Annotated in this window: 41 protein-coding genes, 4 tRNA genes and 1 riboswitch (2 of these 46 running past the window's edge); of the genes, 21 read left to right on the top strand and 24 right to left on the bottom strand. The window is 70.9% G+C overall.

Features of this window, described 5'->3' with window-relative positions; translation table 11 throughout:
- The 3 genes from ACZ5KV_RS12930 to ACZ5KV_RS12920 form a co-directional block, all read right to left on the bottom strand.
- Window positions 1–395 carry the beginning of a TolC family protein gene (locus ACZ5KV_RS12930; protein WP_464239720.1) on the bottom strand. It extends 856 nt beyond the left edge of the window, so only the first 395 of its 1,251 coding nucleotides appear in the window; the start codon lies at window positions 393–395; its stop codon lies beyond the left edge, outside the window.
- A gap of 245 nt (window positions 396–640) precedes the next feature.
- Complete coding sequence (locus ACZ5KV_RS12925; RefSeq protein WP_464239719.1) at window positions 641–1,600, bottom strand: glucokinase; 960 nt, start codon at window positions 1,598–1,600, stop codon at window positions 641–643.
- A 69-nt stretch (window positions 1,601–1,669) separates the two neighbouring features.
- Window positions 1,670–2,836 carry a transporter substrate-binding domain-containing protein gene (locus ACZ5KV_RS12920; protein WP_464239718.1) on the bottom strand — a complete coding sequence of 389 codons (1,167 nt, stop codon included), beginning with the start codon at window positions 2,834–2,836 and terminating at the stop codon, window positions 1,670–1,672.
- A 214-nt stretch (window positions 2,837–3,050) separates the two neighbouring features.
- Here ACZ5KV_RS12920 and ACZ5KV_RS12915 point away from each other — a divergent pair, with 214 nt between their 5' ends.
- Window positions 3,051–4,112, top strand: a complete 1,062-nt coding sequence (locus ACZ5KV_RS12915) for a Smr/MutS family protein (protein ID WP_464239717.1) — start codon at window positions 3,051–3,053, stop codon at window positions 4,110–4,112.
- Here the strand turns inward: ACZ5KV_RS12915 and ACZ5KV_RS12910 are convergent.
- From ACZ5KV_RS12910 to ftsH, 8 genes are all read right to left on the bottom strand, one after another.
- The gene (locus tag ACZ5KV_RS12910; protein WP_464239716.1) at window positions 4,109–5,368 is read right to left on the bottom strand and encodes an EAL and HDOD domain-containing protein; all 1,260 of its coding nucleotides are present in this window, start codon (window positions 5,366–5,368) and stop codon (window positions 4,109–4,111) included. The two genes, ACZ5KV_RS12915 and ACZ5KV_RS12910, sit on opposite strands and share 4 nt — an antisense overlap.
- 78 nt (window positions 5,369–5,446) lie before the next feature.
- Window positions 5,447–7,858, bottom strand: a complete 2,412-nt coding sequence (gene priA, locus ACZ5KV_RS12905; RefSeq protein WP_464239715.1) for a replication restart helicase PriA — start codon at window positions 7,856–7,858, stop codon at window positions 5,447–5,449.
- Window positions 7,859–8,063: 205 nt separating this feature from the next.
- Window positions 8,064–8,933: a UTP--glucose-1-phosphate uridylyltransferase GalU gene (gene galU / locus ACZ5KV_RS12900; protein ID WP_464239714.1), complete on the bottom strand. Its 870-nt coding sequence runs from the start codon at window positions 8,931–8,933 to the stop codon at window positions 8,064–8,066.
- A 59-nt stretch (window positions 8,934–8,992) separates the two neighbouring features.
- Window positions 8,993–10,345: a phosphoglucosamine mutase gene (glmM, locus tag ACZ5KV_RS12895; protein ID WP_464239713.1), complete on the bottom strand. Its 1,353-nt coding sequence runs from the start codon at window positions 10,343–10,345 to the stop codon at window positions 8,993–8,995.
- Window positions 10,346–10,410: 65 nt separating this feature from the next.
- On the bottom strand, window positions 10,411–11,313 hold the full coding sequence (locus ACZ5KV_RS12890) for a CdaR family protein (RefSeq protein ID WP_464239712.1): 903 nt from the start codon (window positions 11,311–11,313) through the stop codon (window positions 10,411–10,413).
- Between the two features lie 3 nt (window positions 11,314–11,316).
- The gene (gene cdaA, locus ACZ5KV_RS12885) at window positions 11,317–12,069 is read right to left on the bottom strand and encodes a diadenylate cyclase CdaA (protein WP_464239711.1); all 753 of its coding nucleotides are present in this window, start codon (window positions 12,067–12,069) and stop codon (window positions 11,317–11,319) included.
- The gene (folP, locus tag ACZ5KV_RS12880) at window positions 12,062–12,976 is read right to left on the bottom strand and encodes a dihydropteroate synthase (RefSeq protein ID WP_464239710.1); all 915 of its coding nucleotides are present in this window, start codon (window positions 12,974–12,976) and stop codon (window positions 12,062–12,064) included. Before folP ends, cdaA begins: the two co-directional genes overlap by 8 nt.
- A gap of 3 nt (window positions 12,977–12,979) precedes the next feature.
- On the bottom strand, window positions 12,980–15,154 hold the full coding sequence (gene ftsH / locus ACZ5KV_RS12875) for an ATP-dependent zinc metalloprotease FtsH (RefSeq protein WP_464239709.1): 2,175 nt from the start codon (window positions 15,152–15,154) through the stop codon (window positions 12,980–12,982).
- Between the two features lie 334 nt (window positions 15,155–15,488).
- Here ftsH and ACZ5KV_RS12870 point away from each other — a divergent pair.
- The 6 genes from ACZ5KV_RS12870 (at window position 15,489) to ACZ5KV_RS12845 (ending at window position 24,190) form a co-directional block, all read left to right on the top strand.
- A tRNA-Sec gene (locus ACZ5KV_RS12870) sits at window positions 15,489–15,582 on the top strand.
- Window positions 15,583–15,869: 287 nt separating this feature from the next.
- Complete coding sequence (locus tag ACZ5KV_RS12865) at window positions 15,870–17,354, top strand: sensor histidine kinase (protein WP_464239708.1); 1,485 nt, start codon at window positions 15,870–15,872, stop codon at window positions 17,352–17,354.
- Window positions 17,339–18,826 carry a sigma-54-dependent transcriptional regulator gene (locus ACZ5KV_RS12860; RefSeq protein WP_464239707.1) on the top strand — a complete coding sequence of 496 codons (1,488 nt, stop codon included), beginning with the start codon at window positions 17,339–17,341 and terminating at the stop codon, window positions 18,824–18,826. The genes ACZ5KV_RS12865 and ACZ5KV_RS12860 overlap by 16 nt, the downstream gene beginning before the upstream one ends.
- A 49-nt stretch (window positions 18,827–18,875) precedes the next feature.
- Window positions 18,876–19,078, top strand: a riboswitch (cobalamin riboswitch).
- Window positions 19,079–19,207: 129 nt separating this feature from the next.
- Window positions 19,208–21,514 carry a 5-methyltetrahydropteroyltriglutamate--homocysteine S-methyltransferase gene (gene metE, locus ACZ5KV_RS12855; RefSeq protein WP_464239706.1) on the top strand — a complete coding sequence of 769 codons (2,307 nt, stop codon included), beginning with the start codon at window positions 19,208–19,210 and terminating at the stop codon, window positions 21,512–21,514.
- 197 nt (window positions 21,515–21,711) lie between these two features.
- The gene (locus ACZ5KV_RS12850; protein WP_464239705.1) at window positions 21,712–22,716 is read left to right on the top strand and encodes an Ldh family oxidoreductase; all 1,005 of its coding nucleotides are present in this window, start codon (window positions 21,712–21,714) and stop codon (window positions 22,714–22,716) included.
- A gap of 391 nt (window positions 22,717–23,107) precedes the next feature.
- Complete coding sequence (locus ACZ5KV_RS12845; RefSeq protein ID WP_464239704.1) at window positions 23,108–24,190, top strand: TRAP transporter substrate-binding protein; 1,083 nt, start codon at window positions 23,108–23,110, stop codon at window positions 24,188–24,190.
- 95 nt (window positions 24,191–24,285) lie between these two features.
- Here the strand turns inward: ACZ5KV_RS12845 and ACZ5KV_RS12840 are convergent, their stop codons facing one another.
- From ACZ5KV_RS12840 to ACZ5KV_RS12830, 3 genes are all read right to left on the bottom strand, one after another.
- Complete coding sequence (locus ACZ5KV_RS12840) at window positions 24,286–25,617, bottom strand: TRAP transporter large permease (protein ID WP_464239703.1); 1,332 nt, start codon at window positions 25,615–25,617, stop codon at window positions 24,286–24,288.
- Window position 25,618: 1 nt separating this feature from the next.
- Window positions 25,619–26,140 (bottom strand): TRAP transporter small permease subunit, encoded by a 522-nt coding sequence (locus ACZ5KV_RS12835; RefSeq protein WP_464239702.1) that lies wholly within the window; start codon window positions 26,138–26,140, stop codon window positions 25,619–25,621.
- A gap of 160 nt (window positions 26,141–26,300) precedes the next feature.
- Window positions 26,301–28,772: a glycogen/starch/alpha-glucan phosphorylase gene (locus ACZ5KV_RS12830; RefSeq protein ID WP_464239701.1), complete on the bottom strand. Its 2,472-nt coding sequence runs from the start codon at window positions 28,770–28,772 to the stop codon at window positions 26,301–26,303.
- A 238-nt stretch (window positions 28,773–29,010) separates the two neighbouring features.
- On the opposite strand from ACZ5KV_RS12830, the gene ACZ5KV_RS12825 reads away from it, so the two are divergent.
- From ACZ5KV_RS12825 to ACZ5KV_RS12815, 3 genes are all read left to right on the top strand, one after another.
- Window positions 29,011–30,651 (top strand): FmdE family protein, encoded by a 1,641-nt coding sequence (locus ACZ5KV_RS12825; RefSeq protein WP_464239700.1) that lies wholly within the window; start codon window positions 29,011–29,013, stop codon window positions 30,649–30,651.
- Window positions 30,652–30,842: 191 nt separating this feature from the next.
- Entirely contained in the window at window positions 30,843–31,061 is a 219-nt protein-coding gene (gene infA / locus ACZ5KV_RS12820) for a translation initiation factor IF-1 (RefSeq protein ID WP_291500413.1), read from the top strand.
- 288 nt (window positions 31,062–31,349) lie between these two features.
- Entirely contained in the window at window positions 31,350–33,155 is a 1,806-nt protein-coding gene (locus tag ACZ5KV_RS12815) for a methyl-accepting chemotaxis protein (RefSeq protein WP_464239699.1), read from the top strand.
- A gap of 89 nt (window positions 33,156–33,244) precedes the next feature.
- Here the strand turns inward: ACZ5KV_RS12815 and argH are convergent, their stop codons facing one another.
- The 4 genes from argH to ACZ5KV_RS12795 all read right to left on the bottom strand — a co-directional run bounded on the left by argH (window position 33,245) and on the right by ACZ5KV_RS12795 (window position 38,869).
- Window positions 33,245–34,633 (bottom strand): argininosuccinate lyase, encoded by a 1,389-nt coding sequence (argH, locus tag ACZ5KV_RS12810; RefSeq protein WP_464239698.1) that lies wholly within the window; start codon window positions 34,631–34,633, stop codon window positions 33,245–33,247.
- A 2-nt stretch (window positions 34,634–34,635) separates the two neighbouring features.
- Window positions 34,636–35,835, bottom strand: coding sequence for an argininosuccinate synthase (locus ACZ5KV_RS12805; protein ID WP_464239697.1), 1,200 nt, complete (start codon window positions 35,833–35,835; stop codon window positions 34,636–34,638).
- A 1-nt stretch (window position 35,836) separates the two neighbouring features.
- Window positions 35,837–36,760 carry an ornithine carbamoyltransferase gene (gene argF, locus ACZ5KV_RS12800; protein ID WP_464239696.1) on the bottom strand — a complete coding sequence of 308 codons (924 nt, stop codon included), beginning with the start codon at window positions 36,758–36,760 and terminating at the stop codon, window positions 35,837–35,839.
- 234 nt (window positions 36,761–36,994) lie between these two features.
- Window positions 36,995–38,869 (bottom strand): autotransporter domain-containing protein, encoded by a 1,875-nt coding sequence (locus tag ACZ5KV_RS12795; protein ID WP_464239695.1) that lies wholly within the window; start codon window positions 38,867–38,869, stop codon window positions 36,995–36,997.
- 409 nt (window positions 38,870–39,278) lie between these two features.
- Between ACZ5KV_RS12795 and ACZ5KV_RS12790 the strand changes: the two genes are divergently transcribed.
- On the top strand, window positions 39,279–41,315 hold the full coding sequence (locus tag ACZ5KV_RS12790; RefSeq protein ID WP_464239694.1) for a sensor histidine kinase: 2,037 nt from the start codon (window positions 39,279–39,281) through the stop codon (window positions 41,313–41,315).
- Complete coding sequence (locus ACZ5KV_RS12785) at window positions 41,305–41,937, top strand: response regulator transcription factor (RefSeq protein ID WP_464239693.1); 633 nt, start codon at window positions 41,305–41,307, stop codon at window positions 41,935–41,937. The genes ACZ5KV_RS12790 and ACZ5KV_RS12785 overlap by 11 nt, the downstream gene beginning before the upstream one ends.
- A gap of 48 nt (window positions 41,938–41,985) precedes the next feature.
- On the opposite strand, the gene ACZ5KV_RS12780 is transcribed toward ACZ5KV_RS12785, so the two are convergent.
- The 6 genes from ACZ5KV_RS12780 to dksA all read right to left on the bottom strand — a co-directional run bounded on the left by ACZ5KV_RS12780 (window position 41,986) and on the right by dksA (window position 49,182).
- Entirely contained in the window at window positions 41,986–42,900 is a 915-nt protein-coding gene (locus ACZ5KV_RS12780; protein ID WP_464239692.1) for an alpha/beta fold hydrolase, read from the bottom strand.
- Between the two features lie 385 nt (window positions 42,901–43,285).
- On the bottom strand, window positions 43,286–43,711 hold the full coding sequence (gene ybeY / locus ACZ5KV_RS12775) for an rRNA maturation RNase YbeY (protein WP_464239691.1): 426 nt from the start codon (window positions 43,709–43,711) through the stop codon (window positions 43,286–43,288).
- 2 nt (window positions 43,712–43,713) lie between these two features.
- Entirely contained in the window at window positions 43,714–46,152 is a 2,439-nt protein-coding gene (locus ACZ5KV_RS12770) for an HD family phosphohydrolase (protein WP_464239690.1), read from the bottom strand.
- Window positions 46,124–47,107 (bottom strand): PhoH family protein, encoded by a 984-nt coding sequence (locus tag ACZ5KV_RS12765; RefSeq protein ID WP_464239689.1) that lies wholly within the window; start codon window positions 47,105–47,107, stop codon window positions 46,124–46,126. The genes ACZ5KV_RS12770 and ACZ5KV_RS12765 overlap by 29 nt, the downstream gene beginning before the upstream one ends.
- A 155-nt stretch (window positions 47,108–47,262) precedes the next feature.
- Complete coding sequence (locus ACZ5KV_RS12760; RefSeq protein WP_464239688.1) at window positions 47,263–48,810, bottom strand: NFACT RNA binding domain-containing protein; 1,548 nt, start codon at window positions 48,808–48,810, stop codon at window positions 47,263–47,265.
- A gap of 9 nt (window positions 48,811–48,819) precedes the next feature.
- Window positions 48,820–49,182, bottom strand: coding sequence for an RNA polymerase-binding protein DksA (gene dksA / locus ACZ5KV_RS12755; RefSeq protein WP_464239687.1), 363 nt, complete (start codon window positions 49,180–49,182; stop codon window positions 48,820–48,822).
- A 173-nt stretch (window positions 49,183–49,355) separates the two neighbouring features.
- Here dksA and ACZ5KV_RS12750 point away from each other — a divergent pair, with 173 nt between their 5' ends.
- The 9 genes from ACZ5KV_RS12750 to ACZ5KV_RS12710 form a co-directional block, all read left to right on the top strand.
- A complete protein-coding gene (locus ACZ5KV_RS12750; RefSeq protein ID WP_464239686.1) occupies window positions 49,356–50,351 on the top strand; it encodes a Rossmann-like domain-containing protein in 996 nt (331 codons plus the stop codon).
- Between the two features lie 55 nt (window positions 50,352–50,406).
- A tRNA-Gly gene (locus ACZ5KV_RS12745) sits at window positions 50,407–50,481 on the top strand.
- Between the two features lie 282 nt (window positions 50,482–50,763).
- Window positions 50,764–50,838: transfer RNA gene (locus tag ACZ5KV_RS12740), tRNA-Cys, on the top strand.
- A 4-nt stretch (window positions 50,839–50,842) separates the two neighbouring features.
- Window positions 50,843–50,917 (top strand) — tRNA-Gly (locus ACZ5KV_RS12735).
- Window positions 50,918–50,992: 75 nt separating this feature from the next.
- Window positions 50,993–51,736, top strand: coding sequence for a class I SAM-dependent methyltransferase (locus ACZ5KV_RS12730; RefSeq protein WP_464239685.1), 744 nt, complete (start codon window positions 50,993–50,995; stop codon window positions 51,734–51,736).
- Window positions 51,733–53,460: a YcaO-like family protein gene (locus ACZ5KV_RS12725; protein WP_464239684.1), complete on the top strand. Its 1,728-nt coding sequence runs from the start codon at window positions 51,733–51,735 to the stop codon at window positions 53,458–53,460. The genes ACZ5KV_RS12730 and ACZ5KV_RS12725 overlap by 4 nt, the downstream gene beginning before the upstream one ends.
- Before the next feature lie 233 nt (window positions 53,461–53,693).
- On the top strand, window positions 53,694–54,011 hold the full coding sequence (locus ACZ5KV_RS12720) for a TusE/DsrC/DsvC family sulfur relay protein (protein ID WP_464239683.1): 318 nt from the start codon (window positions 53,694–53,696) through the stop codon (window positions 54,009–54,011).
- A gap of 781 nt (window positions 54,012–54,792) precedes the next feature.
- Window positions 54,793–56,010: a DUF2325 domain-containing protein gene (locus tag ACZ5KV_RS12715; protein WP_464239682.1), complete on the top strand. Its 1,218-nt coding sequence runs from the start codon at window positions 54,793–54,795 to the stop codon at window positions 56,008–56,010.
- A 121-nt stretch (window positions 56,011–56,131) separates the two neighbouring features.
- Window positions 56,132–57,671 carry the 5' portion of an ATP-binding cassette domain-containing protein gene (locus tag ACZ5KV_RS12710; protein WP_464239681.1) on the top strand. The gene runs 404 nt beyond the window's last position, so the window shows 1,540 of its 1,944 coding nt (coding positions 1–1,540); the start codon lies at window positions 56,132–56,134; its stop codon lies beyond the right edge, outside the window.

The following is a 57,671-nucleotide window of genomic DNA, read 5'->3' as shown; positions in this document are numbered from 1 at the left end:
CGCGTGAACTTGAGCAGGTTCACATACGAGGTCACGCCTTCGAGGATCAGGGCCTGCCGGGTCAGCACCTTGCGCTGCTCGGCCTGCTCGGCCGTGGCGCCCATCTGGGCGATGACGCTGTCGGTCTTGCCGAAGTCGTACAGCAACTGGGTGCCGCGCAGCTTCTGGATGTTGCGGTAGTTGTTCTTCAGCGCCTGCTTGTTGGTGTCGAAAAATTCCTGACTGAAGTCGCCCACCAGATCGAGCTTGGGATACCAGCCCGCCTCGGCTTGGCGCTGGCGGAAAGCGGCCGCGTCCTGAGCCTCGCCGGCCGCCTGGATGCGCTCGTGGCTGGCCAGCATGTCGGGCAGCAGGTCAGGCAGCCCCGCGGCCTGAGCTCCGGCCGAAAAAGCCATAAAAATCAAGGCCGCGACAGCGGCACAGAGGATGGATTTCTTCAAGGCTACCCCCGGCATGAGAGCATTCATGTGAAAAAACTGCGGGTTTCCCCCAACAATATAAAGAATTATAATTGTTCGGGCAGGAAAAAGTCAACTCATTACCGCAAGACGGCGCGCGTTTCATGCAAAACCGGAAGGAGCAACCGCAACAGTCGCTGGCACTGGCCGCTATTTCGTGCAAAACCGATGCAGGGCGTCTCTCAGGCTCCCATGGTCAGGGCCCCGTACAGGGCGGCGCCCCATAGGCCGCTGTCCTCCGCCCTGTTCAAACGCACGGGCACGGCGGCCAAAAAAGCGGCATGGGTGTCGCTGGCCAGGAATTCGGCCGCAAAGGCCGGATCGGCCGCCAGGGCCGGGTTGCGCGCCGCCACCCCGCCGCAGAGCACCAGCCCGCCCAGGGCCGCCGTCTGGAGCACGTGGTTGCGCCCGGCCCGGCCCAGGAAGCGCGCGGCCCAGGCCTGGGTGCGCGGGTGGCTTTCCAGCCGCGCGGCCACTTCGGCCGGAGCCAGCTCCTCGCCGCTCAAAAAGGCATGCACCGCGGCGAGCCCCGGGCCGGAGACGACCATGTCCCCCACCACCTGGGTCCGCCCGCTGCGCGCCAGCAGGAAGCGCTGGAAGGCGAACTCCTCCTCGCCCAGGAAGGGGAACAGGGCGTGCCCGCCCTCGGAGGCCAGGGCCACGAACCCGCCCCGGCCGTCGGGCACGAGGGCGCCATGACCCAGGCCCGTGCCGGGCCCGAGCACGGCCACGGGCCCGGGCGCGCCCGCCCCGGCGCCCGCCCCGGGCAGCACGGGCAGGGCCGCGTCCATGACCCTGGTGCGCGTGGCCCAGGCCTGGGCCTGGAAATCGTTGAGCAGGAGCACGCGCCCCAGGCCCAGGGCCCCGGGGTCGGACACGTCGATGCTCCAGGACAGGTTGGGCGGGTCGCAGAACACCCCGCCGCGCACCGGGCCGGGCGCGGCCAGGGCCAGCACGTCGGCCCGGGCAGGGTCCAGGGCCGGTTCGGCCCGGCGCAGGGCCGCCAGCAGCCCGGCGAAGGACTCGGCCCCGGCGGAATCCAGCCACAGGCAACGGCCCATGGCCAGCCCGGCCGGGCCGTGCTCGAAGGCGGCGAATCGCGCGTGGGTGGCGCCGATGTCGGCGGCGAGAATGGTCGTCATGGCATCCGGATAGCATGAAAAACGCGGCCCGGGGAGCCCCCGGGCCGCGCAAAAATTCACCGGGCGCGCTCAGTCCTCCGGCCGCGCGGGAACGCCCGGGGCAAAGGGCAGCAGGGTCGGGACCATCCAGGCCTCGCGCTCGCCGGGGTTCGGCTCCAGCACCACCAGCACCCCGCGCCCGAAGCCCGCCAAAAGGTCGCGCTCCGGGCCCGAGGGCGGCACGGCGCGGCCCTTGGCGTCCACCACCACGGCCAGGCGCAGCTCCAGATCTCCGGCGCCCACGGCCTTGGCGACGGCACTCTCCAGGGCCGTGACCCCGATGCCCTCGCGCGGGCCCTCCACCGAGGCCGCCGCGTACACCGCGCCCGAGCGCGCCAGCACCGCCGCCGCCCGGGGCGTCCCGGTGCGCGGGGCGTAGGCCATGGGCAACTCGGCGGCGGCCTTGGCCGCAAGGTCGCTCATGTCCTGGCTGCCCGGCTCGGGCACGAACCATTTGCGGTAGATGCGGTCGTAGCCGCCGTCGGCCATGAGCCGCTTGAGGCCGCGGTCCACGAGGTCGCGCAGGCCCGTTTCCTCCTTGTACAGGGCGAAGTACAGCGACTCGCGGTGCAGGGCGGCGCCGACCACCACGAGATTCTTCATGTCCCGGCGGGCGATGATGTCCCAGGCGATCTTGTCCGGGCCCAGGTAGGCCTGGGCGTCGCCGGCCTGCACGGCTTCCAGGGCCTTTTCCTCGTCGTCGTACAGGCGCACGATCACCCCGCCGAAGACCTGGAGCAGGCCCTGGGTCACGGAGCCGCGCCGGGTGGCCACGGTCTGCCCGCGCAGTTGCTCCACGTTGCGGATGAGCGAGGCGCGGTTGACGAAGAACTTGATGCCCAACTCCACCGTGGGCGTGTCGGGGTAGATGAAGAGCTTGTCGCGCAGGTCCGAACGCGTGATGCCCGGGGCGATATGCACCACCCCGCTGGACAGCTCGGCCTGCCCCTGGTCCCAACTGCGCATGGGTTTGAACTCGATGCCCAGGCCCGAGCCTTCCAGAGCGGCCTGGAGGATTTCGATCTCGAAGCCCGTGGGCTGCTGGTTGCGCACGAAGGAAAAGGGCATGAACGCGCGGTCGAAGGCGCAGATTTTCTTTTCGGCGGCGTGCGCCCCGGGCGGAGCGGCCAGGGCGGCCAGGGCCAGCAGGGCCAGCAGGGACAACAGGCCCGGCATGAAGGTCAGCTTGCGTTGCATGGTCGGCTCCAGCGGCGGCGGGAACCAGTCCCGCCGGTCGTTCTCCCCCGTCTTGTCGGCGCACGGGGCCACAATCTTTAGCCCGCGGGGCGAGGATAGCACGGGCCCGCGCGCGGCGGAAGCCTCCCCGCACCCTGCCCGAGACGGGTCCGCGTCTTGTCCGCGTCTTGACAGCCGCCGCCCGGGTGACCACTGTGCAAGGCGGAGGACCGCCGTGACCGACGACTTTGCCAACACCCCCTTCAAGGCGCTGAAAAGCTCCGGCCTGAAGCTCAAGGACGCCGACGACAAAGGCAAAAACGGGCCCAAAAGCCGCAAGGGCAAGGCCGACCCGACACCCGCCGCGCCTCGGAGCGGCGGCGCTCCCGCCCCGCGCCCCACGCCGGGAGCCCCCGGGGAACAGGACGCCCTCCAGGCCGAGGACGCCATCTTCCTGCGGGCCATGGGCGCCATGGGCCGCAAGGCCGCAGCGCCTCGCCCGGCGGCGCCCCGGGGCGACCTGGACGACCGGCCCTTCGGCGACCTGCTCAAGGAGCACGAACGCCAAAAGGCCGCGCGCGACGCCGGGGGCGATCAGGACGCCGCCCGCCAGGACTCCGGGCCCGAACCCGGGCCCCTGCGCCGCCGCGCCCCGCAGGCTCCGGCCCGCCCCGCCGCCCGTCCGGAAGCCGCCGAGCCCGACCCCGAGGAAGCCGCCCTTTTCCTGGGCGCCATGGGCGACGTGGCCCGGCTGGACGGCACCGGCGGGCGCGACGTGCCCAAGGCCGTGGAGCCGCCCGCGGCACCGGCCCCCGCCCACCCCGAGGCCCTGGCCCACGAGGAGCTGCGCCGCCTGGTGCGCGGGGAAATCGACTTCCAGCTTGAGTTCACCGACGAATACCAGCACGGCCACGTTACCGGGCTGGACCCCAAGATATTCAACAAGCTGCGCGCCGGGGCCTTCTCCGTGGAAGGCCACCTGGACCTGCACGGTATGAACACCGAGCAGGCCCTCTACGCCACGGTGGATTTCATCCGCCGCAGCTACCTGCTCGGGCGGCGCACGCTGCTGCTGGTCACCGGGCGGGGCCGCAACTCGCCCGACGGGCGCGGCATCCTGCGCGACGAGGTGCAGCTCTGGCTGACCCACGAGCCCCTGCGCCGTGTGGTGCTGGCCTTCGTCACGGCCCAGCCGCGCGACGGCGGCCCGGGCGCGCTCTACGTCATGCTGCGCAAGTACAAGAAATCCCTGGGCAAGGTCCAATGGGACCGCCTGCCCGCCGACTGGGACGCCTAGTCGCGCACGGCCAGGAACATGTCCGCCCACCGTCCGGCTGCGGCGTAGGCGGTCTTGACCGTCTCCAGGTCGAAGCCCAGGCGGGCGCTCATGGCCCGCAGGGCCTCCCAGTCTCCGTCTTCCAGGGCTTCCATGAGCAGGAACAGGGCCTCGTGGTCGTTACCGGGGGCGCGGCGCAGGGAGGCCTGGAGCTTGGCGTCCAGGGGCAGCAGCCCGGCCACCTCGGCCATGGGCATGCCCAGGATGGCGTCGAGCAGCGAGAACAGCCCGAGCAGGAACATGGTTCCGGGGTTGAAGTCCCAGTAGTCGTATTCGGTGGTGACCAGTTCCAGGAAGCGCCCGCGCTGCACGGACAGGGCCGCCAGCTCGCGCGGGCCCTCGGCCTGCCCGGCCATGTCGGCCAGGAGCACGGCGCGCAGCCAGCCGCGCAGCTTGTCCCAGCCCAGCAGGCGCACGGCGTGGTCCACGGACTCGACCTTGTGCAGCAGGCCGAAGGCCGGGCTGTTCAGCAGGGCCAGCAGCCGGAAGCTCACGGCCACGTCGCCTTTCACGGCGGCGGCCACGCCTTCCAGGTCCGGGTCCTCGCCTTCCATGAGCCGCAGCATCTTCAGCCGCGAGACCTCGTTGGAGGTCAGCTTGCGCCCGGGCACCAGTTCGGGTTCCTTGACGAAGGGCCCCTGGAACAGGGTGTGGCCCTGGTCGCGGGCGGTCTGGAACTGCTCCAGGCTGCGCACGCCCCGGGCCAGGGTCTGGGCCTTTCTGGACGCCAGCCGGGCTATGGCCGGGGGCAGGGCGCCGGTGCCCTGCTCCATGATGAGCACGTCGGCCAGGCGCGCGGCGGCCATGGCCGGGGAGCCGGGCGCCACGTCCAGGGCCACGAGGTAGCCCTCGGCGCGCAGGGCCTCCAGGGCCGCCAGCAACTCGGGGGCGGGCGGCGCGTCCAGGCGCAGGCGCAGGCAGCCGCCCCGGGGCGGCAGGGCCCGGGGCAGCCCGGCCAGCACGCCCGGGGCGTCGAAGGCGACCATGATCTTCTTGCCCCGGTCCAGGGCCTCGCTCAGGCCGAAATAGGTGCTGGACCCCAGGGTGGTGGCGGCCTGCTGCCCGGGGAAGAGGTGGAAGATGCCCTCGCGCACCTCGCCGCCCAGCAGTTCATAGCCCCAGACGCGGCGCTTGGCATCGAGCACGGGCTGGCGGGCGAAGAACACGGGGCTCTCGCTCGCGGCAACGGCGGTGTGGTGTGGAGACTCCTGCATCATTGTCGAACCCTAGCCCGGGGGGCGGGAATCCGTCAATGGGCGGGAAAACTTCGGTGAGCCGCGCGGATTTCGGCCTGCCTAAAGCATGTTCACGGGATCCTGGTCCAGGCTGGTGCGGATTTTGGGATGGGCGGCGAGGTGACGGCGGGCCTCGGCGTACAGGGTGCGCACGGCGGGCCAGTCCTGCGCCTTGAGCAGGCACTGGAAGCGCTTGCGGCCCCGCAGCAGGCCCAGGGGCGAAGGCGCCGGGCCGAGCACGCGCACCCCGCCGCGCAGGCCCAGGGGCGGCAGGGTCCGCGCCAGTTCCATCACCGCCGCCGTGCCGGGCTCGTAGTCCACCGGGAAGTTCATGCGCAGGAGCGCCAGCTTGGTGAAGGGCGGGTAGCCGTACTTGCGGCGCAGCTCCAGCTCCTGGGCGAAAAAGCCTTCGTAGTCGCTGGCCTGCACGTGGCGCCAGCAGTAGTGCTCGGGGTTGCGGGTCTGGATGAGCACCTGCCCGGGCTTGTCGCCGCGCCCGGCGCGCCCCGCCACCTGGACCATGAGCTGGAACATGCGCTCGGCGGCGCGGTAGTCGGGCACGCTGAGGCCCATGTCGCCCTCCACCACGGTCACCAGCGTGACCCCGGGGAAGTGGTGGCCCTTGGAGAGCATCTGCGTGCCCACCAGCACCTGGGCCCGGCCCGCCGCGAAGTCGGCCAGGATTTCCTCCATGCGCCCGGGGCGGCGGGTGCTGTCGCGGTCCAGCCGCAGCACGCCCGCGCCGGGCACCAGATGCTCCAGGGTCTCGGCCAGGTTCTCGGTGCCCTCGCCCATGGGCAGCCAGTTGGAGCTGCCGCAGGCGCAGACCTTGGGGAAGGGCTCGGCGGCGCCGCAGTAGTGGCAGACCAGCCGCTCGCGGGCCTTGTGGTAGGTCAGGCCCACGTCGCACTGGGCGCAGCGCGCCGTGCGCCCGCAGTCCAGGCAGTACATCACCGGCGCGTAGCCCCGGCGGTTGAGCAGGATCACGGCCTGATCCCCGGCGGCCACCGTGGCGCGCAGGGCCCGGGCCGTGACCGCCGCGAAGGGCCCCTCGGCGGGCGGATGGGCCCGCAGGTCCACCAGTTCCACCGGCGGCAGGGCCCGCCCGCCCACGCGCGTGGGCAGCACCACCTTGCCCACGGCGCCCTGGGCGGCGGCGTGGAAGGTCTTCACGTCGGGCGTGGCCGAGCCGAGCACCAGCAGGGCCCCGGCGCGCGCGGCCAGAAAGTGGGCCACCACCTTGGCCTGATAGGGCAGGCGCTCCTCCTGCTTGAACGACGAGTCGTGCTCCTCGTCGAGCACGATGAGCCCCAGGTCGCGCAGGGGCAGGAACAGGGCCGAGCGCGTGCCGACCACCACCTGGGGCCCGCGCGCCGCCGCGACTTCGGCGAAGGTCCGCTCGCGGCGCGCCGGGCTCTGGTAGCCGTGGTGCAGGCGCACCTCGCGCCCCGGGAAGTGCGCCGTGGCCGCGCGGTGCAGGGCGCAGGCCAGGGCGACCTCCGGCGCCAGCAGCAGCACGGCCCGCCCGGCTTCCAGGGCCCGCTCGGCCAGCCGCAGGTAAAGCAGGGTCTTGCCGCTGCCGGTAACGCCGTGGACCAGCCGGGTCTGCCCGCCGGGGCGGCCCAGGGCCCGGGTCAGTTCGTCCAGGGCGTCCCGCTGTTCGGCGGTCAGTTCGGGCGCGGCGCCGCCCGGGGTTTCGTCCGGCCCCGGGGCGCAGGCCTCGGGCTCGTGGAACTCCGGGGCCGGGCCGATGCGCACCAGCCCCGAGGCCACCAGCCGGTTCAGGGCCGGGGCCGCGCCCTCGCCCAAAGCCTCGCGCAGCCGGGGCCGGGGCACGGCTCCGGCCTCCCAAAGATATTCGAGCACCTCCAGTTGCCGCCGGGCCGCCGGGCGCACGGGCCAGGGCGGGTCCTGGGTCACGGTGCAGTACTCCTGCTCCTTTTCGTGGCGCCGCTCGGCGCACACGCGCATGCGGCCCTCGGCCCACAGCCCGGCCAGCGCGGCCAGGGCTTCGGGCTCGCGGGCGGCCATGGCCGCCAGGGCGGCGGCCCCCAGGCGCGCGGGAAAGCGCGGGTCGAAGACCCGGAAGCCGATGCGCAGGGCGCGCAGGCCGTGGGGCAGCAGGTTTTCCAGCACGCGGCCCACGGGCTCCATCTGCCGTGTGGCCAGGGTGGCGGCCAGGGCCATGTAGTCCGGCCCGAGCAGCGGCTCGGCCTCCACGGGCCAGAGCAGGTCGCGCAGGCGCACGTCCGCGGGCATGTCCCGCGACGGTTCGTCCTGGCGGGCGACCAGCACCCCCAGGCGCGTGGACGCGCCCACGGGCACCAGCACGCGCAGCCCGGGCACCCAGGCGCCCCCGGGCAGGTGGGGCGGCTCCGCATAGGTGTAGACCGCAAAGGGCGCACTGAGCAGGGCCACCTGCCAGCAGCCGCGCGCCGGGGCGCCGGAGGGGGGAGTCGGTTCCTGGGTCATGGGGTTCCGGTCATGGGTCCTGGGTCGGGTCGTCGTCGCGGGCCGTGCGCCCGCGGTGGGGCGCCAGGGGCATCCTGACCCCCGGGCCGGGAGCCGTCAAGCCGCACGAACGGGCCGCACGAGCGAGCCGCCCGCCCCGGGCGCGGCAAGGCCCCCGAGGCGGGCGTCCGCTCCGGGGGCCTTGGTGCGGCGGGCCGGAGCCCGGCTATTTGCAGGACAGCAGTTCCTGAAGGTTGCGCACCAGGTCGTCGCGCAATTCCTCGTCCTGCAAGGCGAAATAGATGTTGGCCGTCAGGTATTCGGCCCAGTCGCCCGCGTCGAAGCGCCGCCCGCGCATGCGCACGGCCAGCAGGCGGTTTTCCTTGGCCATGATCTCCAGGGCGTCGGTGAGCTGGATTTCGCCGCCCACGCCGGGCTTCAGGCCGCGCAGGTGCTCGAAGACCTCGGGCATGAGCACGTAGCGGCCGACCACGGCCATGCGCGAGGGAGCGTCGGCCACGGCGGGCTTTTCGACCATCTGGCGCACGCGGAAGATGCCCGGGGCGAACTCCTCGCCCTGGATGATGCCGTAGCGGTCCACCTTGTTCAGGGGCACCTCGACCACGCCGACCACCGACAGGCGCTCGGCCTTGGCCACGTCCACAAGCTGCTTGATGCCCGGCTCCATGCCGAACATGAGATCGTCGCCGACCATGACGCCGAAGGGGTCGTCGTTGATGACGCCCTGGGCGCAGAGCACCGCGTGGCCCAGGCCGAGCTGCTTCTTCTGGCGCACGGAGATGATGCTGGCCATCTCGGCCACGGCGCGGATCTCTGCGAGCAGTTCGGTCTTGCCCTTGCGTTCCAGCAGTTCTTCCAACACCCAGTTGTGGTCGAAGTGGTCCTCGATGATGGTCTTGGTCTGGTTGTTGATGAAGACCACCTCGGTCAGGCCGGTGTTGATGGCCTCCTCCACCACATACTGGACCACGGGCTTCTTGTAGACGGGCAGAAGCTCCTTGGGCACGTTCTTGGTGGCCGGCAGGGAACGGGTGCCCCAGCCCGCGACGGGGATCACGACTTTGCGGATGTCCATGGCCGGTTCTCCTTGGGTTGTGCGTCCTTGCCCGGAGTTCAGAATACGGAAACGGGCGGCTAATTCAAGACCCGGCGGACCACTTCGGCCAGGGATTCCGCCAGGGAAAGTACCTGGGCGGCGTCCTGGCCCTCGACCATGACCCGGGCCTTGGGCTCGGTGCCCGAGTAGCGCAGCAGCACGCGCCCGCGCCCGGCCAGCTCGGCCTCGGCCTGGGCCACGGCGGCCATCAGCTCGGGCAGCTCCCCGAAGGGCCGCTTGCCCGCCACGGGCACGTTGATCAGCTCCTGCGGGTAGGGCGTGAGCAGCCCGGCCAGTTCGGACAGCGGCCGGGCGCGCGCGGTCATGATGCGCAGCAGTTGCAGGGCGGCCAGGATGCCGTCGCCGGTGGTGGAATAGTTGGAGAAGATCAGGTGCCCGGACTGCTCGCCGCCGAGCACGGCGCCCCGGGCGCGCATGGCCTCGGCCACGTAGCGGTCGCCCACGGGGGTGCGCAGCAGGGTGCCGCCGCGCTCGCGCATGAAGACCTCGAGGGCCATGTTGCTCATCACCGTGGCCACCAGCAGATTGCCGCGCAGCACGCCGCGATCCATCTTGTCCTGGGCGCACAGGGCCATGATCTGGTCGCCGTCGAGCACGGTGCCCTTCTCGTCCACGACGATGAGCCGGTCGCCGTCGCCGTCCAGGGCCAGGCCGATGTCCGCGCCTTCGGCCACCACGCGCTCGGCCACCTTGTCGGGGTGCAGCGAGCCGCAGCCGTCGTTGATGTTGGTGCCGTCGGGCGCGACGCCCATGGCCACCACCTCGGCCCCCAGCTCGCTCAGGACCATGGGCGCCACGCGGTAGGTGGCGCCGTGGGCGCAGTCGAGTACGACCTTCACTCCGTCCAGGGTCCGGTCCGCCGGGAAGGTGTGCTTGAGGGTGACCACGTAGCGGCCCATGCTGTCCACCACGCGGGCGGTCTTGCCCACGCGGTCCTGGGGCGGGTAGTCCCAGTCGGTGCAGGGGTCGAGCACCAATTCGGCGATTTCGTCCTCCACCTCGTCGGGCAGCTTGTAGCCCTGGCTGTCGAAGAACTTGATGCCGTTGTCGTAATAGGGGTTGTGCGAGGCGGAGATGACCACGCCCAGATCGCAGCGCATGCTGCGCGTGAGAAACGAAATGGCCGGGGTGGGCATGGGGCCCACGAGCATCACGTCCATGCCCGCGGCGCACAGGCCCGAGGTCAGGGCCGTCTCGAAGATGTAGCCCGAGATGCGCGTGTCCTTGCCGATGAGCACCTTGTGGCGCTTCTTGCCGTTGCGGAAATACTGCCCGGCGGCCAGCCCCAGGCGCAGGACGGTTTCGGGCAGCATCGGGAATTCGTTGACCCGGCCGCGCAGCCCGTCGGTGCCGAAAAAGCGTTTGACCATTGTTCCTCTCGATAGCCAAGGATACCGCGCCCCTGGCGGGCTGCGGGCAAAAACGAGGCGCGATGCTACTGCTTTTTGATTCTGAGTTCCAGTGTTTCGGGGGCGGCCTTTTCCAGGGTGCAGCCGTCCGGCAGCTTGAGGCGCACGGGCAACCGGTGCGTGCCGGGCTCCAGGCCCGAGGGCGGCAGCACGTAGGCCATGCACTGGGCGGCGAGGTCCTTCTCGCGCGAGAGCGGCAGGGGCACCAGCACGCGCACCTGCACCGTGGCGGGCGCCACGCTCGCGTGCTGCAAGGTTTCGGGCAGCACCTTCACGGGCAGCTTGAGCCACAGGCTCTTGCGCTTGACGGCGAAGTCCACCAGCACGCGCACGGCCTGCGGGTCCGCCGCCAGGGTCCGGGGCAGGTCCAGGTCGGCGCGCACCACGTATTCGCCCTGGCCCGTGGCGTTGACCGCCGCCTCGCGGGTGGCGATTTCCTTGAGTTCCGAAACCAGGGCCATGGGCCCGCGCACGCGCACCGTTTCCGGCGAGGCCGTGACGGAAACAAGCTCGTAGTCCTTGCCCGGATCGCCGGACCACACCGGGCGCACGGGCACCTCGCGCTCCATGAGCCGGTCCGCCGTGAGGGTCACCCCGGGCGGGTCGATGTCCACCACCTCCAGGGCCATGGACAGGGGGATGTGCTCGGCCTCGAAGGGGATCTGGGTCTGGCCGGGCTCCAGGTGCGAGAGGTCCAGGGTGTAGGCCGGGCGCCGTTCCTCCAGGCGCCGCACCAGGGCCCGGGGCCCGCGCACGCGCACGGTGATCTTGTCGGCCAGCCCGTCGAGCACCAGGATGTCCGGCCGCGCGCCCACGACCTCCACGGGCATTTCCACCACGGTCTGAACCTTCTCGCGGCCGGTGACGATGTACCAGCAGGCCAGGGCCAGGGCCAGGGCCATGAGCCGGTATTGCCAATTGCGCAGCATGGGCTACTTCTCCCAGGCCCGTTTGAGGACGCGCCGCAGGCGCACCTCGTCCAGGGCGGCGGTGAGCCGTCCGCCGATGGCGATGGACACCTCGCCGCGCTCCTCGGAGGCCACCAGGGCCACGGCGTCCGTTTCCTCGGTGACGCCGATGGCCGCGCGGTGGCGCGTGCCGAAGGACGACTTCTGGCGCACGCCGGAGGCCAGGGGCAGGATGCAGCCCGCCGCCAGCACCCGCCCGGCGCGCAGCAGCACCGCGCCGTCGTGCAGGGGCGTGTCGATGTGGAAAATGGTCAGCAGCAGGTCGCGCGAGAGGCGGGCGTCCAGGGTCACGCCGCGTTCGGTCAGGTCGCCCAGGGGCACGTTCTTTTCGATGACCACCAGCGCGCCGATGTGCCGCTTGGCCATGTCCAGCATGGCGGTGACGAGTTGCTCGAAGGTCTCGTCCTCCACGCTGGGCCGCTTGCGCCACAGCCGCCCCGCCCCCACCTGGGACAGGGCGTTGCGGATGTCGCTTTGGAAAAGAATGATGACCACCAGGAAGATGGACCCCAGGAAGTTGGCCAGCAGCCAGTTGAGGGTCAGCAGGCCGAAGACCTCGGAGAGGTAGTAGACCAGGACCACCAGCATGAGCCCCCACAGCACCGACAGCGCCCGGGTGCCCCGGATGAGCAGGATCAGCCGGTAGAAGATGAAGGCGACCAGCGCGATGTCCACGATCTCGCGCCAGGATATGCGCAGCCAGCCGAGGTCAATCACGGGGCGGCACCTCCGGCGGCCTGGGCTTGCGCTGCGGCCCGCGCAGGGCCTCGGCCACGGTGAGGGTCTGCACCGTGCGGGCCACGTCGTGGACCCGGTGGATGCGCACCCCGCGCGAGGCCAGCACGGCCACGGCGGCCTGGGTCGCCCCGGTGCGCTCCTGCACGGGCAGGCCGAGCAGGTGCTGGAACATGGACTTGTTGGACAGCCCCACGTACAGCGGCAGGCCCAGCACGCCGAAGGCCTCGATGTGGCGCAGGATGGTCAGGTTGTGTTCCAGGGTCTTGCCGAAGCCGATGCCGGGGTCGATGACGATGTTGTCCTCGGGCAGGCCCGCGGCCGTCAGGGCCCGCAGGCGTTCCTCGAAAAAGGCGATGATGTCGTGGACCACGTTGTCGTAGCGTGGGGCCTGCTGCATGGTGCCGGGGCGGCCCAGGCTGTGCATGAGCACGTAGCCGGGCCTGTACTGCCCGAGCACGTCCAGCAGCTCGGGCTCGAAGCGGCAGGCCGAGATGTCGTTGACCACGGCGGCCCCGGCGTCCAGCGCGGCGGCGGCCACCCGGGCCTTGAAGGTGTCCACGCTGATGGCGGCCGAGGGCCCGGCGGCCAGGTCCTGGGAGCCGCAGATATGCCCGGCCAGCCCCTGGATGACGGGCAGCACCCGGGCCATTTCCTGTTCGGCGTCGACGGCCTCGGCCCCCGGGCGGGTGGACTCGCCGCCCACGTCGAGGACCATCGCTCCCTCGGCCAGCAGGCGCAGCCCGTGGGCCACGGCGGCTTCGGGGGCGTCGTGGCGCCCGCCGTCGTAGAACGAATCCGGCGTGGCGTTGACGATGCCGACCACGAAAAAGGGGGCCGGGCCAAGGACCCGTCCCCCGGTGACATTCCAGAAAATGCGTTCCTGCATTGCCTAGTTCCCGCTTTTGTCCTTTTCCCCGGGCCCGGCGGAGTCGTCGGGCTCCAGGCGGAACTCCCCGCCGTCGCGCTGGGCCCCGGCCACGTCGAGCTCGCCGTCCATGACCTTGCGGAACAGGCTCTTGGGCCGGTCTCCGGGCGTGGGCGGGGTGGCTCCGGCCATGGGCGAGGCGTATTCCCCGGCCATGTGCTCGCCGGTGTCCTCCTTGGGGGCCGGGGCGCTGCCCTGGCCCGTCGGGGCGGCCGGAGCCGCCGGTGCAGCCGGGGCGGCGGGAGCGGCAGGCGCCGCCGGGGCCGCGCCGCCGGAGCCGGAGCCCTCGGGGCCGGAGCCGGGGCGCCCCAGGGCCGGGCCGTCCTGCGCGCCGGGGCCCGCGACCTTGGGCAGGGGCTTGCCCTGCATGATGAGGTCGATGTCCGCGCCGGAGATGGTTTCGCGCTCCAGCAGGGCCGCCGCGATGGCGTGCAGGGTGTCCATGTTGTCGCGCAGCAGCGTCAGGGCCCGCTCGTTGGCCTCGTCCACGATGCGCCGGATCTCGGAGTCGATGAGCCGGGCGGTGTCCTCGCTGTGGACCTTGTGGCGGATCATCTCGCGGCCCAGGAACACCGAATCGTCCTTTTCGGCCAGGGCCAGGGGCCCGATGGCGTCGCTCATGCCCCACTGGGTGACCATCTTGCGGGCGATGCCCGTGGCGCGCTCGATGTCGTTGCTGGCGCCGGTGGTGCGCTGGCCGAAGATCAGCTCCTCGGCGGCGCGCCCGGCCAGCAGGCCCGAGAGCTGGCCTTCGAGGTATTCGCGGCTGTAGTTGTGGCGGTCGTCCACGGGCAGGTGCATGGTCACGCCCAGGGCCATGCCGCGCGGAATGATGGACACCTTGTGCACCGGGTCGGCGTGGGGTTGCAGCTTGCCGATGAGGGCGTGGCCCGCCTCGTGGTAGGCCGTGGTGCGCTTTTCCTCGTCGGAGAGGATGACGCTGCGCCGCTCCTTGCCCATGAGCACCTTGTCCTTGGCCATCTCGAAGTCGGCCATGAGCACCTGGTCGCGCCCGAGCTTGGCGGCCTGGAGGGCGGCCTCGTTGACGAGGTTTTCCAGGTCCGCCCCGGAGAAGCCGGGGGTGCCCCGGGCGATCACGTCGGTATCCACGTCGGCGCCCAGGGGCGTGCGCCGGGTGTGCACGTCGAGGATGCGCTTGCGGCCGCGCACGTCGGGGGTCGGCACGACCACCTGGCGGTCGAAACGGCCCGGGCGCAGCAGCGCCGGGTCGAGCACGTCGGGGCGGTTGGTGGCGGCGATGAGAATGACGCCTTCGTTGGACTCGAAGCCGTCCATCTCGACCAGAAGCTGGTTCAGGGTCTGCTCGCGTTCGTCGTGCCCGCCGCCCAGGCCCGCGCCGCGCTGGCGGCCCACGGCGTCGATCTCGTCGATGAAGATCAGGCAGGGCGCGTTTTTCTTGCCCTGGATGAACAGGTCGCGCACGCGCGATGCGCCCACGCCCACGAACATCTCCACGAAATCCGAACCGGAGATGGAGAAGAAGGGCACCCCGGCCTCGCCGGCCACGGCGCGGGCCAGCAGGGTCTTGCCCGTGCCGGGAGGGCCGACGAGCAGCACGCCCTTGGGGATGCGCCCGCCCAGGCGGGTGAACTTGCGCGGATTGGACAAAAAGTCCACGACCTCGGAGAGTTCCTCCTTGGCCTCGTCCACGCCCGCCACGTCGTCGAAGGTGACCTTGGACTGGTCCTGGGTGATCATCTTGGCCCGCGAGCGGCCGAAGCTCATGGCCTTGCCGCCGCCGGACTGCATCTGGCGCATGAAGAATATCCACACGCCGATGAGCAGCAGCATGGGGAACCAGGAGACGAAGACCGTGAGCCAGGGCGAATCCTCAACGGGCTTGGCGTTGACCTGGATGCCCTTGTCCACGAGCTTGCCCACCAGGGCGGGGTCGTCGGGGGCGTAGGTGCTGAAGCGCTCGCCCGAGACGGTCTGGCCCAGGATGTCGCGGCCCTGGATGGTGACCTCGGCAATCTGGTTGCTGTCCACGTTTTGCAGGAACTCGGTGTAGCTCATGGTGAGCTGCGTGCGCGGCTGCTGGTTGAACATGTTGAACAGGAAGACCATCACCAGCGAGATGGCCAACCAGAGAAAGAGGTTCCGGGTGACGTTGTTCAAGGCGTCTGCTCCTCGTTGTGCGCTCGTCGGAAGGGGCGCGGGGCCCCGGTCGGGGGACTATAAGTCCCCTGGCGGGCCCAGGCAAGGCGGGCGGTGCATTTCTTGGATATTGCGCGGTATTTCCACCGCGCCGCGCCGGGGCGGGCCAGAATTCCAACTAGCACAGCGGCCCTGCCCTGTCCACGCAAAGGGCGCCGGGGAAAACGCCCGGCCGGGCGGGGGCGCGCGGGGCCCGGCGCGGTGTCCAAACGTGCATACTCCGGCGCGGCCTTGCCCAAAGCCGCCGCACCTGCTAGAGAGGTCTTCCTTTGCGCGAAACGGCGCGAAAAGGCGCGGAAGCGTGTCGTCACCGGTGTGGCGCCTGGTCTTCAAAACCAGTGTGCGGGCTTACCCCCGCAGGTAGGTTCGACTCCTATACGCTTCCGCCATTCTTGGATTTTCCGGTAAAATGAAAGAGCTCTTCAGGGCGGGTGCCCGGAGGGCTCTTTTTTTTCGGGCGCGCGGCCAGCAAACCCCGCGGGGGGCCGCCGCTTGTCCCCGGCCTGCGTTTGGGCCTTCCCGGCGGCTCCGGCCGCCGGGCCCCGGGGTGCGCGGCGGGTGGGGCTCCCGGTCGTGCCGTCCGGCCCCGGGGCAACCAGATTCCCCTTGCCATGGCCGCCCGTTGCGGGTTTGATTGCCGGGTTCCCGGCCCGGCCGGGGGGAGGTCCGGCGTTCCATGCCCCGCTTGTCCCTGCGCGTACACATCTTTTCGCTGCTGGCGGCCATCGTGGCCGTGGCCCTGGCGGGCGGCGCCATGGTCCTGTGGTACACCCACAAGGCCGACGCGCTGCTTTCCGGCGTGCTGGACCGCGACCTGACGGCCTACGAGGCCTCGGGGCGGCTGGTGGACGCCCTGCTGGAGCAGCGCGGGCTGACGACCTACTATTTCCTGGACGGCGACCCGCGCTGGCTGGAACGCCTGGAGCGCAGCGGGACGGGCTTCGAGACGCTGCTGGCCCGGGCCCGGGCCCTGGCGCCCGACGCCGAGGCCCAGACCCTGGTGGGCGCCATCGAGTCCGGCTATCTGCACTATACCCAGGGCCGCGGCGCGGTGCTCGCGCTCTACCGCGACGGGCGGCGCGACGAGGGCGCGGCCCTGCACCAGGGCATCCGCGCCCAGTACGCCCAGGTGCTCCAGCTCTGCCAGGACCACCGCGACCTGCACGAGGCGCGCCTGCGCCAGGCCGGGCAGGCCGGGCGCCAGCGCATGGCCGTGGTCAGCGGGGCGGCCCTGGGGTTCATGCCCGTGGCGCTGTCTCTGGTAGGGGTGCTGGCCTTCGTGCTCGTGCGCCACGTGCTGCGGCCCATCCACAGCCTCGCCGAGGCCATGGACCTGACTGCCCCCGGCCCGGGCAACGAGATCACCGCCCTGGGCCGGCGCGTGCGCGACCTGCTCCAGGACGTGGGCGCCGCGCGGCACAAGCTGGAAAAAAGCCGGGAGCATCTGGTGCAGGCCGAGAAATGGGCCCTGACCGGCAAGCTGGCCGCCAGCGTGGCCCACAGCATCCGCAACCCGCTGACCTCGGTGAAGATCCGCCTGTTTTCCCTGGGCCGCAGCCTGCGCCTGAGCGACGAACAGCGCGAGGACTTCGAGGTCATCACCGAGGAGATCGGGCACATCGACGCCATCGCCAGAAATTTCCTGGATTTCTCGCGCCCGGCCAAGCCGCACAAGCAGCTTGTGGGCGCCGGGGAGGTGGTCCGGGCCGCCCTGACCCTCATGCGCCACCGTCTGGAATCCTACGGCGTGGAGGTCGATCTGCGCATTCCGGCGGAGCCCTGCCCGGTCATGGCCGACCCCGAGCAGCTCAAGGAAGTGCTGGTGAACCTGCTGGTCAACGCCTGCGAGGCCATGACCGTGCTCACCGGGGGCGGACGGATCGAGATCACCGTGGAGCGCGGCTACGCCGACCCCCTGGGCAACGTGGTGGTCATGCGCGTGGCCGACACGGGCCCGGGCATTCCGCCCGCCCTGCGCGAACAGGTCTTCCAGCCCTTCTTCAGTTCCAAGGAGGAGGGCACCGGCCTGGGGCTGGCCATCGCCCGGCGCATCGTGGAGGAGCACGGCGGCTGGATCACGGCCAAATCGCGCGAGGGCGGCGGGGCGCAGTTCTCCATCACCCTGCCCGGCAAGGAGGACGGCCAGTGGCACAGATCCTGATCGTGGACGACGACGCCCAGTTGCGCGAAAGCTTCCGCCGCCTGCTGGCCCAGGAGGGCCACGACGTGCGCACGGCCAATTCCGCAGAGGCCGGGGTCCGCGCCGTGGGCGAGGCCGTGCCGGATCTGGTCATCATGGACGTGCGCCTGCCGGGCATGAACGGACTGGAGGGCTTCCGGGCCATGCGCGCGGTGGAGCCCCGGCTCACGGCCATCATCATGACCGCCTACGGCACCACGGAGACGGCCATCGAGGCCACCCGCCTGGGCGCCTTCGACTACGTGCTCAAGCCTTTCGACATCCCCGACATCCTGGTGCTCATCGATCAGGCCCTGGAGGCCGGGCGCTTTCAGCGCCGGGCCGTGGCCGTGGCCGCCGGGCCCGGCGGCGAAGGCGGCCAGGACGGGAAGGACGACGAGGGCGCGGACGGGGCGGGCGACGTGCTCGTGGGCCGCAGCCAGGCCATGCAGGGGCTCTACAAGGCCATCGGCCGCGTGGCGGGCACCGGGGCGACCGTGCTCGTGCGCGGCGAGTCGGGCACGGGCAAGGAGCTGGCCGCCCGGCTGGTCTACCAGCACGGCCCGCGCAAAGACGCGCCGTTCGTGGTCATCAACTGCGTGGCCATTCCCGAAACGCTTCTGGAAAGCGAGCTGTTCGGCTACGAGAAAGGCGCCTTCACCGGCGCCGTGGCCCGCCGGGTGGGCAAGATCGAGCAGGCCGACGGCGGCACGGTGTTCCTGGACGAGATCGGCGACATGCCCCTGCCCATTCAGGGCAAGCTCCTGCGCCTGCTGGAGGAACGCAGCGTCGAGCGCCTGGGCGGCATGGGCCCGCGCCGGGTGGACGTGCGCATCATCGCCGCCACCAACCGCGACCTGGAGGCCGCCGTGGCCGAGGGCCGCTTCCGCGAGGATCTCTACTACCGGCTGCGGGTGGTCACCCTGTGGCTGCCGCCCCTGCGCGAGCGCGAGGGCGACGTGGACCTGCTGGCCGACCACTTCCTGGCCCGCCATGCCCGGGCCATGGGCGTGCCCGCCCCGGGCTTCACCGACGCCGCCCGCCGGGCCCTGGCCGGGCACTCCTGGCCGGGCAACGTGCGCGAGCTGGTCAACGTGGTCCACAAGGCGCTGATCTTTTCGCGCGGGGCGCCCCTGGGGGCCGACGAGGTGCTCGGCGCCATCCATGGCGACCGGCCCGGCGAGACCCCGCCGGGGGACGATTTCCACGAGGCCGTGGGCCGCTTCGTGCGCGCCCGGCTTACGCGCGGCGGCGAGCACGTGCTTGACGAGGTGGTCGATCTTTTCGCGGCCCGGACCATCGAGGAGGCCCTGCGCCTGACCGGCGGCAACCGGACCCAGGCCGCGCGGCTGCTGGGCGTCTCGCGGCCGACGCTGCTGGCGCGCATGGACAAGTACGCCATCCGCGTGCAGGCCCTGGTGTCCGGGCGCAGCGAGGGGCGCGGCGAGGGCTGAGGCAAGGCCGGAGCCATGGCCGCAACCGGGATCCGGCTCCGGCCCGCAAATTTCTTGCCCTGAACCCCGGGGCACACTAGACTGCCTGAATCGATCCGCACCCGGGAAACGGAAGACGGTGTAAATCCGTCGCGGACGCGCCACTGTAACCGACACGAAACCCCGCCACGCCCACTGCGGCCCCAGCCGTGGGAAGAGCGTGGCCCCATGGGGGTCGGAAGCCAGGAGACGCCCCGGGTGCATGGAGCACGACTGTCTCGCGAAATGGACAGACATGCGCAGCCGCCCGGGGAGTCCTCCCGGGGCGGTCCCGCCTTGTGGCGTCTTCGTTTCGAGTGTCGTTGCTCCCTTTCACCAACGTTTTGCTGAAAGGAGTGACAGATGGAAAGGCACATTCCCGGTTTCCCGCGTATCGGCGTCCGCCGCGAACTCAAGGCGGCCCTGGAGGGCTGCTGGCGCGGCGAGGTGACCCTGGAGGGCCTCGCGGCCACAGGCCGCGAGCTGCGCCTGCGCCATTGGGACATCCAGCGCCGCGCCGGGCTGTCCCTGGTCGCCGTGGGCGACTTCTCGTTCTACGACCACGTGCTCGACACCGCACTGATGCTCGGGGCCGTGCCCCGGCGCTTCGCCGGGCCGGACGTTGCCCCGGACACAGCCCCGGGCTCGACCCCGGAGCTGGCCTTCCGCATGGCCCGGGGCGACGCCGCACGCGGCGTCGCGGCCATGGAAATGACCAAGTGGTTCGACACCAACTACCACTACATCGTGCCCGAACTGGAGCCCGGCCAGCGCCTGGGCCTGACCTCGCGGGCCCTGGCGGACGACGTGCGCCTTGCCCTGGAGCACGGCCACCGGCCCAAGGCGGTGCTGCTCGGCCCGGTGACCTTCCTGGCCCTGGCCAAGGGCATGGACGGCCAGGACCCGTGGGCCCGGCTGGACGAGGTGCTGGGAGCCTACGCGGCCCTGCTGGCCGAACTGGACGGCCTGTGCCCGTGGATTCAGATCGACGAGCCCATCCTGTGCACGGACCTGCCCGCCCAGGCCCGGGCAGCCTTCCCGCGCGCCTGCGCGGCGCTGAACGGCGCCGTGGGCCGCAGCGGGCTGCTGCTGGCGGCCTACTTCGGCGCCCTGGACGGCCCGGGGCTGGACCTGGCCCTGGCCTCGGGCTGCCGGGGGCTGCACGTGGACCTCGTGCGCGGGGCGCGCAGCCTGCCCGCGCTGCTCGACCGGATGCCCGAGGGCATGGTGCTCTCGGCGGGTGTTGTGGACGGGCGCGGCATCTGGCGTACGGACCTGCGCCGGACCGTGGCCCTGCTTGAGGACGCGGCCCGCCGCCGGGGGCCCGAGGGGCTGATGGTCGCCTCGTCGTGCTCCCTGCTGCATGTGCCCGTGGACCTGGACGCCGAAACGGACCTGGACCCCGAGGTGCGGGGCTGGATGGCCTTCGCCACCCAGAAATGCGCCGAACTGGGCGCCCTGGGCGACCTGCTCGAAGGGCGCGAACGCCCCGGGGCCCTGGCCGCCAGCGACCGGGCCGTGGCCTCGCGGCGCGACAGCCCCCTGACCCGCGACCCGGCCGTGCGCGCGCGCTGCGCGGGCGTGGACGAAGCCATGCTGCGCCGTAAGAGCCCCTACGCCGTGCGCCGCGAGGCCCAGGGCTGGCTGGACCTGCCCCTGCTGCCCACCACCACGATCGGCTCCTTCCCGCAGACCGCCGAAATCCGCCGCCAGCGCAAGCTGCTGCGCGACGGCGCCATCGACCGGGCGGGCTACGAGGGCTTCCTCCGGGAGGAGATCGCCCGCGTGGTGCGCATCCAGGAGGATCTGGGCCTGGACGTGCTCGTGCACGGCGAGGCCGAGCGCAACGACATGGTGGAGTATTTCGGCCAGCAACTGGCGGGCTTCCGCTTCACGGGCAACGGCTGGGTGCAGAGCTACGGCAGCCGCTGCGTCAAGCCGCCGGTGATCTGCGGCGACGTGAGCCGCCCCGGGGCCATGACCGTGCCGTGGATCACCTACGCCCAGTCCCTGACCGCGCGGCCCATGAAAGGCATGCTCACCGGGCCGGTGACCATCCTGTGCTGGAGCTTCGTGCGCGACGACCTGCCCCGGGCCGAGGTCTGCCGCCAGTTGGCCCTGGCCGTGCGCGACGAGGTGCACGACCTGGAGGCCGCCGGGGTGCGCATCATCCAGATCGACGAGGCCGCCTTCCGCGAGGGCATGCCCCTGGCGGCGGCCGAGCGCGGGGACTACCTGCGCTGGGCCGTGGACTGCTTCCGGCTGGCCACCTCGGGCGTGGACGACGCCACCCAGATCCACAGCCACATGTGCTACAGCTCGTTCAACGACATCCTCCCGGCCATCGCGGCCATGGACGCCGACGTGATCAGCATCGAGTCCAGCCGCAGCGGCATGGAGCTGCTCCAGGCCTTCCGGGAATTCGACTACCCCAACGCCGTGGGCCCCGGGGTGTACGACATCCACAGCCCGCGCGTGCCCTCGCGCGGGGAGATGGTCGGCCTGCTGCGCGCGGCCCTGGCGCTCATCCCCGCCGGGCGGCTGTGGGTCAACCCCGACTGCGGCCTGAAGACCAGGGCCTGGCCCGAAACCCTGGAATCCCTGCGCAACATGGTGGCGGCGGCCCTTGAGGTCCGCGCCGGATTGAGCGGAGCGGGCGGGCAGGACTGACGGGGCCCCACCAGAGGAAACCGCAAGGAGGCCGCGCCCGCCCGGGCGCGGCCTCCGTTTTTGCGACCCGCGGCGGCCTTTTCGCCCGGGGCGGAGTTTGGTATCATGGTGCGGACCACAAGACCAGAAGCCAGGCCCGCGCCGCCCTTGGGCCCCGGGCCGCCAGCCGGGCGTCCTTCGGCCCGCAGGAGCAGACCATGCCCAGCCTCCCCCTCGACGCCGCCCAGGCCCTGGGCGAACGGATTCTCACCCGGCACGACGTGGGCCCGGAAAACGCCGCCGTCACCGTGCGCGCGCTGCTGCGGGCCGAGATGGAGGGCATTCCCTCCCACGGCTTTTCGCGCCTGCCGTCCTACGCGGCCCAGGCCGCCAGCGGCAAGGTGGACGGCCACGCCGTGCCGCGCGTGGAGCGCCCCCGGCCCGGAACGGTGCTGGCGGACGCACGCTGCGGTTTCGCCTTCCGGGCCCTGGCCGACGGGCTGCCCGTGGCGGCGCGCGCGGCCCGGGAGCAGGGCGCGGCCCTGCTGGCCGTGCGCAACTCGCACCACGCCGGGGTGCTCGGCTTCCCTGTCGGCGATCTGGCCCGGGAGGGCCTGCTGGCCCTGGGGTTCGCCAACACCCCCGGGGCCCTGGCGCCCCACGGCGGCTCGCGGGTGACCTTCGGCACCAATCCCCTGGCCCTGGGTTGCCCGCGCGCGGCCGGGCCGCCGCTGGTCATCGACCTGTCCATGGGCGTCATGGCGCGGGGCAAGATCATGCTGGCCGCCAGGGCGGGCGAGCCCATCCCCGAGGGCGTGGCCGTGGATGCCCAGGGGCAGCCCACGCGCGACGCGGCCCGGGCCCTGGATGGCGCGCTGCTGCCCTTCGGCGGCCCCAAGGGTTCGGCCCTGGCCCTGCTGGTGGAGATCATGGCCGCCGCGCTGACCGGCGCGTCCCTGGCTTTCGAGCTGGAGCCGCTGACCCTGTTTTCCCCTGACGGCCCGGCTCCGCGCCTGGGCCAGAGCTTCCTGGTCCTCGACCCGGCGGCCAGCGCCGGGGAAGGCTTTGCCCGGCGGGTGGAAACCCTGCTCGCACAGGTCGCGGACCAGCCCGGCGCGCGCCTGCCCGGCGACCGCAGGACGGACCTGCGCCGCGCCGCGCGCGAGGCCGGGGCCATCGACCTGCCCGCGACGCTGCACGCGCAGCTCCTGGACCTGTGCTGAACGGCGGCGGCCCGCATCCGCAGGCCGCCGCCGTGTTCTTGCCGTGCGGGTCTGCCGCCGCACGCCGCCTTGCCCCGCCCGTCGGGCCGCTTGAAGCCCGTCGCCCAACTGACCCCGGCGCCCCCCGTGCCCGTGTCCCTTTTCCCGGGCGCCTCCTCCCGCCATTGCGCGCGGGCGGGCTCGCGCGGATCGGCCCGCACCCTTCCGCAACGCCCGGCGCGGCCGCCCCGCTCTCTTCCGCTCCCGCCGCGTCCCTGCCCGCCCGCCTTGCCCGGGCGCCCAGTTCCCACGCGACTCCGCCGCCGGGCGCGCCCTTTCCTTGGGCCGCGAAATGCGCTATGCCCTGCCGATAGATTATTCCACAACCCCTGCACCCGAGGTGTCCTGCCCCATGAAACGTCGTGAATTCCTGAAGAAATCCGGCATGGGCCTGGCCGCTGGCGTGGCCGCCGGCGCCGTGGCCGCCCCCGCCGTCCTGGCCAAGCAGTCCTTTTCCTGGAAGATGGTCACCTCCTGGCCCGCCGGGATGCCCATCCTGCAAACCGGCGCCGAGCGCTTCGCCAAGCTCGTGGGCGAGATGTCCGACGGCGAGCTGACCATCGAGGTCTACGCGGGGGGCGAACTGGTGCCGCCCATGGGCGCCTTCGACGCCGTGTCCCAGGGCATGGTCCAGTGCTACCACAGCGCGTCCTACTACTGGGCGGGCAACCACCCCGGCACCCAGTGGTTCACCTCCGTGCCCTTCGGCATGAACACCGCCGGATACAACGCCTGGTTCCACGCGGGCAACGGCCTGGCCCTGTGGGAGGAGCTGTACTCGCGCTTCAACCTCGTGCCCCGGCCCCTGGGCACCACGTCCTTCCAGATGGGCGGCTGGTTCAACAAGAAGGTGGACTCCCTGGACGCCCTCAAGGGCATGAAGCTGCGCTTCCCGGGGCTGGCGGGCCGGGTCTACGCCAAGGCCGGGGCCGCGGTGGTCCTTCTGCCCGGCGGCGAGGTCTACACCTCGCTGGAGCGCGGCGTCATCGACGCCACCGACTGGGTCGGCCCCGTGCTCGACCTGCGCATGGGCCTGAACCGCGTCGCCAAGTACTACTACACTCCCGCCTGGCAGGAGCCCACGGGCTTCACCGAGGTGGTCTTCAACAAGGCCGCCTACGAGGCCCTGCCCGCGGACCTCAAGGCCGTGCTCGACGCCGCCGCCGCCAAGATGACCAACGTCATGCTGGCCGAATTCGACATCCAGAGCGCCCGGGCCCTGGCCGAAATCCGCGCCGAAGGCAAGGTCGAGATCGTCTCCTTCCCCGACGAGGTCCTGGAAACCTTCCGCACCCTGTCCGCCGAGGTGCTGGAGGAGGAGGCCGACAAGGACGCCATGACCCGCAAAATCCACGACGACTACAAGGCCTTCATGGCCGAGTGGCTGACCTGGACGGCGGTCACGGACAAGGAATACTTCGCGCGGATGGTCTAGCCCCGCGCCCGGGTGAAACCGAAGGGCCGCCGCTCCCGGGGGAGCGGCGGCCCTTTCGCGTTCGCGGGCGGCGGGCCCTCCGGCCCGGGGAGGGGTCAGCGCATGGCGGCGGGCAGCCACAGCAGAAGCTGCGGGAAGGCCACGCACAGCGCAAGCACCAGAAGTTGCAAGAGCACGAAGGGAATGATGCCCTTGTAGATGGCGCCCGTGGACACCCCGGGCGGGCACACGCCCTTGAGGTAGAACAACGAGAAACCGAAAGGCGGGGTCAGAAACGAGGTCTGGAGGTTCACGGCGAAGATCAGCGCCAGCCACACGGGGTCGAACCCGGCCTCGACGAGCAGCGGGGCCACCACGGGCACCTGGATGAAGGTGATCTCGATGAAGTCCAGGAAAAAGCCCATGACGAAGATGAGCGCCATGATGACCGCCAGCACGCCCCACTTGTCGAAGGGCAGCCCGGCGATGAAGTCGCGCACCATGTGGTCGCCGCCCAGGCCGCGGAAAACCAGCCCGAAGGCCGTGGCGCCGACCAGGATGATGAAGATCATGCTCGTCAGCCGCGCGGTGGATTCCGTGACCTCGCGGAGCATCTTGCGGCTCAGCTTGCCGTGGGCCGCGGCCAGGGCCAGGGCGCCCACGGCGCCCACCCCGGCGGCCTCGGTGGGCGAGGCCACCCCGGCGAAGATCGTGCCCAGCACGGCGATGATCAGCAGCAGCGGCGGGCCGAAAGCGGCCAGCAGGTGGCGGGCCGACGGGCCCTGCTGCGGCGCGCCGCAGGCGTCCGCCTCGCCGGAAAGCCCCGAAACCAGGGGCGCGCGGTCCGGGTGCAGCCGCGCGTAGACCAGGATGTAGGCGATGTACAGCCCGACCATCATGAAGCCCGGCACCAGCGCGCCGACGAACAGGTCGCCCACGGGCACGCCGATGATGTCGCCGAGCAGAATGAGCACGATGGACGGCGGAATGATCTGCCCCAGGGTGCCCGAAGCGGCGATGGTGCCCGTGGCCAGGGGGTGGGAATAGCCGCAGCGCAGCATGGCGGGCAGGGCCAGCAGGCCCATGGTCACCACCGTGGCGCCGACGATGCCCGTGGAGGCGCCGAGCAGCGCGCCCACGAGGACCACCGACACGGCCATGCCCCCGCGCACGCGCCCGAAGAGCAGGCCCATGGACTCGATGAGCCGCGTGGCGATGCCCGAGCGCTCCATGGCCATGCCCATGAAGATGAACAGCGGCACGGCGGTGAGCGTGAAGTTGCTCATCACGCCCCAGATGCGCAGGGGCAGAAGGTTGAAGAAATCCCACCCGAAACCGAGCACCCCGAAGAGGAGCGAGGTGCCGAGCAGCGTGAAGGCCACGGGGAAGCCCAGCAGGAGCAGGCCCGTGGCGGTGACGAAAAGCCATCCGGCCAGTGCGTGGTCCATGCTAGCGCCCCTTTCCCGGGGCCGGGCGGCCCATGACGATACGCACGTTGGCCACCAGGAACGACACGCCCTGCAAGGCCAGCAGCCCGAAGCCCACGGGAATGATCGCCTTGAGCAGCCAGCGCGCGGGCAGGCCGCCGGGGTCCGGCGAAATCTCGTGCATGGCCCAACTGAACTTCACGAAGGGGATGGCGGTCTCGATGACCAGCCAGCAGCCCGGGAAGAGAAACAGCAGGCAGCCCAGCACGTTAATCAGCGCGCGAGTGCGCGGGGAAAAACGCTGGTAGAGCACGTCCACGCGCACATGGTCGTCGTGGCGCAGGGCGTAGGCCCCGCCGAGCAGGAACAGGGCGGCGAACGCGTGCCATTCCAGTTCGCGCAGGGCGGTGTTGCTGTAGCTGAAGAAGTAGCGCAGGGCCACGTCGGCGGCGACCACCACCACCAGCAGCAGCGACAGCGCACGCGCCGCCGCCCCCACGGTGTCGGTGATCCTGTCGATGACCCGGGTCAGGGCATCCAACATGGGGCAGAATCCTTGTCTGACAATGCGCGCCGGGGCACGCGGCTCGAAGAAGCCAAATCGATTACCAGCCCGGCCCGGGAACCGCAATGGAAAAAGCGCCCGCCCGGGCCGCCGGGCCCGGGCGGGCGCAAACGCAGGCGCAAAAGGCGGCGGCCCGGAGCTACCTGCCCAGAGGCGGAGCGTTCCAGATGCGCTCGGCGTATTCGCGCACCGAGCGGTCGCTGGAGAACTTGCCCATGTTGGCCGTGTTGAGGATGGACGTGCGCGTCCAGGCGTCGGGGTCGTCGAAGAGCCGGTCCACCCGGCGCTGGGTGTCCACGTAGTCGCGGAAATCGGCCAGGAGCATGTACCAGTCGCCGTGTTCCAGCAGCGAATCCACCAGCGGGCGGAACAGGTGCGGGCTGCCGGGCAGAAAGGCCCCGGTGCCGATCATGTCCAGCACGCGGCGCAGTTCGGGGTCGCGGTCGTAGTATTCGCGGGGGTTGTAGCCGCCCCGGCGCATGGTTTCCACCTCGTGGGCCGTAAGCCCGAAGATGAAAATGTTCTGCGCGCCGACCTCCTCCATGATCTCCACGTTGGCGCCGTCCAGGGTGCCGATGGTCAGGGCGCCGTTCATGGCGAACTTCATATTGCCCGTGCCCGAGGCCTCCATGCCCGCCGTGGATATCTGCTCCGAGAGGTCGGCGGCCGGGATGATCTTCTCGGCCTGGGAGATGCAGTAGTTGGGCAGAAACGCCACGCGCAGCAGGCCCTGGACCCCGGGGTCGGAGTTCACCGTGTCGGCCACGGCGTTGATCAGCCGGATGATGAGCTTGGCCTGCTGGTAGCCGGGGGCGGCCTTGCCGCCGAAGAACACCGTGCGCGGAGTGTGGTGCGCCCCGGGGTCCTCGCGGATGCGGTTGTACTGCGCCACCACGTGCATGACGTTCAGAAACTGGCGTTTGTATTCGTGCATCCGCTTGACCTGCACGTCGAACATGGTCTTGGGGTTCACGCCCATGTTGACCTTGCGCAGCACGTAGCGCGCAAAGCGCTTCTTGTTGTCCAGCTTGGCCCGGGCCCAGCGCATGCGGAACTCGGAGTCCTCGGCCAGGGGCACCAGTTCGCGCAGGCGCTCCAGGTCCGTGACCCAGCCGGGGCCGATGGCCTCGGTGATGAGCGCCGACAAGGGCGGGTTGGCCTGGAGCAGCCAGCGCCGGGGCGTGACGCCGTTGGTCACGTTGGTCAGCTTGTCCGGCCAGTGGAGGTGGAAGTCGTTGAACAGGCCGTTCTTGAGGATTTCCGAATGCAGCGCGGCCACGCCGTTGACCGTGTGGCTGCCGACGATGGCCAGATTGGCCATGCGCACGGTGCGCACATGGCCCTCGCCGATGAGCGACATGCGCGCCAGACGCTCGCCGTCGCCCGGGAAGCGCGCGGCCACGTCGTCCAGGAAGCGGCGGTTGATCTCGTAGATGATTTCCAGGTGCCGGGGCAGCAGGCGGCCCAGCAGGTCCACCGGCCAGGTTTCCAGAGCCTCGGGCAGCACGGTGTGGTTGGTGTAGGCGAAGGTGCGGGTGCAGATGTCCCAGGCTTCGTCCCAGCCCAGGGCGTGCTCGTCGAGCAGCAGGCGCATCAGCTCGGGGATGGCGATGGCCGGGTGGGTGTCGTTGAGCTGCACGGCCACGTAGTCCGGGAAGCTGGCCATGGAGCCGTGCAGCTTCATGTGCCTGCGCATGATGTCCTGGAAGGTGGCGGCGACCATGAAATACTGCTGCTTGAGGCGCAGTTCGCGGCCCTGCTCCACCTTGTCGTTGGGATAGAGCACCTTGGTGATGTTCTCGCTGACGACCTTGCTTTCCATGGCGCCCATGTAGTCGCCGCGGTTGAAGTCCGTGAGGTCGAAGTCCTCGCTGGACTGGGCGGCCCACAGGCGCATGTTGGTCACGTGCTCGCCGTCGTAGCCGGGGATGAGGATGTCGCAGGGCATGGCCCGGACCCGCTGGGTGTCCACCCAGCGGCGGCGCATCAGGCCGCGCGCGTCCTCGTAGCTTTCGGTGCGGCCGTAGAAGTGCACGTCGTAGAGGTTCTCGCGGCGCACGATTTCCCACGGGCTGCCGTGGCGGCGCCAGTTGTCGCAGTGCTCCTCCTGCCAGCCGCCGACGATGGTCTGGTGGAAAATGCCATAGTCGTACATGATGCCGTAGCCGTAACCCGGGATGCGCAGGGTGGCCATGGAGTCCATGTAGCACGAGGCCAGCCGTCCCAGGCCGCCGTTGCCCAGGCCCGCGTCCCACTCCTGCTCCTCCAGGTCGTCCAGCGAGAACCCCAGGCTTTCGACCACCGGACGCGTGGCCTCGTCCATGCGCATGTTGACCAGGTAGTTCATGAGGAACCGCCCGGGCAGGAACTCCATGGACAGGTAGTACACGCGTTTGACCATGGCGTCGTAGTAGGCGCGCTGGGTCTCGATCCACAGGGAGATGAGCCGGTCGCGCACGCTGTAGGCCAGGCCCTGGAAGTAGCGGTACCTGTTCTTGGCCACGGGGTCGTTGCCCAGGCTGGAAACGATGTGCCGCTCGATGTCCTGGGCCAGGGTGTCCATGTTCTGGAAGCGTTCGAGCCGGGGGCGGGAATTCTTCTTTTCGGGCATGGCTGTCCTCATGCGCGGCGCGCGGCTGTTTACGGGGCTATTCCAGCAAACGTCCCAGGTCGGGGGTCTTTCGTCAAGCCCGATTCTCCCGGCGGCCCGCAGCCCTCTCCGCCCGGCCCGGGGCATTGTGCCAAACTGGACGCAATCCCCGCCACCCTTCCCTCCCGGTTCTTTTTGAGGCATCATCCCCCGGTTTTCCGGCTCGTCGCACCACGCCAACACCCCGCACGGAGGGCGCATGAACATCGGCCAATATACCTTCGAGGAATTCAAGGAAATCGCGCGCAAATTCCACGGCTACCCGGCCCCGGGCCTGCTCATCGGCGGCTACATGGTCGAGGAGGCCAAAAGCCGCCTGCCCGAGGGCATCCTTTTCGAGGCGCTGGTGGAAAGCGGCAAATGCCTGCCCGACGCCGTGCAGCTCCTGACCCTGTGCTCCACGGGCAACAACTGGATGAAGGTCGAAAACCTGGGCCGCTACGCCGTGTCGCTCTACGACAAGCACACCGGCGAGGGCTGGCGCGTGGCCGTGGACCCGGCCAGGCTCGACGCATGGCCGGAAATCCGGAACTGGTTCATGAAGCTCAAGCCCAAGCGCGAGCAGGACACCGAGCGCCTGTTCGCCGAAATCGAGGCCGCCGGGCCGGGCATCTGCTCCGTGGCGCCCGTGACCGTGGCGTCCAAATACCTGGGTCACGGGCACATGAGTTCCATCCTGGTCTGCCCCGTGTGCCGCGAAGCCTACCCGGGCACCGACGGGGCCATCTGCCGCGCCTGCCAGGGTGAAACGCCCTACGCGCACCAGGGTTCCGCCGAGGCCCAGGCCGCGCCCCGGCCCGCCGGAGGCCCGGCGCTGACCGTGGTTTCCACCGAGCAGGCCGTGGGCAACCGCGCCCTGCACGACATGACCCAGGTCATCCCCGGGCAGACCAAGGACGCCGCCTTCCACGCCGGGCAGGAGCTTTCGGCGGGCGACGTCTGCCGCCTGCAGCAGATGGGCCGCTTTCACGTCTACGTGGAGAGCGAGCACCCGGGGGACGAATGGGTCCATGAAAACGAGGCCGTGGAGGCCTTTGCCAAGCGCATGGCCGGGCCGGGCGTGACCTATTCCCTGCCCCCGCGCGAGGGCAAGATCACCTTCCGCGCCGAGGCCACCGGCCTGCTGGACATCGACCTCGACACGCTGCTGCGCTTCAACATGGCCCCGGACGTGATGTGCGCCACGCGCAAGTCGGGCATGGTCGTCGAGGGCGGCAAGGATCTGGCTGGCACCCGGGCCGTGCCGCTGTACATCTCGCGCGAAAGCTACAGCCGCGCCCTGGCCGCCCTGGGCACCGGGCCGCTTTTGTCCGTGCTGCCCCTGCGCAAGGCGCGCGTGGGCGTGCTGGTCACGGGCACCGAGGTCTTCAAGGGCCTCATCCAGGACAAGTTCGTGCCCATCGTGACCAACAAGGTCGAGGCTCTGGGCAGCGAAATCATCGCCAGCCGCATCGCCCCCGACGACCGCGAAACCATCGCCGCCAACGTGCGCGAGCTGCTGGACCTTGGCGCGGACCTCATCGTGACCACGGCGGGCATGAGCGTGGACCCCGACGACGTGACCCGCCCGGCACTGGAGGACTGCGGCCTGGAGGACGCCCTGTACGGCATGCCCGTACTGCCCGGGACCATGACCCTGGTCGGCACCATCGGCAAGACGCAGGTGCTGGGCGTTCCGGCGTGCGCGCTGTTCTTCAAGACCACGGGCTTCGACCTGCTGCTGCCGCGCCTGCTGGCGGGCAAGCGCCTGACGCGCGGCGACCTCGCGCGCCTGGGCGAGGGCGGCTTCTGCCTGCAATGCAACAACTGCACCTTCCCCAAGTGTCCCTTCGGGAAGTAGCGCCCTCGCTGCACCGGCCCGGGCGCGCGGGCACCGCCCCGCGCCCGGGCCCGGGAACCTCCGGCGGAACATGGCCCGGCCCCGGGAAACCCCGGGCTTGACGGACCGTGCATTGAAATTATAAAGACATGCACCCGCGTCCGGCCCCCATGCCCGGTGCGGGTGCTTCGCACACCGCAATTGGAGGCCCCATGCCGAAGGAAGACGCCATCGAAGTCCAGGGCACCGTCGAGGAAGCCCTGCCCAACGCCACGTTCCGCGTGCTGCTGGACAACGGCCACGAGGTTCTGGCCCATATCTCGGGCAAGATGCGCAAGTTCCGCATCCGCGTGCTGCCCGGTGACAAGGTCACCGTGGAACTCTCGCCCTACGACCTGACCCGCGGGCGCATCACCTACCGCCCCCGCTAGGAATTCCATAGCCCAGACGACGCCAGGGCGGCCTCCCACCGGGAGGGCCGCCCTTTTTGCCGTGGAGCGCGGGGCCCGGCCCCACGGCCCGTGGCGCCCGCCGGAAACCGCCCCCCGCCTGCCTTCACGTCGTTAAAATTTCACTGGACCTTCACCGCCGATGGTTTCATTGTCCTTGGCTGAAGCGTTCCGTCATTCTTTTTCAGACTGTTTTGATAGGATAAAAAGCAACATCGATATTCCGCACCGCGTGCGCCTCCTCCCCCTTCAAACGACAAGGTGAATCCCGTGTCCAAACTATCCATCCGCATCAAACTCATGCTCCTGCTCGCCGTGGCCGCCTGCGCCACGGCCCTGGTTTTCGCCGTCAGCATCTCCGCCACCGCGCGCATCGCCACCGTGGGCGCCGAACAATCCGAGCAGATCATGCTCGCCGGTGAAAAGCAGAAAATCAAGACCGCCACCGACAACATGGCCCTGGCCCTGGCCGGGCTGCTCAGGAACGTGGACGACGAGGCCGAACGCGTGGACATCATGCGCCGCGCCGTGGCCGACGTGTTCTTCGAGCAGGACCGCTCGGGCTACTTCTACATCTACACCGGCACCGTGAGCGTGGTCCATCCCGTGAACCCCAGCCTGCCCGGCAAGGACCTGGGCGGCCTCAAGGGCTCCGACGGCGTGTACTCCGTGCGCGAACTGGCCCGCGCGGCAGCCTCGGGCGGCGGCTACGTGACCTTCGAATGGGACAAGCCCGGCAAGGGCCCCATGCCCAAGATCGGCTACGCCACGAACATCCCCGGCACCGGATACTGGATCGGCACCGGCGTCTACATCGATCTGGTCAACGAGGAGACCGCGCGCATCGCCGCGCGGATGCGGGACATGAGCATCAAAACGCGACTGGTCGAGGGCGGCATCTTCCTGGGCCTGTTCCTGCTGGTGCTGCTGCCCCTGGGTCTCGTGGTCGCCCGGGGCATCGTCGGGCCCATCCGCGCCACCACCGAGGCCGCCCGGCGCATTGCCGAAGGCGACCTGGACGTGCGCCTGAACCCCACGGGCAGCGACGAGGCCAGCCAGTTGCAGCGCTCCCTGGAAACCATGTCCCGCTCCCTGCGCGAAACCATGGACAGCCTGACCGAGAAGGAGCGCGAGGCCCAGCGCAAGGCCGAAGAGGCCGGGGCCGCCATGCGCGAGGCCAAGGAGGCCGAGAGCCTTTCGCACGCCAAGTCCGAAGAGATGGCCCGTGCCGCCGAACGCCTGGAGGACATCGCCGGAGGCGTCAGCGGCGCCTCCCAGGAGCTGGCCGTGCAGATCGGGCAATCCAGCAGGGGCGCCCGCGTCCAGGCCGAGCGCGTGGCCGAGACCGCCACGGCCATGGAGGAAATGAACGCCACGGTGCTGGAAGTGGCCCGCAACGCGGCCAACGCTTCGGCCTCGGCCGACGCGGCCCGCGCACGGGCCGAGGAAGGTCGGCGCGTGGTCGCCCAGGCCGTTTCGGGCATCGAGGCCGTGGCCCGGCAATCCCAGGACATCAAAGCCGACATGGGCCGCCTGGGCACGCGCGCCGAATCCATCGGCCAGATTCTCAACGTCATCAGCGACATTGCGGACCAGACCAACCTGCTGGCGCTGAACGCCGCCATCGAGGCCGCCCGCGCGGGCGACGCCGGGCGCGGCTTCGCCGTGGTCGCCGACGAGGTGCGCAAGCTGGCCGAGAAGACCATGAACGCCACCAACGAGGTCGGCCAGGCCATCCACGGCGTCCAGGACGACACCCGCCGGAACATCGGGAACGTGGAGCAGTCCGTACGGGCCATCGCGGAAGTCACGGGCCTGGCCACCCAGTCGGGCGAATCCCTGCGCGAGATCGTGGCCATGGTCGAGGCCACCACCGATCAGGTGCGGGCCATCGCCGCCGCCGCCGAGGAACAGTCCGCCGCCAGCGAACAGATCAGCCGCAGCGTGGACGAGATCAACCGCATCTCCACCGAAACGGCGGAGGCCATGGACAGCTCCTCCGACGCCGTCACCAGTCTGGCCGACCAGACCACGCGCCTCAAAGACCTCATCGAGCAACTGACCGCCTCGGTCTAACCCCGAGGGCACAGGGTCAAAAAGAACGCGGCCGGGGCAAGCCCCGGCCGCGTTTCGCGTTCATTTGGCACCGCCACGCGGCGGCGCGCTCAGCCCGCGCGCTCAAGCCAGGCGCGCACGTCCTCGAGCTGCCGGGCCACGGCTTCGGGGCCGGTGCCGCCGTCGGCCTGCCGCCGGGCCACCGCCGTCTCGTAGCGCAGGGCCTCGAAGGCGCCCTCGTCGATGAGCGGGGAAAAGCCCTGCAACTCCGCGAGGCTCATGTCCTCCAGGCGGATGCCCTTGGCCTCGGCATAGCCCACGCAGGCGCCCGTGACGTGGTGCGCCTCGCGGAAGGGCAGGCCCTTGCCGACCAGATAATCCGCCAGCTCCGTGGCGTTCAGGAACCCCTGGGACAGCGCCTCGCGCATGGGCCCGGGGTTGAAGCGCATGGCCGCCAGCATGTCGGCCATGATGGACAGGGAGGCGCTCACCGTGCGATCGGCGTCGAAGAACGGCTCCTTGTCCTCCTGCATGTCGCGGTTGTAGGTCAGGGGCAGGCCCTTGACCAGGGTCAGCAGCGCCGTCAGCGCGCCGTAGACCCGCCCGGTCTTGCCGCGCATGATCTCGCACACGTCGGGGTTCTTCTTCTGGGGCATGATGGACGAGCCCGTGCTGTAGGCGTCGGGCAGGGTCACGAACCCGAAGCGCGGGTTGGCCCAGAGGATCAGCTCCTCGCACAGCCGCGACAGGTGCGCCATGCACAGCGACGCCGTGAACACGGCCTCGATGACGAAATCGCGGTCGCTCACGGCGTCCATGCTGTTGGCGAACACTCCGGCCATGCCCAGCTCGTCGGCCACGGCCCGGGGGTCCAGCGGGTAGGTCGTGCCCGCCAGGGCCGCGGCGCCCAGGGGGCATACGTCGGCTCGGCCCAGGCAATCCCCGGCGCGGGCGTGGTCGCGCATGAACATCTGGGCGTAGGCCAGCAGGTGCTGCGCCAGGGACACGGGCTGCGCGGGCTGGAAGTGCGTGCAGCCGGGCAGCAGCGTCTCGCGGTGCTCCCCGGCCCGCTCGGCGAGCACGGCCACCAGCCGCGCCGCCAGCCCGCGCCAGTGCGCAAGGCGCGCCTTGACGTGCAGGCGGAAATCCAGGGCCACCTGATCGTTGCGGCTGCGCCCGGTGTGCAGCTTGCCGCCCAGGGGGCCGATGAGTTCCGTCAGCCGCGCCTCGACGTTCATATGCACGTCTTCACGCTCGCGGCGCCAGACGAATTCCCCGCGCACGATCTCGCCGAGCACGCGCTCCAGCCCCGCCACGATGGCCTCGGCCTCCTCGGCCGTCAGCACGCCCTGGCGGGCCAGCATCCGCGCGTGGGCCTGCGATCCGCGCACGTCCACCTCGGCCAGCACGCGGTCGAAGCTCTGCGACTCGGTGTACTCCTCCACGCTGGCGGCGGTGCCTTCGGCGAAGCGCCCGCCCCACAGTTTGCCGTCGGCCATGGCTACTTGCCCCTGGTGCTGAAGCCGCGCAGGCGCAGGCCCTGGAGGGTGATGAACCCGGCGGCGTCGGCCTGGTTGTAGACCTGATCGGTCTCGAAGGTCGCCAGGTCGTGGCTGTAGAGCGAATACGGCGACTTGCGGCCCTGGGGCAGCACGTTGCCCTTGTAGAGCTTCACGCGCACGGTACCCGTCACGCGCCGCTGGGTCTGGTCCACCAGCGCCTGGAGCGCCTCGCGCTCGGGGGCGAACCAGAAGCCGTTGTAGACCATTTCGGAGTAGCGCACGGCCAGCGAATCGCGCAGGTGCATGGCCTCGCGGTCCATGGTGATGCCTTCCAGGTCGCGCCGCGCGGTGAACAGGATGGTGCCGCCCGGGGTCTCGTACACCCCGCGCGCCTTCATGCCCACGAAGCGGTTTTCGACCATGTCCACCCGGCCCACGCCGTGGCGCCCGCCCAGTTCGTTCAGCCGGTGCATGAGCGCCGCCGGGCTCAGGGCCTCGCCGTTCACGGCGACGGGGTCGCCCTGCTCGAAGTCGATGACCACTTCCTCGGCCTTGTCCGGGGCCTGCTCCACGGGCACGCTCATGGCGTAGGACAATTCGCCCGGGGCGTTCCACGGGTCTTCCAGCTCGCCGCCCTCGAAGCTGCAATGCATCAGGTTCCGGTCGCAACTGTAGGGCTTGGCGTGGGACATGGGCATGTCGATGCCGTTGGCCGCCGCATAGGCCAGACAGTCCGAACGGGAGGTCAGGTCCCACTCGCGCCAGGGGGCGATGGTCACCAGCTTGGGGTCCAGGGCGGCGGCGGCCAGCTCGAAGCGGACCTGATCGTTGCCCTTGCCCGTGGCGCCGTGGGCGATGGCCTGACAGTTCTCGGCGTGGGCGATGTCCACCAGCCGCTTGGCGATGAGCGGACGCGCGATGGACGTGCCCAGCAGGTAGCGGCCTTCGTAGACCGCCGCCGCGCGCATCATGGGGAAGATGAAGTCCCGGGCGAACTCCTCCTGGAGGTCCTCCACGTAGGCCTTGACCGCGCCCGTGCGCAGGGCCTTGGCCTCGATGCCGTCCAGTTCCTCGCCCTGGCCCAGGTCCGCCGTGAGCGTGACCACCTCGCACTTGTAGGTGTTCTTCAGCCAGGCCAGGATCACCGACGTGTCCAGCCCGCCGGAATACGCCAGAACGACCTTCTTGATGTCCTTCATGCTACTTCCCCGTCTCGCCCTGTTCGGCGGTGAAAATCCATTCCATGATCGCCTTCTGCATGTGCAGCCGGTTCTCGGCCTGATCGAAAATGATGGAGCGCGGGCCGTCGAGCACCTCGGCGCTGACCTCCTCGCCCCGGTGGGCGGGCAGGCAGTGCATGACCCACACCTGCGGCGCGGCCACGGCCAGCAGCGCCGCGTCCACCTGATAGTCCGCAAAGGCCCGCTCGCGGCGCTTCTGCTCCTGCTCCTGGCCCATGGAGGCCCACACGTCGGTGTTGATGTAGTGCGCGCCCTCGCAGGCTTCGCGCGGGTCGCGCGTCAGCACCAGCCGGGCCCCGCGCGCCCGGGCCGCGTCCAGCACCGCCGGGTCGGGGTCGTAGCCCTCGGGGCAGGCCAGGCGCAGCTCGAAGCCGAACAGCGCCGCCGCGTTGAGGAAGGAGTGGGCCATGTTGTTGCCGTCGCCGACCCAGGCCACGCGCAGCGCGCCCAGGTCCGGCGTGCGCTCGTACATGGTCAGCATGTCGCTCATCACCTGGCAGGGGTGATACAGGTCCGACAGGGCGTTGATGACCGGAATGCTCGCGTGGCGCGCCAGTTCCTCCAGCTTGTGCTGGCCGAAGGTACGCACCACCAGCCCCCGGGCGTAGCGCGAGAGCACCCGCGCGGTGTCCGCCAGGGGTTCGCTGCGCCCGAGTTGCGATTCGGCGGGCGTCATCAGCAGCGAATCGCCGCCGAGCTGGCGCACCCCGACCTCGAAGCTGACCCGCGTGCGCGTGGAGGCCTTCTCGAAGATCAGGATCACCGTTTCGCCGCGCAGCAGGTCGCCCCGGTGGCGCGTGCGTTTCATTTCGTCCGCCCGGCGCACCAGCGCCCAGGCGGTGTCCGTATCCAGGTCCAGGATGCTCAGGAAATGCTTGGCCATGGCTCGTTCCTCGTGTCAGGTCTCGCCCCCCGCGCTGCGGAGGAAACGGTCAGTTAACCCCAGCCCCCGCCGTTTGTAAACCCCCGCGCCGGGGCCGGGCCCGGCACCGCTCCGCCATTCTCCGCCGTCACCCGTGGCCGCAACGCCTCCAGCAATCCGGGCCGGGCTCCCCGGTGGGGAGCCCGGCCCGTTTCCGGCGCGGCGGCTGCCCGCGCCATGGCGTTTGGAGCGATGCTACCAGATGCGCCAGGTCAGGCCCATGGTGGCGGTCATATCCGCCAGGGAGTCGTCGTCGCAGCCCAGGGCCACGCCCAGGCGCGAGGAGACGCTCAGGCGCTCGGTGAGCTGCCAGCTCGCGCCCACGCCCACGTCGGCCCAGTCCCGGTCCGCATTGGAGCCCTCGAAGTCGAAGGCTCCCAGGCCGAGCACCGTGCCGCTCATGGCCCCGGAGGAGCCCTCGAAACGGTGGTTCCAGGCGCCCCAGGTCCAGGCCGTGACCTTTTCGGTCAGGGCCCAGCCCAGTTGCAGGCCCAGGCGCGCGGTGTTCGAGTCCTCGTCGCGGGAGTCGTAGCTGGCCGGGAAGGGGCCGTCGGTTTCGTCGTAGCCCTGCATATGCACGGTCTGCCACGCGTATTCCACGAATGGCGTCAGGGCCAGGCTCTCGGTCAGCTCGCGGCTCCACTGGGCCCGGGCCATGACGCCGAACAGCTCGGCGTCGGTGCTGCCCGTGGAGCTGGCGCTGCCCGCGCCGTTCATGTAGCCGCGCTCCAGGCGCAGGTCCGCGCTCTGCCACAGGGCGCTCAGGCTGAAGTCCAGCCCCGTGCCCGCCGGGGCCCAGCCCACGAAGACACCGGGGCCCAGAGTGTCGATTTCCTGGGAGCCGTCGTAACTCGTCTCCAGGTCGCGCGCGTTGGCGAACACGCCGCCGCCCACGCGCCAGTCGTTGCCCAGGTCCCAGGTCAGGCCCAGGCCGCCGCGCAGGCCGAAGTCGTCGCCGTCCAGCTCGCTGTTGGCGGACACGGCCCCGGAAATCCAGGCGTCCAGCCGCCCCGCGTAGCCCTCGCCGCTGGCCAGGCCCGCCGCGCCGCCCCCGCCCAGCGAGGACACTCCGCCCAGCACGCCCATGGACGCCATGCCCAGCCCGGAAACCGCCGGGCCCACCCCGGTCATGCCGCCCAGGGACTGGTGCAGGGCTGCAGGGGTGATCAGCCCGCCCAGGCGGGCGATGTAGGCCTCCTCGTTTCCGGAGCCGACACCCACGCCCACGATGGTCCGTCCGTCCGCGCTGACGGCGTTGGCCGTCCTGAGCCTCCAGCCGTCCATATCCACGCCGGAGTCTTCCAGCCAGTCATTGAGTGACACCATGCCGTCGGCTTCGGTCCAGAAGAACGCCTCGTCGCCGTTTGCGGACGCGGCCCCACCGACGATAACGGAGCCGTCGGGGGTGATGGCTGCGGCGTAGGAATTGAAGAGCCCGCCGGGCAGGTCACCCAGGCCGACCATACCGCCCGCCTGGGTCCAGCGGAACGCCTCCAGGCCCTGGGCGGAAAAGCTTCTGCCCACCACCACGGAGCCGTCTGCGGAAACGCCGGAGGCAAGGGAGTAGAACGAGCCGCCGGGCAAATCGCCCAGCCCGGTCATCCCGCCCGCCTGAGTCCAACGGAACGCCTCGTCGCCGCTTGCGGACACGCTCCCGCCGACGATGACGGAACCGTCAGAGGAAACGGCAGTGGCGGAGGAAGAGAAGATTCCGCCGGGCAGATCGCCCAGCCCGGTCATCCCGCCCGCCTGGGTCCAACGGAAGGCCTCGTCGCCGTTTGCGGACACGGCCGAACCGATGATGACGGAACCATCGGAGGAGACGGCAGTGGCGAAGGAAGAGAAGGCTCCGCCGGGCAGGTCGCCCAGGCCGGCCATCCCGCCCGCCTGGGTCCAGCGGAAGGCCTGTATCCCGGACACGGAAGAAGACATACCCACCACCACCGAGCCGTCTGCGGAAACACCCGCGGAGTGAGAGTAGAAGATTCCGCCGGGCAGGTCGCCCAGGCCGACCATCCCGCCCGCCTCGGTCCAACGGAACGCCTGCGTCCCGGACGCGGAAGTAGTCACGCCCACCACCACCGAACCGTCTGCGGAAACCCCGGAGGCGATGGACTGCGGGGCTCCGCCGCCCAAAGTGCCCGGGCCGGTCAGCGAACCGGCCCGGGCCGGAGGCGGAACAAAGCCGCAAAACAGCCCGGACAACAGCAGAAAAACAAGGACCCGAAAACGTACCCCTCGAATGAAACGCGGCGACACAGGAACCATGAACACACTCCTTGCATAGTAATGGTTGCACTCCTATGCGTTTTTATCCCGCCGGGCGGCTCCTGTCTGTCCGGGAAACCACGTACATGGCCGCCTTTGGCTGCGGAGCGTTGTTGCGCGTGCACCGCTGGCCTTATATAAAGAGGCGCGGTCGGCGCCCTGCGAGCCGCGTCCGTTCCGAATTGAAACGCCGGAAAGGCCCCACCAAACAATGCAAAAAACCGCGATTCCCCGCCCGCCCGCCCCATGTGCAGTCGCGGCGGCCCTGGCCCTGGCCGCCCTGCTGGCCCTGGCCGGATGCGCGCACGACACGACCTTCGGCCCGCACGCGCAGCGCGGAGTTCTCGACCTGCGGGCCTACGACCCCGCCGCAAGCGGCCCGGCCCACCTCGACGGGCAATGGGAATTCCACTGGGGCCGCCTGCTGGAGCCGCAGGACTTCGCACCCGGCGCCGGGGCCCCGGAGCCCACGGGCTATTTCGCCATGCCCGGGACATGGAAAGGACTTGTCGTGAATGGGGAAAAACTCGGCGGCACCGGACTGGCGACCTTCCGCCTGCGGGTCAGGCTCTGGCCGGACGCCCGGCGGCTGACCCTGCGCCTGTACGACATTCCCGTGGCCTACCGGCTGTGGGCCGACGGCGCCCCGGTGGCCCACAGCGGCACCCTGGGCACCGACGCCGCGACCGAACGCCCGGGCCGATCGCTGGTCCTGGCCGAGGTGGAACCCCGGGGCGACGAGATGGAGCTGGTGCTCCAGGTGTCCAACCACTATTTCCGCGCCGGGGGCGTGCCCGACGGCATCCAGATCGCCCCGCCCGGCCCCCTGGAAGCCGCCCGCGACCGGCAATGGGCCATATCCTTCCTCTTCGCCGGCTGCCTCTTCATCGCCGCAATGTACCACCTGGCCTTGTTCCGATTGGCCAAAACGCTACCCTCGACCCTGCATTTCGGCATCTACTGCCTGTTCACCTTCGGCTACTGCATGACCTCCAAAACCTCGCTGTGGGGCGCGAGCCTGTTCCTGCCGCCCCTGCCGCCCCTGCTGGGGGAATACCTGCCCCTGTTCTGCTTCGTGGCCTGGGGGCCCTTTCTCAACCGCTTCTACCTTTCCCTGTACCCCGAGGAATTCCATAAGATAACGCGCCACATTTCGGACGCGCGGCTGGCGGGGTACGTCCTGCTGCTGCTCTTCGCGGCGCCCGTGCGCTCCTCGCAATACATCCTCCTGGCCATGGTCACGGGCATGGGCCTGGGCATCTACTATCTCCAACGGCTCATCGTCTGCGTGCGGCGCGGACGCGACGGGGCCTGGCTGATGCTGGCCGGGACCACCGTCTTTCTCATCTCGGCCATAAGCGACGCCCTGAGCCACGCCCGCGTCATCAACGTCGCCTACCTCATCGAGCCGGGGATGTTCTTTTTCGTCGTCACCCAGGCCCTGACCCTGGCCAGGCGCTTCACCCTCGCCTTCGAGGCAGTGGAAACCCTCTCCGACGAGTTGGAGCAAAAAAACGTCTCCCTGCGGGCCGAAATAGAGGAACGCAACAGGCTGGAACGGGAGGTGGTCCACATCAGCGAAGAGGAGCGCCGCCGCATCAGCCACGAACTGCACGACGGCCTGTGCCAGAAGCTCACCGGGGCGCGGCTGCGCGCAGCCATCCTGAACAGGCGGCTGGCCGACACGGGCGACGGCGCGGCCATGGCCGACCTGCGCGAACTGCTGGACGCCTCGGCCGACGACGCCTACCGCACCTCGCGCGGGCTCTGGCCCGTGGAGCACGACCCCTCGGCCCCCGGGCCTTCGCTGGACGACCTCGCCCAACGCATCGCCAAGGACACGGGCATCGCCGTGCGCTTCGAGCGCCAGCTCGGCTGCGGGCAGTGCGCCAACCCCAACGTGACCACGCTCTATCGCATCGCCCAGGAGGCCCTGGCCAACGCGGCCAAGCACGCCCGGGCCAGTGAAATCCGCGTGGAACTGCGCTGCCCCGTGGCGGGCGGCGTCCAACTCGCGGTGCGCGACGACGGCATCGGCCGGGAAGCCGCCCAGCGCGGGAAAGACGAAACGGCGGGCCCGGGCGAGGGGCTGGGGCTGGGCATAATGGCCCACCGCGCCGCGATCATCCAGGCCGAGCTGCGCATCGAGGACGCCCCCGGCGGCGGCACAGTCGTCACCTGCGTGGCGCCCTGCGCCCTGGCCCGGGATGCCGCGCCCGCAAAGGAGGAAACCCGCCATGACGCCTGACCCCACCGCGGCCCACGTGCTGCTCATCGACGACCACCCCGCCGTGCGCCAGGGGTTGCGCCTGCTGCTCGAATCGCGCGGGCACCGGCCCGGAGCCGAGGCGGCCACGCGCGCCGAAGCCCTGGCCGCCCTGGAAACCGCCCGCTTCGACCTCGCCCTGCTCGACCTCTCCCTGGAAGACGGCAGTGGCCTGGACCTGCTGGCCGATCTCGACGAACGCGCCGTTCCCGTGCTGGTCTATTCCATGCACGAGGATGTGGCGACCATCCACCGCGCCCTGCGTTGCGGGGCCAACGGCTACGTCACCAAACGCGAGGAACCGGAAGTGCTGTTGGAGGGCGTCGAGGCGCTCATGCGCGGCGAGGGCTTCGTCAGCCCCCGCGCCGGGCAGGCCCTGGCCGAAAAGAGCGGCATGACGGGCACCGACCCGCTGGCCCTGCTCAGCGACCGCGAACGGAGCATTTTCTCGGCCATGGCGCGCGGCGCCGCCAATGCGGAAATCGCCGCCCGGCTGGGCATCAGCCCGCGCACGGTGGAGACCTATCTGGCAAGAATGGTCAAGAAGCTGGAGATGGAAAACATCCGCGCCCTGCGGAAGTTCATCATCGCCGGTGGCCGGTAGGGCGGCAAGACGACAGGGGCAAGCCCCGGGGAACCCGGCCCGGGTGCGTCAGGGAGCCGCCGCCAGCCCGGAGAGCAGCCCCGGCCACGCGGCGGCCCAGGCCGCGCCGCCGTGGCCCAAGCCCGGCAGTTCCAACACCCGCACCGGCGCCCCCGGTCCCAGGCGGGCCACGAAGGCGTCCGTCACCCGGCGGGTGACGTTGGAATCCTCCGCCCCCAGAAAATGCACCTGCGGCAGGGCCGCCAGCCGCCCGGCCACGTCCGCCGGGTTGAGCGACCCCGACAGCGGCGCCACCGCGTGCATGCGCGTCCACACGGCGTGGTCCAGGTTGCCACAGACGGTGACCAGCCCGGCCACGTCGGCCCGCTGCGCCGCCAGCAGCGCCGCCATGGCCCCGCCGCCCGAGAACCCGAACAGCACCGCCCGCCGCGCCCCGGCCGCGCGCATGGCCGCGTCCAGCAGGCGGGCCTGGGCGGCCAGCGCCGTGGGCGAGAAGCGCCCGGTGGTCCAATGGACGGGCGAGCAGGCCGGGCCGCTCACGTATTGGCAGGGGCGCCCCAGGTAGGCCACGGCGGGCGCCGGGTCCGTCCGGGCCAGCAGCAGGCCGGTGGCCTCGCGCGGGGTGGGGTCCAGGGAGGGCATGGTCCGCGAGGCGTAGGCCGCGCCGTCGCCCTCGATGTAGACGTGCAGCGTGGCCGCGCACCCGCGCACCCACCCGGCGGCGGGCAAAGGCGCATCCGCGCCCACGGGGAGCCACGCGGGGTCGGCCTCAAGCTCGCCCAGGGCCTGGGGCCGGGAGGCGGGAGCGCAGGCCGCCAGGGCGGCCAGGGCAACCAGGGCAACGATTGCCAGGACGGCCCTGCTCCGGAAGGCCAAAGCCGCCCGGAAAAGCCCCCGCGGCGCGGAGGAATGCGGCAACGGGCCGCGCGGCAGGGCCACGCGAAGCGGAAAGAAACGCTGCATGGCGCGAATCTACGCCACCCGGCGCCCGGGGGCAATGCGCACGGCGTCCACCTCCGGTCCGGCAAAGCGTTCCCGGGCACGGGCACTCCCTTCCCGGAAAGCAGGCTGCCCCCGGTCGCGCCGAGCCAGACCCCACGGAGCGCCATCCTACAGCCCGTCATGGCGAAACGCCCGGAGCCCTCCGGCGGCCCCTTGCCCGCCCCCTCATCCCGCAAAAAAAGATCTTTTGGAAAAGGAGCTGAGGGTAAGCAAGGGGAAAGAACCTTTTCTCCTTGTATGGCGCCCCCACCCCATAAGGAAAGGGCCACCCTCCGGTGGAAGGAGGGTGGCCGTCGCGGCAGATCGCTCAAGAAAAGGTTCTTCCCCTTCCCCCGCCGGGCCAGCCTCAGCCCTCGCGGACGGTCTGCACGGCCTGTTCGGTCAGGGCGTCCATTTCCGGGCCGTGGTCGAAGCCCGCAAGATGCAGGAAGGCGTGGGCCAGCAGGCGTGCGGCGTGTCCGGCCACGGGCTGGCCGTAGAGGTCGGCCTCGCGCAGCAGCGTGTCCACGGACAGGACGACCTGGCCCAGGGAGCCGGAGGGGGGTGCGCCGGAAGCGCCCTCGGCCTCCGGGAAGGACAGGACGTTGGTCGGCCCCGGGCGGCCCATGAAGCGGCGGTGCAGCCCGGCCATGCGCCGGTCGTCCACCAGCAGCAGCTCCGCCCCGGCCCCGGGCAGGCCCAGGGCGGCGAGGACGCGCTCGCCCAGAGCGGCGGCCTCGCGGCGCGAGAGCCCGGCGCCCGGGTCCAGGCCCGGGCCGGTGAGCACCGTCACGCTCACCGCGTGCCCCGGCGCTTGGTGAACTTGAGCACGGTGCCCGCGTCGCGCGCGTCGGCGGGGCAACTCTGGCCGGTGGGGTCCTGCTCGGGCCGGTGGCCGCTGCGCGGCTCGGACGCGGCCTCGGCCGCGGGCGGGGCGTCCACGAAGGCGGGCTCGGGGCGGTATTCCGTCCGCGCCCGGGCGTCCTCGCGCAACTGCGGGCTGTCGCCGCCCGGGTACTCGATGCGCTGGTGGAAGATGCCGGTGAGGATGCGCAGGAAGACCTCGGACAGTTCGTGCAGGTCCTTGAGGGTCAGTGCGGATTCGTCGAGCTGCCCGTCGGAGAATATCTTCTTGACGATCTTCTCGATATGGCCCTTGAGACGGCTGGGCGTGGGGTCCACCAGGGTCCGGCTGGAGGCCTCGATGGCGTCGGCCAAAAGCAGCAGCCCGGCCTCCTTGGTTTGCGGCTTGGGGCCCGGGTAGCGGAACTCGTCCTCCCGGGGCGGGGCCTCGCCGCGCGCCTCGGCCTGCTCGCAGGCCTTGTGGTAGAAGAAGGAGATGAGCATGGTCCCGTGGTGCTGGCGGATCAGGTCCTCGATCTCGGTGCCGAGCTTGTGCGCGCGGGCCAACTCCACGCCCTGCTTGATGTGGCTGGTCAGGATCAGGGCGCTCATGGACGGGACCAGCTTGTCGTGACGGTTCTCGCCGCCCATCTGGTTCTCGATGAAATACAGCGGCTTGGTGACCTTGCCCACGTCGTGGTACAACGCCGCCACCCGCGCCAGCAGCGGGTTGGCCCCGATGGCCCGGGCCCCGGCCTCGACCATGTTCGAGAGCACCAGGGAGTGATGATACGAGCCCGGCGCGCTGACCATCAGCTCCTGGAGCAGCGGCTGCTCCAGGCTCATGAGCTCCATGAGCCGGAAGCGCGAGGTGTAGCCCAGCAGGTATTCGGCCATGGGCGAGAGGGCCAGCAGCAGGACGAGGGACACGAAGCCCCCGGAGAGCACGTAGGCCCAGCCCGCCAGGGCATGGGCCATGCCCTGGTATTCCAGCAAATTGGCCCCGACCCAGGCCAGGGACAGCCCCGCCAGCAGCGGCAGCACCGAGGCCAGCAGCTCCTTGCGGCTTTCGGCCCGCTTGATCACGAAGGCATAGACCAGCCCGCCCGCGAAAAGGAAGGAGAACAGCGTGAGCCCGCCGCCCAGGATGTGCGCGCAGAAGAAGGCCAGCAGCAACGTGACGAAGAAGCACGTCACCAGCGGGAAGAACATGGCCGCCACGCCCGAGGCCCCGGCCAGGGGCAGGCTGTAGGGGATGATTTCCTTGGTCAGCACCGGGGAGCCCAGGGTCAGCGGCCCGCCGACCAGGGCCAGGAACTTGGCCCCGCCGCAGAAGACCACCGCCAGCGCCGCCAGCAGCACGTAGTCGCGCCCATTGAGCGGCGGACACAGTCGCGCGCGGCGGCACAAAGGCAGCCCCAGGGCCATGAGCGCCGCCAGCACGAAGATGCCCCCGGCGGGCAGCACGGTCACGCTGCGCGGCGACTCGGCGGCCATGGCCTGAAGCTTGACCTGCTGCTCCAGGGTCACGGCCTCGCCGTGGCGGACCAGGATTTCGCCCTGGCGGATGTGGAAATACACGGGGCGCACGGCGGCCATGGCCAGATCGCCCCGGGCGCGGGTTTCCTCGCGGTTCAGGGTCAGGCTCGGCTCCAGCACGGGGCCGACCAGCGACCACACGGCCTTGCGCACCGTCAGCGTCTTTTTCAGGTCGTCCTTGAGAAAGGCCGCCAGGGCCGCGCGCAGATGCTCCAGGTCCGTCACCGTCTCGGTGTCGGCGATCATGGTCTCCTCGTCGGCGGCCAGATTGCGCAAGACGATGCCGTGGGGGTGCCGCGCCAGGTCGTCGGCGTCGGCGACGATGCCCCGGTCGAGCTGGTCGCCCACCCAGGGCAGCACGCGGCCGAGCACAAGATTCTGGAAGTCCTCGCGCCGCCACAGGTCCAGGGTGGCCTTGGAGATTTCGGAGTTGAGGTCCTCGGCGATCTGCCAGCGCACGTCCTCCAGGGCCTCGGGGCTGGCCGCGGCCAGGCTGGCGAACACTTCACGCACCGCGGCGTCCAGGGCCCGCCGCGCGTCGGTCGACAAATCGAACACCGGGGGCTGCGCGTCGGCGGCGCCGCGCCGCTTGGCCAGGGTGGAGCTGATGTCCTCCACCAGGAAATCGCGCCGGGCCACAACGTCGGCGTCGGCAATGTCCCCGGCGGCGTAGGCCGGGGGGCCCGGCTCCACGCGCACGCCCGCCAGGGCCGACAGCCCGAGCAGCACCACCAGCAGCAGGGCCACCCCGGGGGCGCCGGGGCCGCCCAGGCCGCCGTTGCGGGCGCCACGGGCGTGGTCGCCCCTGGCCGGGCGCGCGGTCCTAGCCTTCTTGCGAGCCAGAGTCTTCATAACGTTCATAAGCCTGGACAATCCTTCCCACCAGGGGATGTCGGATCACGTCCTTCTCGCCGAAGGCGATGAAGGCGATGCCCTCCACGCCGGCCAGGGCCTTGGCCGCCTGGACCAGACCCGAGGAGGCCTTGCCGGGCAGGTCGATCTGGGTCACGTCGCCCGTGACCACGGCCCGCGAGCCGAAGCCCAGGCGCGTGAGAAACATCTTCATTTGTTCCGGAGTGGTGTTCTGGGCCTCGTCGAGGATGATGAACGCGTCGTTCAGCGTGCGCCCGCGCATGAAGGCCAGGGGCGCGACCTCGATGATCCCGGTTTCCAGCATTTCCTGGACCTTGGCGAAATCCAGCATGTCGTGCAGGGCGTCGTAGAGCGGGCGCAGGTAGGGGTTGACCTTCTCCACCATGTCGCCGGGCAAAAAGCCCAGCTTCTCCCCTGCCTCCACGGCCGGGCGCGTGAGCACGATGCGCTTGACCTCGCGCCCCAGCAGGCACGACACGGCCAGGGCCACGGCGAGGTAGGTCTTGCCCGTGCCCGCCGGGCCGATGCCGAAGGTCAGGTCGTTCTCGCGGATGGCCTGCATGTAGTCGCGCTGGCCCAGGGTCTTGGGGTTGACCCGCCGCTTGGGCGACGCCGCGCAGACCTCCGTGGCGAAAACCTCGCCGAGCTGCGCCGCGGGCTCGCGTTGCAGGATGCCCAGGGCCAGGTCCACGTCGCGCGGGAAGACGGGCCGCCCGGCCTTGACCTGGGCGTAGAGCTGCACGAGCAGGTTGGCGGCGCGGTTCACGCCCTCCTCGGTGCCGTGCAGGTGCACGCGGTTGCCGCGCGAGGAGACGCCCACGCCGCAGCCCCGGGCCACGGCGGCCAGGTTCGCCTCCTGCGCGCCGAACAGTTCGCGCGCCAGATCGCAGTCCTCGAACTCCAAGGAACGCTCGTGGCAGGATGCCTTGGCCATGTCCCCCCCGGTTTGGCCCTTGCGGGCCCCTTGTGCATACGCCTTCCGCAGGGCCGCGTCCATGGGGGCGCAGCCCGCGCCGGGCGTGGGATTCGTCGATTTTCCCTTACGGGCCGGGGCCTGCCGGGCCCGGGCCCGGCCCCCGGGGCGCGGGCTCACGGCCCGGCCTCGGCCAGCCGGGTTTCCAGGTCCGGGTCGGGGTCCACGGCCAGGGTCCGCTCCAGGCGGTCCACCGCGACCTTGCCCGGCCCGCCCCCGGAAACCGCGCGCACGTAGCGCACCTGGGCGCAGAGCACTTCGGCCCGGCCCCCGGCGGCATGGCTGCGCAGGGCCGCCAGCCCGGCGGCCTCCATGAGGCTCGCCTCGGGCACGGGCTGGTCCGGAAAGTCGCGGCGCAGGATCACGTGGGCTCCCGGCCCGTGGGCCGCGTGGAACCACAGGTCGAAGGGGCTGGCCAGCTTGCGCAGGTCGTGATTGGCCTGCGCGCTCTTGCCGCGCAGGACGGTGAAGCCGTCGCTGGTGCGGAAGCGGGCCACCCCGGGCACGGCCCCGGCGGGGCGGCGCACGGCGTGGCGGTCGGCCTTGCGGGCGGCGGCGTCCTCGCGGCCCGGGGGCAGCTCGCCGCGCCGCACGGCGGCCAGCTCCGCGCGCAGGCGCTCTTCGCGCCCGGCCAGGAATTCCAGGCCACGCCGCCCCTTGGCCGCCAGCCGGAACAGGCGCTCCATGTTCTCCAGCAGGGTCAGCCGCCCGTCCAGGGCGATGCGCCGGACGGTGCCGTCGGCCAGGGGGGCGTCCAGATAAGGACGCTTGTCGCGCTTGTCAAATTGATAGAGTACCGCGCGCAGGGCCTCGGCCTCGGCTCCCCGGGCCAGCAGCCCCTCCAGGCGTGCGCGGTCGGCCTCCAGGCTCTGCAGGGCCCGCTGCGCCCGGGCCAGGGCCGCGTCCAGGCGCTTTTGCGCACCGGCCTCGGCCAGGGCCCGCAGGCGCGGGAACAGCGTGGCCCGCCCGAAGAATCCGGCGGCCTCCAGAACGTCGTCGAACACGTGCTCCACGAGCCCCGGGCGCAGGTCCGCAGGCAGGCGCCAGGCCAGCAGCCGGGCCCGGGCCGGGCCGGGGGCCCCGCCCTCGTCGGCCTCGGGCAGATAGGCGAAAAACCGCACGCAGCCGCCCCGGCGCACGGCGTCGAGCACGGCCTGGTCGCGCCCCGGGGGCGAGGCCGCCAGCAGGCGGCGCAGGTCGCGGGTGATCTGCGGGTGCTCGCGCCAGATGTCCGGCTCCTCGCGCACCCGGGCCGCGTCGGGCCACGCGGGCTCGGCGCCGAATCCGGAGGGCAGTTCGTCCGCGAGGTCCGGCTCGCCCCCCGGCCCGAGCACCAGCCAGCGCCCCGGCCCGGGCGAAAGCTCCAGGGCCAGCAGGCGCGCGGGCCAGTCCATGGTCCAGGCCGCGATGCGCCGCCCCGTCAGCCGCTTGCGCAGCCACATGCAGCGCGCCGAAGGCTCGGCCGGGTTCTCGGGCTTGTGGGCGCTGGGCAGCAGCAGCCCCTCGGCACCGCCCGTGCGCAGCAGCACAAACGGCGCGCCCCCGGCGGTCTGGAGGGTCAGGGTCCAGACGCCGGGGGCGGGGCTGTGGAGCTTCTCGATGCGCCGACCCACAAGGCCTGGGCCCAGGGCGGCGGCGAGGCAGCGGAACAGGTTGGCTTCCATATGGACGGCCTACTCGCCGCGCACCTGCTCCTCCTCCTCCTGGCGGCTCTTGCAGTTGATGCACAGCGTGGTCACCGGGCGGGCTTTGAGGCGCTCCACGGAAATCTCCTCGCCGCACTCCTCGCAGATGCCGAAGGTGCCGTCGTCGATACGGTGCAGGGTCTGCTGGATTTTCTTGATGAGTTTGCGCTCACGGTCGCGCAGGCGCAGGGTGAAGGAGCGGTCGGACTCGGCTGTGGCGCGGTCGGCGGGGTCGGCGTAGACCTCGGGCGACTCGGTCATGTCCTCGATGGTTTCCTCACCCTTGCGCAGGATGTCGTCGAGCATCTGGTTCAGGTACTTGCGGAAGAATTCGATATCCTTTGCTTCCATGGCGGATCCTCCGGGTGAGTGCCAGCCGGGGCGGCGTGCAAACTGTCGGCGAAGGGTCTTCTTACTTCATCTCCTCTTGAAAAGTAAACCCCTTCCCATTAGTGTGGCGAGTTCGGCGGTTATGCCCCGCGCAACGGGCCGTTGCGCCGCGCGGGGGCCGAAGGGGAAAAGCCATGGACCAGCCCGCTCCGGGCCCCGGGCCGCAGGCCGGGGCCGCCATCCAGGCCGCCCTGATCCGCGCCGTGCTCGGCGCGGCGTGGGCCGAGGCCGACCGCCCCGTGGGCCGCGCCGTACTGGGCACGATCCTGGCGGGGGTGGCCCTGGACGGCCCGGGCGCGCCCCGGGCCGGGGTGGCCTCGCGCACCGACGGCGGCCCCGCCGCCCCCGGGGCGCCCCGCGTGCCCGCCTCGGCCCACGCCCTGGCGGCCTGGCTGGCCGGGGCGGCGCCCGGCGAAACCACCGGGAATTCGCACGGCCGGTCCGCCGCCCCGATGCCCCGGTCCGCGTCCTGTTCCGCTTCCGGCCCCACCGCCCCCCACGTTCCTATTCCTATGGAAACCCCGCCCGCTCCGCCCGACCCGCCCGACCCGACGGACACGGCGCACCCCGGGCACCCGCCCCTCCCCCCGGCCCCGCCCGCCGACATGCCCGCCGCCGTGGCCCTCGGGCTGGCCGCCGCCCTGGCCCTGCTGCCCGTTCCGGCGGACGCGCGCCCCGCCAAGGGCCAGGAGCTGCTGCTGGCCCTGGGGCGCGGGCGGCGGGTGGCCGTGGTCGGCCATTTTCCCTTCGTGGAGCGCCTGGGCGGGGCCTTCGCGGCCCTTTCCGTGCTGGAGCTGCGCCCGCGCCCCGGCGACCTGCCCGCCGCGCGCGCAGCCGACGTGCTGCCGGCGGCGGACGTGGTGGCCATCACCGGCACGGCCCTGCACAACGGCACCCTGGGCGGGCTTCTGGCCCTGCGCCGCCCCGGGGCGCGGGTCGTTCTGCTGGGGCCCAGCGTGCCCCTGGTCCCGGCCCTGCTCGACCTGGGCATCGACGCCCTGGCCGGGGCGGTGATCCACGACGCGGCGGCCGCCCTGGACGGCGCGGCCCGGGGCCTGCCGTTCCGCCGCCTGGGGGGCGTGGAGTCCGTCGTCCTGACCCGGGGGAATTTTTTTGGCCTTTCGAGTTGACAGGGCGGGCCGACGCGGATAGAAGGTCTCTCGCCTCAGCGACGAGGCGCCACGAGCGGGAGTAACTCAGTGGTAGAGTGCAACCTTGCCAAGGTTGAAGTCGCGAGTTCAAATCTCGTCTCCCGCTCCACTACGACACACCGGACGCCGACCCCAGGGTCGGCGTCCTTTTTTGCGCCGCCGCAAAACCCTGAAGGCGACCGGTCGGGGCGGCGCCGGAGCGCAAGGCACGGCGCCCATTCCCCCCCGGGGCGAAACCCCCGCTTTTTTCGCCCCGTGCGCACGAAGAGCTTGCGCCCCGGGCGGCGAACGGATACGTTTCCCAGCGCACCGAGGGGTTTTGGCGAGGGGGGATATTTGTCCGTTGACAGCGCCAACCCTCCTGGACTATAGGCTCAATTCCTCGGTACGGGGCGGCATAGCCAAGTGGTAAGGCAGAGGTCTGCAAAACCTCCATTCTCCGGTTCAAATCCGGATGCCGCCTCCACGATGCGGGAGTAACTCAGTGGTAGAGTGCAACCTTGCCAAGGTTGAAGTCGCGAGTTCAAATCTCGTCTCCCGCTCCACCAGACATACACGACGCCGGCGCCAGCCGGCGTTTTTTTTGCCCGGGGAGCCCCCGGGCGCGGAGGTTCCCGCCGGTGCCGACCCCTGAGCCCATCTCCCTGGACGCGCCTCTGGACGAGCTTCTGGACTACGCCGGGCAACGCTTCTCCGTGGCCTTCGAGCCCGTGAGCGCCGCAGGCCGGACCCTGGAGATCCTGCAAATCACCAACATGGCCGAGTACGTGGAGCGCATCGCCGAGGCCACGGCCCCGGGCCAGGGCCTGGAGCTGCCCTTCTGGGCGCGCATCTGGCCCGCCTCCATGATCCTGGCGCACATGGCGGCCGCCCTGCCCCTGGGGCCGCAGGCCGAGGTGCTGGAAATCGGCGCCGGGGTCGGCGTGTGCGGCCTGTTCGCCGCCGCCGCCGGAATGCGCGCGACCATCACCGACATCAACCACGACGCCCTGGTCTTCGCCCAGGTCAACGTGCTGCACAACGGGCTGGCCGACCGGACCCGCGTCCTGCGGGCGGATTTCGCCGCCGACCGCCTGGGGCGGCGCTTCGATGCCATCGTCGGCGCCGAGGTGCTCTACATCGAAAAGCTGCACCGGGGGCTGGTCAAATTCCTCACCGCGCACCTGCGCCCCCGCGAGGGCGCCCAGGCGCTGCTGGCGCGCGACCACGAGCGCCGCTCCATGCGCTTCTTCAAGCTGGCCGAGGAAGAATTCACCCTGAGCAACAAGACCGTGGGATGCAAGGCCACCGGCGAGGACGGCGCCGTGGAGCGCCACCTGTGCGACATCGTGCGCCTTGTGCCCCGCAAGGTGGTGACCGGATGATCGTTCTCACCCATTGCGAAAAGACCTACGACAAGGACCAGGACAAGGCCGTGGCCCCGGAGGTCACGGTGGCCCGCGTGCGCGAGGCCCTGGCCCGCCACGGCGACGCCATCCTGGCCGAAACCCGGCGCATCGACACCGGGCGCCTGGGCATCCCGGTGTTCCTGTCCGTCACCGGGGCCGGGGCGCGGCGGGTCATGCCCACGCGCAAGCAGATGGGCAAGGGCGCCTCGCCCATCCAGGCCGAGGCCTCGGCGCTGATGGAACTCACCGAGCGCTACAGCTACTTCACCTTCTGGGACCGCCGCGCGGGCTTCGAGCTGGCCACGTGGAGCGAGGCCCAGGCCCTGTGGCCCGGGCGGGTCATGCCGCTGGCCGAGGTGCTGCGCGCCACGGGCGACACCCTGGACGAGGCCGACGCCGTGCGCGTGCTCGACCTGCACCGCTGGACCTTTTGCCCGGCGACCAACGTCAGTGCCGGGCGCGAGGAGTTCGTACCCCTGGATCTGTTCAAGAAGCTCAACGAATTCAACGGCTCGAGCGCGGGCAACACCAACGAGGAGTCCATCTTCCAGGGCGCGGCGGAACTGGTGGAACGCCACGTCTGCGCCGTGACCGACCGCGCCCGGCCCGAGATGCCGACCATCGACCCGGCCTCGTGCACGGACCCCGTGCTGGCCGGGCTCATCGAAGCCTTCGCGGCCAACGGCATCCGCCTGTGGCTCAAGGACATGACCCTGGGCATGCCCGTGCCCACGGTGGCGGCCCTGGCCTACGACCCCGCGACCTTCCCGGCCAGAAGCGAGATCGTCTACACCGCGGGGACGGCCTCCTCGCCCGAAAAGGCCGCCATCCGCGCCCTGACGGAAGTCGCCCAACTCGCCGGAGACTTCGAGACCGGCGCCAACTACGAGGCCTCGGGCCTGCCCAAATACACCGCCCCGCAGCAGTGCGAGTGGCTGACCCGGGGGCCGGTGGTGCCCCTGTCCAGCCTGCCCTCGGTGGCCGACAACGACATCCTGCGCGAGCTCAAGGCCCTGACCCGGGGCCTGGAATGCCTGGGCTTCACGCTCTACAGCGTGCAGACCACCTGCGCCGAGCTGGACCAGCCCGCGCATTACAACTTCGTGCCGGGGTTCCAGTTCCGCGAGCGCACCCCGCGCGCCAGCCTGGGCATGTTCGTCGGCCGCGTGCTGGCCGAGGAGGCGCCCCACGCCGCGGCCGAAGCCGGGCTGGACGCCCTGGAGCGCATCTACCCCGGGGCCCATTTCCTGCCGCTGCACCGGGCCCTGCTGACCCTGCGCGGCGGGGACGCAGGGGCCGCCGCCCCGCTCTTCGCCCGGGCCGAACCCCTGCAGGACAACGACGAGGACCGCGCCCTGGCCGCCTTCTATCAGGCCTACGCCCTGACGCGCGCGGGCGATTTCGTGGACGCCCTGCCGCACCTGGACCGCGCCCTGACCCTGTGCCCGGAGGTCAAGGAATACTTCAACCTGCGCGGGGTGGCCCGCTTCAAGGCCAAGGATTTCGAGGGCGCCGCCCAGGACTTCCGCGCCGCCCTGGACCTGGACAGCGGCTCGGCCATGGACCTGGCCAACCTGGGCCTGTGCCTGAAATTCCTCGGCCAGCGCCAGGAGGCCATCCACTGCCTGGGCAGCGCCCTGGAGCTGGACCCGTCCCTGGACTTCGCCCGCACGCACCTGGAGGAGATGCTGGGCATCTAACCCTATGGAACTGCTGGGTTTTCCTCCGGGGCTCCGGCCCCGGCTTTTTCCCGGCGGCCCCTTGACAAAAAACCCCGGCGGTATTTAATATCCCCTCACATTTTCGCCGGGCACGCCCGGCGGGGATTTCAGCGGGAGTTGAGCAGCGGAAGCTGCTTATCCATAGGAAGCCCGGGCTTGCCCGGGAGCGGCCCGCGGGTCGCTCTGGTATCAAACCATCAAGGAGGACGATCATGGCCACTGTCGAATTCAAGGGCAAATCTTTCGACATCGACGAAGACGGTTTCCTTCAGCGCTTCGAGGACTGGAACCCCGAGTGGGTGGAGTACGTGAAGGAGTCCGAGGGCATCAAGGAGCTGACCGAAGAGCACAATAAGGTCATCGAGTTCCTGCAGGACTACTACAAGAAGAACGGCATCGCCCCGATGGTCCGCATCCTCTCCAAGGTGACCGGCTTCAAGCTGAAGCACATCTACGAGCTGTTCCCCTCCGGCCCCGGCAAGGGCGCCTGCAAGATGGCCGGCCTGCCCAAGCCCACCGGCTGCGTCTAAGACCGACCGGTTTCCAAGCGACCATTGAGGGCGGGGGCTCAGGCCTCCGCCCTTTTTCCCTGTTCGGCGGGCGGTGCCCCCCGGCTCCGGAAGGAGCAGAGGCATGCACCGCCATCCGGCATGCCCGCCATCCCGCCGCCCGACGCTCCACCGGCAACCGTCCGGTCCCGCCGCGCTTTCTGCGCCTCCCGCTGGCGTCCGCCTTCCCCCGGCGCAAGCGCCGCGACGCGGAAACGCCGCCCCTCTTTGCCCGCGCCCCGATCGCGTCCCGATCGCGCCCTGATCGCGCCCTGGTCGCGCCTGATGCCGCCCGGCCTGCGGTCCGGCGTCCCCCGTCCTTCCCGCCTGACGCATCTCTTTTGCCCGGGTCGCTCCCGTGGTCCGGATTGTCCCTCCTTTGCCCGGTCCGGCCATGCCGGGCAGGCCCGCCTGCGCCTTGACGAAGCCCCCCTCCCCGGCGTGACCGCGCCCCTCTCCGGGCCGGACCGCCTTCCCTGCCCCGGGGCGGTTCCTTTTTTCCGGGCCGCAACCCACACCGGGGCGGCAGCCCCGCCTTGCCCGAAGTCCTCCTTGCCCGGCGCGGCGCGCCCCCCTGCTCCGCCGAGCCTCGTTCAGGCGGCCGGGAAGCCCTCTCTTGCGTTGCTCCCGCCGCCCCGCACAACCGCCCGATCCCGCTGCTCTTTCCCGTGCGCACATCTTTTTATTGACAATGATTTTCATTTTCATTTATGACCGTTCCATCACGGTATTCCCGCCGCCCCCCGCGGCAAGGAGCAGCACCATGCAGCAAAAAAACATCTGGGAACTCGAAGACTTCCAGTGCCCGGTCATCGGCACCTGCCTGACCATGGGCGACCTGCGCGCCGGGGCCCGGCACCTGGGCATGCGCTTCACCCCCGGGGCCAGCGACTTCGACGTGCACTGCTGGTTCGTCAGCCAGGCCAAATGCCCGGGCAAGGCCGCCCGCTGGCTGCAAAAACAGCTCAACAAGAAGCACCGCCGCAGCCTGGCCCTGTTCCGCAAGTGCGCGGACGACGAGGCCCTGGCGGCCCTGTGGCGCGAACACGCCGACGCGGGCGACATCCCCGGGCCCTTCTGGGCCGTCATGAGCCACCCCGAAGCCTCCCAGGGGCTCATCTCCGAAGTCTTCGGCGAAGTGCACATGCTCTCGCACCTGCTGGGCGCCGCCAACCGCGCGGACCTGCGCCGCCTGGACGAACTGGAACGGCGCAACCAGGCCCTGGCCGAGTCCCTGGCCGAGCGCAAGACCCGCCTGCGCGAGGCCGCCGCCGTTTGGAAGGCGCGCAACCGCAGGCTGGAACACGACCTGGAAGCCGAGCGCCAGCGCCGCGCCGAAGCCGAGGGCGAGCGCATCAGCCTGCGCCAGGCTCTGGAAACCACCGCCGTGGCCGCCCTGCGCACCGAGCGCGACGCCCTGGCCGGGCACCTGGACGGCGCCCGCCGCGCCCGCGACGCGGCCGAGGCCACCGTGCTGCGCCAGGCCGCGCAGATCGAGGACCTGCTGCGCGAACTGCACCAGGCGCGCGGCGCCCTGGCCGAACGCGACAACACCGTTGCGGCCCTGGAGGGTCTGATGGCCGAGCGGATGGCCGCCGCCGCAGGCCAGCCCTGCCCGGGCCGATGCGGCCAGGGCTGCGACGGCGCCTGCGGCCAGGGCTGCGGCAAGTTGCACGGCAAGTGCGTGCTCTACGTCGGCGGGCGCTGCAATCTCATGGCCCACTACAAGGCCCTGGCCAACCGCTACGGCTGCGAACTGCTGCACCACGACGGCGGGCTGGAGCAGTCCCCCAGCCACCTGCACCAGCTTCTGGCCCGGGCCGACGCCGTGGTCTGTCCCCTGGACTGCGTGAGCCACGAGGCCACGACCCTGGTCAAGCGCGCCTGCAAGGGCTCCATGAAGCCGCTGCTCCTGGCGGGCTCCTCGGGCATCGGCGGGCTGGCCCGCTGCCTGGACGAACTGGAACGCGCGGTTCAGTAAAGACGCCGGAGTCGCCCCGCTCCGTCCGCGCCGGGTCGCGCCCTTGCCGCACCGGGCCCGGGGGCGCACGCCGCGTCTCCGGGCTTGACCGCGCCGGGCCCCCGGCTTATTCCCCCAGGCCATGGCACTGCTCGGCGCGACCAATCTGACCATGTCCTTCGGGGGCCCCCTGCTGCTGGACGGCGTGTCCTTCCAGATCGAGGAGGGCCAGCGGGTCTGCCTCGTGGGTCGCAACGGCGAGGGCAAGTCCACCCTGCTGCGGCTGCTCTCCGGCGACCTCGTGCCCGACGGCGGCGAGGTGGTCCGCTCCGCCGGAGTGGTGGTGGCCCGGCTGTCCCAAAAAGTGCCCGAGGCGCTGTCCGGCCCGGTGTACGACGTGGTCACCGCCGGGCTGGGCGACATGGGCCGCGCCCTGGCCGCCTACCACCACGCCAGCCGCGAGGCCCGCGACGCCGACGGCCTGGCCCGGCTGGCGGAGATGGAGGCGGCCCTGGAGCGCCAGGGCGGCTGGGAGGCCCTGCCCGCCGTGGACGCCGTCATCGCCCGCCTGGGGCTGGACCCCGCCGCGCCCTTCGAGAGCCTCTCCGGCGGCCTCAAGCGCCGGGCCCTGCTGGCCCGGGCCCTGGTCGGCCGTCCCGACGTGCTGCTCCTCGACGAACCCACCAACCACCTGGACATCGACTCCATCGCCTGGCTGGAGGAATACCTGCCGCGCCACGTGCGGACCCTGGTCTTCATCACCCACGACCGGGCCTTCCTGCGCCGCGTGGCCACGCGCATCATCGAACTGGACCGCGGCCGCCTCACGGACTGGCGTTGCGACTACGACACCTACCTGGAGCGCAAGCAGGCCCTGCTGGACGCCGAAGCCCGCCAAAATGCCGAGTTCGACAAGAAACTGGCCCGCGAAGAAACCTGGATCCGCCAGGGCATCAAGGCCCGGCGCACGCGCAACGAAGGCCGCGTGCGCGCGCTCATGGCCCTGCGCGAGGAGCGCCGCGCCCGGCGCGAGCGCCAGGGCCGCGCCACCGTCGTCATCCAGGAGGCCCGGCGCTCGGGCCGCGTGGTCATGGAAGCCGAGGACGTGGCCTTTTCCTGGCCCGGCGGCGCGCCCGTGTTCCAGGGCCTGTCCACCACCGTGCTGCGCGGCGACCGCGTGGGGCTCATCGGCCCCAACGGCGCGGGCAAGACCACCCTGCTCCAGGTGCTGCTGGGCCGCCTGGAGCCGACCTCGGGCCGCGTACGCCTGGGCACGGGCCTGGAAATCGCCTATTTCGACCAGCACCGCGAGGAGCTGGACCCCCGGGCCACCGTGCGCCACGCCGTGGCCGACGGCAGCGACACCGTGACCGTGGGCGGGCGCGACCGCCACGTCATGGGCTATCTGGCCGATTTCCTCTTCCCGCCCGAGCGGGCCATGAGCCCCGTGTCCGTGCTCTCGGGCGGCGAACGCAACCGGCTGCTGCTGGCGCGGCTGTTCACCCGGCCCTCCAACCTGCTCATCATGGACGAGCCGACCAACGACCTGGACGCCGAGACCCTGGAACTGCTGGAGGAACGGCTGATGGAGTACCAGGGCACGGTGCTCGTGGTCAGCCACGACCGGGCCTTTTTGAACAACGTGGTTACCAGCACCCTGGCCCTGGAGGGCGGCGGGAGGG

The sequence above is a fragment of the Desulfocurvus thunnarius genome (assembly GCF_055390965.1).
Note: the sequence above shows the minus strand (reverse complement) of the source record. Positions and strands in the feature narration are given on the sequence as shown.

Coding starts and splice junctions, on each gene's coding strand:
- ACZ5KV_RS12925 (WP_464239719.1), bottom strand. CDS start 1,600: ATGACGACCATTCTCGCCGCCGACATCGGCGCCACCCACGCGCGATTC.
- ACZ5KV_RS12920 (WP_464239718.1), bottom strand. CDS start 2,836: ATGCAACGCAAGCTGACCTTCATGCCGGGCCTGTTGTCCCTGCTGGCC.
- ACZ5KV_RS12910 (WP_464239716.1), bottom strand. CDS start 5,368: ATGATGCAGGAGTCTCCACACCACACCGCCGTTGCCGCGAGCGAGAGC.
- priA (WP_464239715.1), bottom strand. CDS start 7,858: ATGACCCAGGAACCGACTCCCCCCTCCGGCGCCCCGGCGCGCGGCTGC.
- galU (WP_464239714.1), bottom strand. CDS start 8,933: ATGGACATCCGCAAAGTCGTGATCCCCGTCGCGGGCTGGGGCACCCGT.
- glmM (WP_464239713.1), bottom strand. CDS start 10,345: ATGGTCAAACGCTTTTTCGGCACCGACGGGCTGCGCGGCCGGGTCAAC.
- ACZ5KV_RS12890 (WP_464239712.1), bottom strand. CDS start 11,313: ATGCTGCGCAATTGGCAATACCGGCTCATGGCCCTGGCCCTGGCCCTG.
- folP (WP_464239710.1), bottom strand. CDS start 12,976: ATGCAGGAACGCATTTTCTGGAATGTCACCGGGGGACGGGTCCTTGGC.
- ACZ5KV_RS12865 (WP_464239708.1), top strand. CDS start 15,870: ATGCCCCGCTTGTCCCTGCGCGTACACATCTTTTCGCTGCTGGCGGCC.
- metE (WP_464239706.1), top strand. CDS start 19,208: ATGGAAAGGCACATTCCCGGTTTCCCGCGTATCGGCGTCCGCCGCGAA.
- ACZ5KV_RS12850 (WP_464239705.1), top strand. CDS start 21,712: ATGCCCAGCCTCCCCCTCGACGCCGCCCAGGCCCTGGGCGAACGGATT.
- ACZ5KV_RS12845 (WP_464239704.1), top strand. CDS start 23,108: ATGAAACGTCGTGAATTCCTGAAGAAATCCGGCATGGGCCTGGCCGCT.
- ACZ5KV_RS12840 (WP_464239703.1), bottom strand. CDS start 25,617: ATGGACCACGCACTGGCCGGATGGCTTTTCGTCACCGCCACGGGCCTG.
- ACZ5KV_RS12835 (WP_464239702.1), bottom strand. CDS start 26,140: ATGTTGGATGCCCTGACCCGGGTCATCGACAGGATCACCGACACCGTG.
- ACZ5KV_RS12830 (WP_464239701.1), bottom strand. CDS start 28,772: ATGCCCGAAAAGAAGAATTCCCGCCCCCGGCTCGAACGCTTCCAGAAC.
- ACZ5KV_RS12825 (WP_464239700.1), top strand. CDS start 29,011: ATGAACATCGGCCAATATACCTTCGAGGAATTCAAGGAAATCGCGCGC.
- infA (WP_291500413.1), top strand. CDS start 30,843: ATGCCGAAGGAAGACGCCATCGAAGTCCAGGGCACCGTCGAGGAAGCC.
- argH (WP_464239698.1), bottom strand. CDS start 34,633: ATGGCCGACGGCAAACTGTGGGGCGGGCGCTTCGCCGAAGGCACCGCC.
- ACZ5KV_RS12805 (WP_464239697.1), bottom strand. CDS start 35,835: ATGAAGGACATCAAGAAGGTCGTTCTGGCGTATTCCGGCGGGCTGGAC.
- argF (WP_464239696.1), bottom strand. CDS start 36,760: ATGGCCAAGCATTTCCTGAGCATCCTGGACCTGGATACGGACACCGCC.
- ACZ5KV_RS12790 (WP_464239694.1), top strand. CDS start 39,279: ATGCAAAAAACCGCGATTCCCCGCCCGCCCGCCCCATGTGCAGTCGCG.
- ACZ5KV_RS12785 (WP_464239693.1), top strand. CDS start 41,305: ATGACGCCTGACCCCACCGCGGCCCACGTGCTGCTCATCGACGACCAC.
- ACZ5KV_RS12780 (WP_464239692.1), bottom strand. CDS start 42,900: ATGCAGCGTTTCTTTCCGCTTCGCGTGGCCCTGCCGCGCGGCCCGTTG.
- ACZ5KV_RS12770 (WP_464239690.1), bottom strand. CDS start 46,152: ATGAAGACTCTGGCTCGCAAGAAGGCTAGGACCGCGCGCCCGGCCAGG.
- ACZ5KV_RS12765 (WP_464239689.1), bottom strand. CDS start 47,107: ATGGCCAAGGCATCCTGCCACGAGCGTTCCTTGGAGTTCGAGGACTGC.
- ACZ5KV_RS12760 (WP_464239688.1), bottom strand. CDS start 48,810: ATGGAAGCCAACCTGTTCCGCTGCCTCGCCGCCGCCCTGGGCCCAGGC.
- dksA (WP_464239687.1), bottom strand. CDS start 49,182: ATGGAAGCAAAGGATATCGAATTCTTCCGCAAGTACCTGAACCAGATG.
- ACZ5KV_RS12750 (WP_464239686.1), top strand. CDS start 49,356: ATGGACCAGCCCGCTCCGGGCCCCGGGCCGCAGGCCGGGGCCGCCATC.
- ACZ5KV_RS12725 (WP_464239684.1), top strand. CDS start 51,733: ATGATCGTTCTCACCCATTGCGAAAAGACCTACGACAAGGACCAGGAC.
- ACZ5KV_RS12720 (WP_464239683.1), top strand. CDS start 53,694: ATGGCCACTGTCGAATTCAAGGGCAAATCTTTCGACATCGACGAAGAC.
- ACZ5KV_RS12715 (WP_464239682.1), top strand. CDS start 54,793: ATGCAGCAAAAAAACATCTGGGAACTCGAAGACTTCCAGTGCCCGGTC.